This is a genomic window from Methylobacter sp. Wu8 (assembly GCF_036440755.1).
In the GTDB taxonomy this organism is placed as follows: Bacteria; Pseudomonadota; Gammaproteobacteria; order Methylococcales; family Methylomonadaceae; genus Methylobacter_A; species Methylobacter_A tundripaludum_A.
This window is the reverse complement of record NZ_JAZGVT010000066.1, coordinates 1-57,671: the sequence shown is the minus strand read 5'-3', so window position 1 is coordinate 57,671 and position 57,671 is coordinate 1. Positions and strand designations below refer to the sequence as shown.

43 protein-coding genes and 1 tRNA gene (1 of these 44 running past the window's edge) are annotated in these 57,671 nt (G+C 51.4%); 15 read left to right on the top strand and 29 right to left on the bottom strand.

All coding sequences use genetic code 11. The features are described 5' to 3' along the window. Window positions 1-1,145, bottom strand: partial view of a glutamate--cysteine ligase gene (gshA, locus tag V3O24_RS11230; protein WP_331307303.1) — the 5' portion only. It extends 442 nt beyond the left edge of the window; only the first 1,145 of its 1,587 coding nucleotides appear in the window; it begins with the start codon at window positions 1,143-1,145; the stop codon falls past the left edge of the window. 281 nt (window positions 1,146-1,426) lie between these two features. Between gshA and pap the strand changes: the two genes are divergently transcribed. After that, window positions 1,427-2,914, top strand: coding sequence for a polyphosphate:AMP phosphotransferase (gene pap, locus V3O24_RS11225; RefSeq protein ID WP_331307302.1), 1,488 nt, complete (start codon window positions 1,427-1,429; stop codon window positions 2,912-2,914). Window positions 2,915-2,947: 33 nt separating this feature from the next. Here pap and V3O24_RS11220 read toward each other — a convergent pair whose 3' ends face one another. The 4 genes from V3O24_RS11220 to V3O24_RS11205 are packed head-to-tail and all read right to left on the bottom strand — an operon-like array spanning window position 2,948 to window position 5,055. Next, a complete protein-coding gene (locus tag V3O24_RS11220) occupies window positions 2,948-3,829 on the bottom strand; it encodes a DNA/RNA non-specific endonuclease (RefSeq protein ID WP_331307301.1) in 882 nt (293 codons plus the stop codon). 12 nt (window positions 3,830-3,841) lie between these two features. Next, entirely contained in the window at window positions 3,842-4,294 is a 453-nt protein-coding gene (locus V3O24_RS11215) for a DUF1249 domain-containing protein (RefSeq protein WP_104424242.1), read from the bottom strand. An 8-nt stretch (window positions 4,295-4,302) separates the two neighbouring features. Continuing rightward, window positions 4,303-4,707, bottom strand: coding sequence for a 6-carboxytetrahydropterin synthase (locus tag V3O24_RS11210; RefSeq protein WP_104424241.1), 405 nt, complete (start codon window positions 4,705-4,707; stop codon window positions 4,303-4,305). Between the two features lie 48 nt (window positions 4,708-4,755). After that, the gene (locus V3O24_RS11205) at window positions 4,756-5,055 is read right to left on the bottom strand and encodes a PilZ domain-containing protein (protein WP_104424240.1); all 300 of its coding nucleotides are present in this window, start codon (window positions 5,053-5,055) and stop codon (window positions 4,756-4,758) included. Window positions 5,056-5,262: 207 nt separating this feature from the next. Between V3O24_RS11205 and V3O24_RS11200 the strand changes: the two genes are divergently transcribed. Next, entirely contained in the window at window positions 5,263-6,276 is a 1,014-nt protein-coding gene (locus tag V3O24_RS11200; RefSeq protein WP_104424239.1) for a tryptophan--tRNA ligase, read from the top strand. Window positions 6,277-6,434: 158 nt separating this feature from the next. Here V3O24_RS11200 and V3O24_RS11195 read toward each other — a convergent pair whose 3' ends face one another. Then, window positions 6,435-6,932 carry a hypothetical protein gene (locus tag V3O24_RS11195; RefSeq protein WP_104424263.1) on the bottom strand — a complete coding sequence of 166 codons (498 nt, stop codon included), beginning with the start codon at window positions 6,930-6,932 and terminating at the stop codon, window positions 6,435-6,437. A gap of 68 nt (window positions 6,933-7,000) precedes the next feature. Beyond that, window positions 7,001-8,395 carry a hypothetical protein gene (locus tag V3O24_RS11190; RefSeq protein WP_104424238.1) on the bottom strand — a complete coding sequence of 465 codons (1,395 nt, stop codon included), beginning with the start codon at window positions 8,393-8,395 and terminating at the stop codon, window positions 7,001-7,003. A gap of 270 nt (window positions 8,396-8,665) precedes the next feature. Here V3O24_RS11190 and V3O24_RS11185 point away from each other — a divergent pair, with 270 nt between their 5' ends. Continuing rightward, window positions 8,666-9,010 carry a hypothetical protein gene (locus tag V3O24_RS11185; RefSeq protein ID WP_258076653.1) on the top strand — a complete coding sequence of 115 codons (345 nt, stop codon included), beginning with the start codon at window positions 8,666-8,668 and terminating at the stop codon, window positions 9,008-9,010. A gap of 116 nt (window positions 9,011-9,126) precedes the next feature. Here the strand turns inward: V3O24_RS11185 and nadB are convergent, their stop codons facing one another. Further along, on the bottom strand, window positions 9,127-10,722 hold the full coding sequence (nadB, locus tag V3O24_RS11180) for an L-aspartate oxidase (RefSeq protein ID WP_104424236.1): 1,596 nt from the start codon (window positions 10,720-10,722) through the stop codon (window positions 9,127-9,129). Window positions 10,723-10,895: 173 nt separating this feature from the next. Between nadB and V3O24_RS11175 the strand changes: the two genes are divergently transcribed. The 3 genes from V3O24_RS11175 (at window position 10,896) to lon (ending at window position 15,475) form a co-directional block, all read left to right on the top strand. Further along, on the top strand, window positions 10,896-12,299 hold the full coding sequence (locus V3O24_RS11175; protein WP_104424235.1) for a DegQ family serine endoprotease: 1,404 nt from the start codon (window positions 10,896-10,898) through the stop codon (window positions 12,297-12,299). 458 nt (window positions 12,300-12,757) lie between these two features. Further along, window positions 12,758-13,060 (top strand): Hsp20/alpha crystallin family protein, encoded by a 303-nt coding sequence (locus tag V3O24_RS11170; protein ID WP_331307300.1) that lies wholly within the window; start codon window positions 12,758-12,760, stop codon window positions 13,058-13,060. Window positions 13,061-13,069: 9 nt separating this feature from the next. Next, window positions 13,070-15,475 (top strand): endopeptidase La, encoded by a 2,406-nt coding sequence (gene lon / locus V3O24_RS11165; protein WP_331307299.1) that lies wholly within the window; start codon window positions 13,070-13,072, stop codon window positions 15,473-15,475. A gap of 117 nt (window positions 15,476-15,592) precedes the next feature. Here lon and V3O24_RS11160 read toward each other — a convergent pair whose 3' ends face one another. Next, entirely contained in the window at window positions 15,593-16,387 is a 795-nt protein-coding gene (locus tag V3O24_RS11160; protein WP_331307298.1) for a polysaccharide deacetylase family protein, read from the bottom strand. Window positions 16,388-17,512: 1,125 nt separating this feature from the next. Here V3O24_RS11160 and V3O24_RS11155 point away from each other — a divergent pair. The 7 genes from V3O24_RS11155 to V3O24_RS11125 all read left to right on the top strand — a co-directional run bounded on the left by V3O24_RS11155 (window position 17,513) and on the right by V3O24_RS11125 (window position 23,992). Continuing rightward, a complete protein-coding gene (locus V3O24_RS11155; RefSeq protein WP_331307297.1) occupies window positions 17,513-20,848 on the top strand; it encodes a hypothetical protein in 3,336 nt (1,111 codons plus the stop codon). Between the two features lie 74 nt (window positions 20,849-20,922). After that, window positions 20,923-21,288, top strand: coding sequence for a hypothetical protein (locus V3O24_RS11150; protein WP_331307296.1), 366 nt, complete (start codon window positions 20,923-20,925; stop codon window positions 21,286-21,288). After that, window positions 21,288-21,668 (top strand): type II toxin-antitoxin system VapC family toxin, encoded by a 381-nt coding sequence (locus tag V3O24_RS11145; RefSeq protein ID WP_104424231.1) that lies wholly within the window; start codon window positions 21,288-21,290, stop codon window positions 21,666-21,668. Before V3O24_RS11150 ends, V3O24_RS11145 begins: the two co-directional genes overlap by 1 nt. A gap of 184 nt (window positions 21,669-21,852) precedes the next feature. Then, on the top strand, window positions 21,853-22,494 hold the full coding sequence (locus tag V3O24_RS11140; RefSeq protein ID WP_331307295.1) for a hypothetical protein: 642 nt from the start codon (window positions 21,853-21,855) through the stop codon (window positions 22,492-22,494). 41 nt (window positions 22,495-22,535) lie between these two features. Then, the gene (locus tag V3O24_RS11135) at window positions 22,536-22,790 is read left to right on the top strand and encodes a hypothetical protein (protein ID WP_331307294.1); all 255 of its coding nucleotides are present in this window, start codon (window positions 22,536-22,538) and stop codon (window positions 22,788-22,790) included. Between the two features lie 50 nt (window positions 22,791-22,840). Further along, window positions 22,841-23,269, top strand: coding sequence for a hypothetical protein (locus tag V3O24_RS11130; RefSeq protein WP_331307293.1), 429 nt, complete (start codon window positions 22,841-22,843; stop codon window positions 23,267-23,269). Window positions 23,270-23,776: 507 nt separating this feature from the next. Next, window positions 23,777-23,992, top strand: coding sequence for an addiction module protein (locus V3O24_RS11125; protein WP_104424226.1), 216 nt, complete (start codon window positions 23,777-23,779; stop codon window positions 23,990-23,992). 294 nt (window positions 23,993-24,286) lie between these two features. Here the strand turns inward: V3O24_RS11125 and V3O24_RS11120 are convergent, their stop codons facing one another. The 14 genes from V3O24_RS11120 to V3O24_RS11055 all read right to left on the bottom strand — a co-directional run bounded on the left by V3O24_RS11120 (window position 24,287) and on the right by V3O24_RS11055 (window position 38,526). Further along, entirely contained in the window at window positions 24,287-25,678 is a 1,392-nt protein-coding gene (locus V3O24_RS11120; RefSeq protein WP_331307292.1) for a glycoside hydrolase family 30 beta sandwich domain-containing protein, read from the bottom strand. 76 nt (window positions 25,679-25,754) lie between these two features. Next, window positions 25,755-25,830, bottom strand: a tRNA-Thr gene (locus V3O24_RS11115). A 41-nt stretch (window positions 25,831-25,871) separates the two neighbouring features. After that, window positions 25,872-26,978: an alanine dehydrogenase gene (gene ald, locus V3O24_RS11110; protein WP_331307291.1), complete on the bottom strand. Its 1,107-nt coding sequence runs from the start codon at window positions 26,976-26,978 to the stop codon at window positions 25,872-25,874. A 4-nt stretch (window positions 26,979-26,982) separates the two neighbouring features. Beyond that, on the bottom strand, window positions 26,983-27,969 hold the full coding sequence (gene glk / locus V3O24_RS11105; protein ID WP_331307290.1) for a glucokinase: 987 nt from the start codon (window positions 27,967-27,969) through the stop codon (window positions 26,983-26,985). After that, entirely contained in the window at window positions 27,966-28,424 is a 459-nt protein-coding gene (locus tag V3O24_RS11100) for a DUF411 domain-containing protein (RefSeq protein WP_331307289.1), read from the bottom strand. The genes glk and V3O24_RS11100 overlap by 4 nt, the downstream gene beginning before the upstream one ends. Before the next feature lie 26 nt (window positions 28,425-28,450). Then, window positions 28,451-29,518, bottom strand: coding sequence for a uroporphyrinogen decarboxylase (gene hemE, locus V3O24_RS11095; RefSeq protein WP_331307288.1), 1,068 nt, complete (start codon window positions 29,516-29,518; stop codon window positions 28,451-28,453). Between the two features lie 73 nt (window positions 29,519-29,591). Continuing rightward, a complete protein-coding gene (locus V3O24_RS11090; RefSeq protein WP_331307287.1) occupies window positions 29,592-31,277 on the bottom strand; it encodes a hypothetical protein in 1,686 nt (561 codons plus the stop codon). Continuing rightward, window positions 31,264-32,346, bottom strand: coding sequence for a 3-dehydroquinate synthase (aroB, locus tag V3O24_RS11085; RefSeq protein WP_331307286.1), 1,083 nt, complete (start codon window positions 32,344-32,346; stop codon window positions 31,264-31,266). The genes V3O24_RS11090 and aroB overlap by 14 nt, the downstream gene beginning before the upstream one ends. A 105-nt stretch (window positions 32,347-32,451) precedes the next feature. Continuing rightward, window positions 32,452-32,976 carry a shikimate kinase AroK gene (gene aroK, locus V3O24_RS11080; protein ID WP_104424218.1) on the bottom strand — a complete coding sequence of 175 codons (525 nt, stop codon included), beginning with the start codon at window positions 32,974-32,976 and terminating at the stop codon, window positions 32,452-32,454. 72 nt (window positions 32,977-33,048) lie between these two features. After that, the gene (gene pilQ, locus V3O24_RS11075; RefSeq protein ID WP_331307285.1) at window positions 33,049-35,283 is read right to left on the bottom strand and encodes a type IV pilus secretin PilQ; all 2,235 of its coding nucleotides are present in this window, start codon (window positions 35,281-35,283) and stop codon (window positions 33,049-33,051) included. A gap of 171 nt (window positions 35,284-35,454) precedes the next feature. Beyond that, complete coding sequence (locus V3O24_RS11070; protein ID WP_331307342.1) at window positions 35,455-35,973, bottom strand: pilus assembly protein PilP; 519 nt, start codon at window positions 35,971-35,973, stop codon at window positions 35,455-35,457. Between the two features lie 245 nt (window positions 35,974-36,218). Then, window positions 36,219-36,842 (bottom strand): type 4a pilus biogenesis protein PilO, encoded by a 624-nt coding sequence (locus tag V3O24_RS11065; RefSeq protein WP_331307284.1) that lies wholly within the window; start codon window positions 36,840-36,842, stop codon window positions 36,219-36,221. Next, window positions 36,842-37,465, bottom strand: a complete 624-nt coding sequence (locus V3O24_RS11060; protein ID WP_104424215.1) for a PilN domain-containing protein — start codon at window positions 37,463-37,465, stop codon at window positions 36,842-36,844. Before V3O24_RS11060 ends, V3O24_RS11065 begins: the two co-directional genes overlap by 1 nt. After that, complete coding sequence (locus V3O24_RS11055) at window positions 37,465-38,526, bottom strand: pilus assembly protein PilM (RefSeq protein WP_104424214.1); 1,062 nt, start codon at window positions 38,524-38,526, stop codon at window positions 37,465-37,467. The genes V3O24_RS11060 and V3O24_RS11055 overlap by 1 nt, the downstream gene beginning before the upstream one ends. A 269-nt stretch (window positions 38,527-38,795) precedes the next feature. Between V3O24_RS11055 and V3O24_RS11050 the strand changes: the two genes are divergently transcribed. Then, the gene (locus tag V3O24_RS11050) at window positions 38,796-41,138 is read left to right on the top strand and encodes a penicillin-binding protein 1A (RefSeq protein WP_104424213.1); all 2,343 of its coding nucleotides are present in this window, start codon (window positions 38,796-38,798) and stop codon (window positions 41,136-41,138) included. 38 nt (window positions 41,139-41,176) lie between these two features. Here the strand turns inward: V3O24_RS11050 and secA are convergent, their stop codons facing one another. The 6 genes from secA to V3O24_RS11020 all read right to left on the bottom strand — a co-directional run bounded on the left by secA (window position 41,177) and on the right by V3O24_RS11020 (window position 57,032). After that, the gene (secA, locus tag V3O24_RS11045) at window positions 41,177-43,900 is read right to left on the bottom strand and encodes a preprotein translocase subunit SecA (protein ID WP_104424212.1); all 2,724 of its coding nucleotides are present in this window, start codon (window positions 43,898-43,900) and stop codon (window positions 41,177-41,179) included. Window positions 43,901-44,172: 272 nt separating this feature from the next. Continuing rightward, a complete protein-coding gene (locus V3O24_RS11040; RefSeq protein WP_331307283.1) occupies window positions 44,173-46,287 on the bottom strand; it encodes an HlyD family efflux transporter periplasmic adaptor subunit in 2,115 nt (704 codons plus the stop codon). Then, window positions 46,272-47,612, bottom strand: coding sequence for an HlyD family efflux transporter periplasmic adaptor subunit (locus tag V3O24_RS11035; RefSeq protein WP_331307282.1), 1,341 nt, complete (start codon window positions 47,610-47,612; stop codon window positions 46,272-46,274). The genes V3O24_RS11040 and V3O24_RS11035 overlap by 16 nt, the downstream gene beginning before the upstream one ends. After that, the gene (locus V3O24_RS11030) at window positions 47,605-48,357 is read right to left on the bottom strand and encodes an efflux RND transporter periplasmic adaptor subunit (RefSeq protein WP_104424209.1); all 753 of its coding nucleotides are present in this window, start codon (window positions 48,355-48,357) and stop codon (window positions 47,605-47,607) included. The genes V3O24_RS11035 and V3O24_RS11030 overlap by 8 nt, the downstream gene beginning before the upstream one ends. A gap of 379 nt (window positions 48,358-48,736) precedes the next feature. Beyond that, a complete protein-coding gene (locus V3O24_RS11025) occupies window positions 48,737-50,296 on the bottom strand; it encodes a TolC family protein (protein WP_331307281.1) in 1,560 nt (519 codons plus the stop codon). A 148-nt stretch (window positions 50,297-50,444) separates the two neighbouring features. Beyond that, complete coding sequence (locus V3O24_RS11020) at window positions 50,445-57,032, bottom strand: autotransporter-associated beta strand repeat-containing protein (protein ID WP_331307280.1); 6,588 nt, start codon at window positions 57,030-57,032, stop codon at window positions 50,445-50,447. Window positions 57,033-57,425: 393 nt separating this feature from the next. Here V3O24_RS11020 and V3O24_RS11015 point away from each other — a divergent pair. After that, window positions 57,426-57,671, top strand: a 246-nt coding sequence (locus tag V3O24_RS11015) for a hypothetical protein (protein WP_331307279.1), incomplete at its 3' end; no start/stop codon positions are given.

Below are 57,671 nucleotides of genomic sequence, written 5' to 3'. Positions count from 1 at the left end.
GCGTTGTTAATCTGCTGTTCCTGATCCGACGTTTTCGGGCTGTCTTGCAACAGACAGGTCAGCAGCAGCGCCTCAATAAAACGGGCTTTATCTTCATCAATGCCGATAGGATTAAACAAATCCAGATCCAAAGAGCGCATTTCTATGTAGCGAACCCCGCGGCGTTTAAGCGCCAAGGTCGGTTTTTCGCCGGATTCGGCAATCTGTTTTGGCCGAATAGTGCTGTAAAACTCGTTTTCAATCTGAAGAATGTTGCTGTTCAGCTGACGGTATTCGCCGTCAACCAGAGTGCCGATTTTTTCGTACTCGGCATAAGGCGTCGAAATAGCCGCACTCAAGCTGCTGACGTAGCCGTCTATCGAGTTGTAATCGATTTTCAGGTTAGCCTGGTTTTTACTCTTGTAGCCGATGTCGCTCATGCGTAACGACGTCGCATAAGGATGATAAAGCGTGCCGTTGTCTAATTCGTCAAATTGCGCCATCAAGGCCGGGCGGCTGTTGAAAAAATTTTTGCAAATGGCCGGCGATGCGCCGAATAAATACAGAATTAACCAGCCCATGCGCTGGAAATTGCGAATTAAACCGAAATAAGCATCGGCTTTGAACTGCTCCAGCGTCAGCCCGCCGTTTTCCTCTTTGTGCAACACAGGCCACAGAGCTTCCGGCACCGAATAATTAAAATGGATGCCGGCAATGGACTGCATGGTCCTGCCGTAACGGTGCCATAAGCCGTGCCGGTAAACATGCTTCATCCGGCCGATGTTGGACGATCCGTATTCGGCGATGCGGATGCTTTCATCGCCGTCAATGCCGCAAGGCATGCTTGCGCTCAGCAGGATTTCGTTATCCAGATGCTGATAAACAAACTGGTGTATGGTGTGCAGATACTCCAGCGAATCCTTGACATCGGCAAACGGCGGGGTAATCAATTCGATCAGGGCTTCGGAGTAATCCGTAGTGATGTACGGATGGGTCAACGCCGCGCCTAAGGCTTTGGGATGCGGTGTTTGGGCAATGAATCCGTCTTTGGATAATCGCAGGCTTTCTTTCTCAATTCCTTTAAGTCCGCCGCAAAGCAGTTGCTGATGGCCGTTTGCGTTCAGTCGATCCAAACGTGTTGAAAGCGCGTTATTCAAATTAGTCATAGAATGGGTACATGCCCTGTGGTCCTTGTATAATCGAGTCATTATAAAGGGTTTAACCGATTGAAGAAATATTATCGCGGATATGAACCTGTTATGGCGGGGCTGATTGGCTATTGACCGCCGCAACAAAAAACAACAGCTTATACCTGGAACACCCGGCACAAGGCAGTCCATTTTTATTGCCTGCTTTTGAAAAAACGGCGCCAATCCGCGCCATCCGTGTTCTATCATTCATTAAGTAGTTACGGCATTTTTAGACAACATACCAGGAAAATCACATCATGTTTGAATCGGCAGAGCTCGGGCACAAGATAGACAAAGCCACTTACGACCTGGAAGTCCCCAAGCTGCGCGAGGCGCTGCTGGAAGCACAGCTGGATCTGGAAAAATCGTCCAAATTCCCGGTTATTATCCTGATTGGCGGCCTGGATGGCGCTGGACGCGGCGAAACCGTCAATTTGCTCAACGAATGGATGGACCCGCGGTTTATCCAGACTCACGGTATGGGCGAGCCGTCGGATGAGGAACTTGACCGCCCGATGATGTGGCGATTCTGGCGCGAGCTGCCTCCCAAAGGCAGGATAGGCGTATTTCTCGGCTCCTGGTACACCTGGCCTATCCTGAATCGCGTGACCGGCCTGACCAAGGCGGCAGAGCTTGACCAGAGCATGGAACGCGCCAAGCGGCTGGAAAAGATGCTGACCGACGAGGGCGCGTTGATCCTCAAATTCTGGATGCACTTATCCAAAGACAAACAGGAAAAACGCCTGAAGCTGCTTGAGAAAAATCCGCAAACCCGCTGGCGGGTGACCGAGCGCGATTGGAAACACTTCAAGCTGTACGATAAGTTCCGTGTCGTGCATGAAAGCGTGATACGGCACACCAGCACGGCTGAAGCGCCGTGGACTATCGTCGAAGGCTACGATCCGCACTATCGCAATTTGACCGTGGGCAAGGTGATTCTGGATGCGATACGCAAACGCCTGGATGATGCCGACATCAAAGTCACCGAGGTTCATGCGCCGCCACCGCTGCCTTCGATAGACCAACTCGATATTCTGAAGGTGCTGGATTTGACCCAGAAGATTGACAAGAAAGAGTTTAAGGCTGAACTGGAAAAATATCAGGGCAAGCTCGCTTTGCTGACCCGAGAAGACCAGTTTAAGGACATCACCGTCATCGTGATGTTCGAAGGCAATGACGCCGCCGGCAAGGGCGGCGCAATCCGCCGCATCACCGGGGCTCTGGATGCCCGTTACTACAACATTGTTCCGGTCGCCGCGCCGACCGAGGAAGAACGCGCCCAACCTTATTTATGGCGCTTTTGGCGGCACATCCCTAGGCGCGGGCGGGTGACGATTTTCGATCGTTCCTGGTATGGCCGCGTCTTGGTCGAACGGGTCGAAGGTTTCTGCTCGAAAGTGGACTGGATGCGCGCTTACAGCGAGATCAACGACTTTGAAGCGCAGTTGGTGCGCCACAATATTGTGGTGGCCAAATTCTGGCTGGCGATCAGCAAGGAAGAGCAGCTCAGACGTTTCAACGAACGCGAAAAGATCAGCTTTAAACGCTTCAAGATTACCGAAGAAGACTGGCGCAACCGCGATAAATGGGCTGAATATGAGCAGGCGGTATGCGATATGGTCGATCGCACCAGCACCGAAATTGCGCCGTGGACGCTGGTCGAAGCCAACGACAAGAACTTTGCGCGGATCAAGATTTTGAAAACCTTGTGTAGGCAAATTGAAGCGGCAATGAACAAAAAATAGTTGGCATGAGACCCCGCCCCAATATCGTTCCCGCTATTTGCCAAGCGCTTGCAAATTCCAGGGCAACGGATCGATGGCGGCTTCCAAAGCCGCTTCGGTACGGTCATCCAATTGGGCAAAAAAATCCAGGCCGGTCTGCGCTTCCAGGTTATCGATACTGGTCACAAATTGCGCCAACGGCTCTTTGCCGTTGACGGTTTGCGGCACTAAAAAGCCTAACACGACAAGCGGTTTACCGGGAGCGGCTTCGGTAATGTAAATCTTATAAAAGGCATCCGGTATTTCCACCATCCAATCAGAACTCAGACGTTCGACCGTGCCGCTAAAAACCGGCCCGGTGACAACCCACACCTTGCCGAACAGCTTGGCGAAATGCTTGATTTCCGCCTCCTCCAGACGCTGCCAGACTTGCTGGTTAAGCTTGGGTTTTTGCGGAGTGATGTTGGTCATCAAAAAACTGTCCGCCTGCCCTGCTCCGCCGTAAAGATGGCTGATCGCATAATTCGGCGCCATGTGCCCGCGGTCGTAACCGCTTTTTTGATAACTGTCGTGACTGACGCGATTGATGCTGCGCCAATCGGTTTCAAAGCGACTAGGCCGCTTCAGGGACGGCGTATTTTCCGCGTCGGCTGTCAGCGCGTACTCCACCCACAACGGGTTACCGCGCAAATCGGAATAACCCAGGATAAAGCCGTGATTGCGCAATATGCGAAACCAGGTGTCGCTGTTTTTGCCGTCGAGGGCTTGTGGCGCGCCTTGATAAAGCAAGGCCGGACGGGCGATTTTGACTTCATAAGCATAGCCGCCTAAACCCAGCCCAAGAACAATCAGCAACAATACGGGATGCCTGAAGCACAGGCGAAATAATCCCAGCAATAACGTAAACAGGCTGAGCGGCGACGGTTTTCTGCGCATTAGCGGAACGGCTTAAGCCAACGCTTCAGTGGCCTCATCGGCGCTAAACAAATAGTCTTTTTTTAGGCAGTGATCCAGCCATTTTTGCAGGAAATAATTCAACCGCCATTTGTAATTCATGATTTCAAGGCTCAATCCGGGGTCTTTAAAAACCTGCGTCACACCGGCGCGGACATGATCGCTTAACACTTCGGCCAACTGCGCATCCAGATAAACCCTTATTTTTACCGCGGGAGCCAGATACGCTTCCTTATTTCTATTGAAACAATGGCTAAGCTCCACGGTCATCGTGTACGGCGTGCGCTCAATGATGTCAAGATGCAGCGTGGTGTGGTGGGGGGCAAGACCTATGGCGGTTTCTTTAAACGCCATTAAGTCAGGAATTAATTTTAATAACTTTTGATAGTTGGATTCGCAGACTTGTTCGAGGCAGAATGACTTGTTGACCGGATTTACAAAGCTCATGGCCGCTGTCAGTTTTCCCGGTAGCAAGCGTGGGCGCTGGCGGTTTCCCACAGCACCACCTGGGCGACGTTAAAACCGGATTGTTTCAGATGCCGATAAATCATTTTGCTCAGGACTTCTGCGGTCGGATGTTCGTCAAGAGCCAGGAAGCGCTCCTTGTTTGCGATCAACATTGGGATGATCGGATCATCCTTATGCAGCAGGAAGTTGTGATCAAGCGTCTGATCTATAAACGCTTCAACGCTGTCTCTAATATCGGAAAAATCGCAGACCATGCCTTGGTCGTTGAGCTGTTCCTGTTCTATCGAAATCGAGGCCTTAACGCTATGCCCGTGTAAATTGCGGCATTTGCCGGGGTGATTCATTAGCCGGTGTCCGTAACAAAAATACACCTCTTTGGTAATCGTATACATAATAAAAAATAAAGCAGTCCGGTGGTTTAAAAGCGGGAACTGGGAGCTTTACTCCCCTTTTATGCTCTTTATGGTGGCGGCAATCTCGTAGCTGCCGTTGCCTTGTTGCGTGCTTCTGATAACCTCGATAAAAGCCGTCATTGAGGGCGTGACTGTGTTTTTTGGAATGACGTTTATTTCCATCGCCTTGCCGGGATCAAAAGAACGGTCGGCAATGAACGAAACGCCGGCCCCGCTGATTGATGAACAGCGGCCGTGGTGCAATTCATCCGAATCTGCAAGTTTGAAGGTCACGTCGCAGTCTATTTCCATTCGAATATAATTGCGTTTTTCATCATATTCCAGCATGTTATCTCTCCGCTCTTGTTACAGTTGTCGCGCCCACTGGTTAAGCTGCATGGTATTGGCTGCGAAGTTTACTATAAAAAGCACAATAACGGGGCAGGATTTGCAACAGCGCCGCCAATTGAGCTATTCCGCTGGATATTAGCCTGACAATGTAATATCGTGCCGATTTTAACATCGTAAATAAACAGGACTGCTGAGTATTATCTAATGAGTAAAGCAATCGTTTTAACCGGAATCACAACCACGGGCACACCGCATTTGGGTAATTATGTCGGCGCAATCAGGCCGGCCATTGCGGCTAGCAAGGATGCGAATGTTACGCCCTTTTATTTTTTGGCCGATTACCATGCCCTGATTAAATGTCATGAACCGGATAGAGTCCGGCAATCCAGCCTTGAAATCGCCGCAACCTGGTTGGCTTTAGGACTGGACACGTCGAATGCGGTTTTCTATCGGCAGTCGGATGTGCCGGAAATATTGGAACTCTCGTGGATGTTGACCTGTGTCGCGGCAAAAGGCCTGATGAACAGAGCGCATGCCTATAAAGCTGCCGTCGCCGAAAACGAGCAGGGCGGCGAAAACGATCCCGATAAGGGCATCACCATGGGTTTGTTCAGTTACCCGATTTTGATGGCCGCCGATATGCTGATGTTTAATGCCAATAAAGTGCCGGTAGGCAAAGATCAGATTCAGCATATTGAAATGGCCAGGGATATTGCCGGACGTTTTAATCATATTTACGGCGAGCATTTTGTGCTGCCGGAAGCGGTCGTTGAAGAGCATGCGTCAACGTTGCTCGGCCTGGACGGTCGCAAGATGAGCAAGAGTTACAACAACACCATCCCGTTATTCGAATCTGAAAAGAAGCTAAAAAAACTCATTAACAAGATCAAGACCAATTCGCTGGAACCAGGCGAGCCCAAAGATCCTGAAGGCTGCACCTTGTTCGGCATTTATCAGGCCTTTGCCAGTCAGGCGGAAGTGGCTGAAATACGGCAACGTTATGCAGACGGCATCGCCTGGGGCGAGATGAAGCAAGTGCTGTTTGAACATATTAACGAACATCTTATTCCGGCAAGGGAACGTTATGAGGCATTGATGCAGGCACCCGAACATATCGAAGAGCAATTGCAGGAAGGGGCAAAAAAAGCGCGCGCAGTCAGTGTGCCGTTTATGCAGGAATTGCGCAAAGCTGTCGGGATCTCGCGGATTTCTTTGTAAATCCGGTGGCATTCAATAACCGGTTCCAACAAACCTTGGCAAATGTCCGATAAGAATGAAGGGCTCGAAGTTTATGTTTTTTCTTCGCGTCCTTCGTGCTGATTAAAAATACACAATCCTTTTTGGCGAACCGGCGAAGAACATCTTGCCTTGTGCAATTACAGCACTTGTCCCAGCGCAAAAGCGCCAAAATAAGTGGCTATGAAATAGAACAAAGACAAGACCAGACTGGCCAAAATATTGACCGACAGGACTTGCTTGATGATGTACGCTACCAGCGCATATTCCCAAAATAACAGCAGCGCAAAAAAATAATAACTTAACGGTTCTTCGCTTACGGTCAGCCAGGTCAACACCGGCACGAGGAGCAAGGCGACTATGTTTGAACAAAACATGACCGATGTCGCCACTTGTACATAAGCGTACAAGGTTTTGTTAAGAAACAGCATGACGCCTATGAATATAAGTGACAATAGTGTCGCTATCCCTACCTCGACAAATGATTCTATCGGGTCGTCGGTCATGTTGGTTTGCATGAAATATTCGACAACAAAATAGAACAACAGATTTTGTTTGAAAAAATCAACCGATCTCGGGAGCATTAGCGGGTTGTTTTTTAACCAGCATAGCGGCAGGTATTGTTTTAAAACATCCATAGTGTCCTGGAATTTTTTATAAACCATTAATACCCTGGGGGCTCACATGTCCCAGGGTATTGTGGATACTATTTAAAATTCGACGAATCCGAATAGCCGGTTAAGGATTGTCCGTCATAAGTACTGAAATTATCATTCAATAACTGAACCAGCTCTTTGGTTTTATTGGATATTTGGGTCAAGCGGAGTTTTGTTTTTTTATTCCAGCCAACGGGCTCTGAAATCGGAAGCATAATGCGGCCGAAAGTCAGGTTTTTTTCAAAAATACCGGCTAAATTTTCCATTAAATGGAGTTCTTTTTGCCGATCGTTCAGTTGGCTGAGTATTAGTTTCGCCTGGAACTTGCTAAAAAGAACATGCAATGGCGTCATGATAACGATCAAGGTAACGATTATCGCAGGCCCGATGATAGGGTCTATCAAGAGCTCCAAAATGCCGGTCTGTATTTCCGCGAAAATGGCGAGAGTGGCAAGAAATCCGAGCACAATCAGACTGGAAAAGGTTGCCCGGTCTTTCCATTGGCCGATAGCTTTTTTGATTTCCGGCATCACCACGTCATTAATCTCTCGAACATTTTTTTCCAGCGAATTCAATACACGGTAAGTACGGTCATATCCCACATTGGCGATGCGTTGGTCTATGGCGGCAAAGTCGGCCGGATTTTGAGGCGTCAAGCCGCCTTCCTGGCTAGGCAATACCACAAACTGCCCGGTGTTTAACCCCAATCCGGCGAGCTTTCTTTGCCATGACGCTATGATTTCGCTGTTTGTAGTCGAGCTGAGCATCGTTGCAGGTCTATCTATCAGATAAACAAATTTATTCGAATCCTGATGCTGAATAATGCTTTCCACTAATTCATCAACCAGCGGCGAGGTTGAATCAAAAACATCGGTAAAAATCAAAACCAGATCAGAGTTCTCAATGGCGTGTTTTGTTAACAACGACGTAACGGGACTGGGCGTGGCGGCGCTGACATTGGGCGCGTCAATGAAAAGTTTGCTTTTTAGGCGGTCGCTGTTCAGCGTTTTCAATTCCAGATAAGAATTGATGCGGTCTCCTTCTCCCGCCTGCTGCTGCTCAATTCTACGGCTGATTTGATAGAACGGGAACCGGTGATCTACGTCCAACGCAGTGCCGGGCAAAGTGGCCGGGTTAGACTGATTATTATGCAGCAAAACAGTAAATTTATGATTGGATGTTTGGATGCCGGAAAACAGATTGTCCGCTCCCAAGTAGTTATTAACGAATCTGGACTTGGCCGTTGAATTGCCGCCAAACAAACTGATTATCGGCCACCATGAGTTTTTACTGGCGGTCGTTTCATCCATTTCGATGAGCCCCAGATCATATTCAATCTGATCGAGTTCCTGAAAAACTTTCGATGCTTTCAGCAATACCGGATTGTCAGAGGCGAAGTGTTTTTCAAGGTTAAGCAGGTATTTGCTAGCTGTCTTTTCAGTCATCAGAGACACCGTATTTATTGAATTTTATGGATAAGGGGTGACGAAGTATACACCTAAGAATGAGCGAACAATACAAAAAAACCGCGGCAAAATATAGGCATTTTATGGTTGTAAAATGAAAAAATGTTGGGTAAATAGTGTTCTTTTCATACTCAAACAAGATCGATTTATAGTATATTGATAATATAGTTTGAGTGTCGTAAGTGCGGTTTAAAAAATAAAATGATGAATGTGAAAGGTTTTATTCTTCAAAGCTTAACAGCCTGGGCTATGGCTGCATTAATATCGGGCTGTACGATCCCGTTTTTTAGCGGGTATGGCGCAAACAGCCAATCGCGTGAAGATTTTGAACATCACGTAGAAGAGGTGTTCCGGTTGCAAAACCAACTGACCAGTGAAGTGATGATGTTGCTGGAAAGCGATGAATCCCCAAAAAATGACGCCTTAATGCAGGCAGAGCAGCGCATGCAGCAGGTGTGCGCCGATCTTATCGAGTACGCTTCCCGCGATATTGACGGCTTAAGCAGCGATATTTTTTTGAGCCAGCGCGTCGAGGCGTCGGCTATAGACTGTGAACGAGCGGCTTTAGAGCTCAAGCCCCTGTTGAAGCATTAACATGCTCGGCCTCGGCATTAAAAAGAGGCTTCGTAAAAACAAATGCGTCATTGCTTTTGGACACTAAAAATCAAGGAGAACGTATAATGATCGGCATAAGATACGCCGAGTTATCTTTAATGTTTCAAAACAGTATTTTGCGCAGGCTTGCTGTTATCGGTTTCAGGATAATCCAGCGTGTAATGTAAACCACGGCTTTCTTTGCGCTGCTGTGCGCAACGGATGATTAATTCGGCGACGATGACCAAGTTGCGCAATTCCAGCAAATCACTGGTAACACGGAAATTACTGTAATATTCGGCGATTTCCTTTTTAAGCAACTCCACCCTGCTCATTGCCCGGCTTAAGCGTTTATCTGTTCTGACGATGCCGACATAGTCCCACATAAAGCGGCGCAATTCCTCCCAGTTATGGGAAACAACCACCTCTTCATCGGAATCACTGACTTTCGATTCGTCCCAATCAGGAAGTTCCGGTGGCGGCGTAATGCCGGGTAGTTTCTGCAAAATATCCTCATTGGCCCGTTCCGCAAACACCAGGCATTCCAGCAACGAGTTGCTGGCCATCCGATTTGCGCCGTGCAAGCCGGTGCAGGCGACCTCGCCTATCGCATAGAGATTGGCAATATCGGTACGCGCATAGCTGTCGGTCAACACGCCGCCGCAGGTGTAATGCGCGGCCGGAACGACCGGAATCGGCTGTTTGGTGATATCGATGTCAAAGTCAAGACACTGCTGGTAAATCGTCGGAAAATGTTCGCGTATGAACGCTTCCGGTTTGTGGCTAATATCGAGATAAACACAGTCTATGCCGCGTTTTTTCATCTCATGGTCGATGGCCCGGGCGACAATATCGCGAGGCGCCAACTCCCCTCTCGGATCAAAATTCTGCATAAACGGAGAGCCGTCCGGCAGGATCAATTTACCGCCCTCGCCTCTTACCGCTTCGCTGATCAGAAAAGAATGTGCATGCGGATGATAAAGACAAGTGGGGTGGAATTGCATGAATTCCATGTTGCTGACCCGGCAGCCTGCGCGCCAGGCCAAGGCGATGCCATCGCCGGTTGAACTTTGCGGATTGGTGCTGTAAAGGTATGCCTTGCTTGCGCCGCCGGTTGCCAAAACCACGACGCGAGCCGCCATCGTCTTGACTCGCTGGCTTTTTGAATCCAGAACATAAGCGCCCAAAATCCGTTTTACCGCATCCCCTTTACTGGTAATCAGCTCTACCACATTGTGATGCTCAAACAATTCGATATTGGCGTGTTCCTTGGCGCGCTCAATCAGCGACAACGACACTGCCTTACCCGTTGCATCGGCGGTATGCACAATGCGGCGGTGGGAATGCCCGCCTTCCCGGTTTAAATGCAGCTTGACTTCCCCTGACGCGGTTTGCTCCTCGGTAAACGCAACGCCTTGCTGCCTCAGCCAGTCTATCGAACTCTTGCCGTGCGTCACGGTCAGCCTGACAATCTCGGGATCGCAAAGCCCCGCGCCGGCATCCAGCGTATCTTCAATATGCGATTCAATCGAATCATCGGCGCCGAAAACAGCGGATATACCGCCTTGCGCATAATAGGTACTGGCCGTCGTCAAGGCGAATTTCGACAGCACGGCAATGCGCATTGAATGGTCAGCCAGCTTAAGCGCCAAGCTTAGACCCGCGCCGCCGCTGCCGATAATAAGAACATCGTAATTTTGGGAATTAGGCATTAGATAAAAGTAGCCGGCCGGTCAAATAAGAGAAAAGTTATTGTACTAACATGCTGAGTTGCAATTGGTGGATAATAAAGCTTTTTAACCCGATAGCACAATTTTATATCAATCGCCTTGATTGCTATTTTCAACATAAGTTATTTCATTAACGGTATTAAATGGAGGTTTTTATGCTCAAAAAAGTTAGGTGGTGTTTTTTCCTGATCGTGTTGTTTAATCGAAACGTGTTAGCTGACTTGCCGGATTTTACCGAGATGGTAAAAACCAACGGTGTCGCCGTGGTCAATATCAGCACCACGCAAAAAGCACCGCCTGAGGCTGAAAACGCCCCGGAAGATATGCAACTGCCGGAGGGCATGCCCCCCGAAATGGAAGAGTTTTTCAAGCGCTTTTTAAATGAACAAGGCGGCGGCTATGTTCCGCGGGATACGACATCTTTAGGTTCCGGCTTTATTATTTCCCAGGACGGTTACGTGTTAACCAATCATCATGTGGTGAAAGATGCCGACGAAATCGTGGTTAAATTTTCCGACCGCCGGGAACTGCTGGCCAAACTGATCGGCTCCGATGCGCGCACCGATGTCGCCCTGCTCAAGGTCGAGGCCAAAGACTTACCCGTGGTGACCATCGGCGATGCGAACAAACTTCAGGTAGGCGCCTGGGTTTTGGCCATAGGCTCGCCTTTCGGCTTTGAACAGTCGGTAACAGCCGGCATCGTCAGCGCCAAAGGCCGCAGCCTGCCCGGCGGGAATTATGTGCCGTTCATCCAGACCGATGTCGCGATCAATCCAGGCAATTCAGGCGGCCCCTTATTTAATATGGAAGGCAAAGTCGTCGGCATCAATTCCCAGATTTACAGCCGCACCGGCGGTTTTATGGGACTTTCATTCGCCATACCGATGGATGTGGTGATGAATGTCGTCGATCAAATAAAAGCTACCGGTAAAGCATCACATGGCTGGCTGGGCGTTCAAATCCAGGATGTCACACGGGAACTGGCCGAAACATTCGGCATGAAAAAACCGATGGGCGCATTGGTTTCCAAAGTGGTGCCCGGCAGTCCGGCGGAAAAAGCCGATTTGCAGATTGGCGACATTATTACCGAATTTAATGGCCAGCAAATTGAAAACTCAAGTGACTTGCCGCCGATGGTCGGTATAACGCCGATCAATGACAAAGCCGCATTAAAAATCATCAGGCAAGGCGAGACTAAAACCATCGAATTTAAAGTGGGACTTTTGCCGGATGAGGTCGACAAACTGGCAGACGCCAAGGCGGCGCCAAAACTGCCTCACAATCGTCTGGGAATCAATGTCATCGACTTAAGCGACGAACAAAGAAAAACCTTGGAAGTTCCTAAAAACGGCGTATTAGTTCAGGATGTCGCCAAAGGCACGGCAAAAGATGCCGGGATTCAGAGAGGCGATGTCATTTTGCGTATCCAGAACGACGTGATCCGCGATGCGGCTGATTTTGAAAAAACCGTCAAAAAGCTTCCTGCCGGCAAATCAATCGCTGTTTTAGTGCAGCGTCAGGGCAGTCCGGTATTTTTAGCGCTTAAAGTGGAAAAGTAATCTGCTGCGATTTACGCTTAAGCTGCGGAAAATGATAGCGTTCTCATGCACAGCATTATTGCCATTAAGTTAAGACTTGATCCGTTCGCCCTGAGCCTTCGGCTACGCTCAGGAGAGCCTTGTCGAAGGGTGAGCGGAACAAGTCGTTAAGCCATTCATGGTTCAACAAGGCCTTTAGTCCTGAGCGTAACCGAAGGCTCACCACGAACGGCTTAACTTTGTACAGCATGGGAACTTTTTCTATCGCTTAATCGCTGCCGGGCTTAGCTCCGGCTCTTAGCTATTTGGGCGTGATATTGCCCGGATAACCCATTGCACGGCTTGCATAGCTAAACAGCAACAACCAGGAATAACACATTATGCCATTACGTGATCTTGAAACTTGGATGTGGGCGGAAGCTTGCGAAATATTGGATCGGGCTGATCGGCTACATCGGCAATTCTTTAGACCGGCTGTTATGAGCATCAAACGACCGACGTGGGAACCGCCGATCGACATCTACGAAACCAATTATGAATTCAAAATCATGATCGCGCTGCCGGGCGTAGCCCCGGAACATTTAAGCGTAATACTGGAAGACGATCATCTGATTGTTAACGGACAACGGCATCTGCCTGTCAGTGCAGAGTCGCATATTCGGCGCATGGAAATCCCCTATGGACGATTTGAGCGGCGCATTGAACTGCCGGCCAGACACTTTGAAATCGGCGCTCGCGAATTTGTTAACGGTTGTTTATTCATTTCACTGCGAAAAATATAAAGGCTTCTTATGCAAATCAAGGACCTGAAAAATTTACTTCTAGGATCAACGCCGGATACCGAAGACCCGTCTTCAGAGCTAAAACAACAGGATTCGCTGCCGGCCATTCCCGACGATGCGCTTATCATTGTGCCTATGCGCGGCACCGTGCTTTTCCCGCAAAACGTTTCGCCGTTGGTGATAGGCCGTAAACCCTCTATTGCTGCGGTGCAGCAGGCGGTACGTTCGGAAAAACCGATCGGGCTGATCATGCAGCTGCTGGACAAAAATGAAGAGCCCGACCCTGACAACCTCCACAAGGTCGGTACTATCGCGGAAATTTTACGTTACATAACCGCTCCCGACGGCGCGCATCATATTGTGTGTCAGGGTATACAACGCTTTCGCGTAAAGGAATTCCTGCCGGACTATCCGTTTCTTGTCGCCCGAATCGAACGTTACGAAGAGCCTGAACTAAGCTCTCAGGATGTCGAAGCGCGAGTCATAACGCTCAAACAAAAAGCATTGGAAATGCTGGCGCAAACTCGGCAAGCTCCCGACGAGCTGGTTAATGCAGTTCGCTCGATCGCCTCGCCGGCAATGCTGGCCGACCTGATTGCCAGCTACCTGATTTCAAAACCGGCCGAAAAACAAGAAATACTGGCCCTGTTTGATATACAGGAACGCATCGATAAGATCTTGGAACTGCTTAATTACCAAATCGAAGTGTTGAAGCTTTCAAACAAGATTAGCGAGCAAACCCAGGAAACCATGGGCCAGCAGCAACGCGAATTTGTTTTGCGGGAGCAGATGAAGGCGATCCAAAAAGAATTGGGCGAAGAAGACGGACACGCAGCCGAAATTGAAGAAATCAGCAAAGCGATCAGCGCCGCCAAGATGCCGGAAGATGTCGAAAAACAAGCGCGCAAGGAGCTCGGCCGCTTGCAGCACATGCCCGACGCCAGCGGCGAATATTCGATGATCCGCACCTACCTCGATTGGCTGACGGAACTGCCCTGGTCAGTCGCGAGTACCACGGCTATTGATATAACAAAAGCCAGGGAAACCCTTAACGAAGATCATTACGGCCTGGAAAAAATCAAGCAGCGAATACTGGAATTCCTGGCCGTGCGCAAGCTGAACCCGAACGGCAAGAGCCCGATTTTATGCTTTGTCGGGCCGCCCGGCGTCGGCAAGACTTCTCTGGGACGCAGCATAGCCCGGGCAACCGGGCGCGAATTCGTCCGCGCCAGTCTCGGCGGCCTGCATGACGAGGCCGAGGTCCGGGGCCACCGGCGCACTTATATCGGCGCATTGCCGGGCAATATTATCCAATCCATCCGCAAGGCAGGAACCAATAATCCGATATTCATGCTCGATGAAATGGACAAGATCGGTTCAGGCGGATTTCATGGCGATCCCTCTTCAGCCTTGCTGGAAGTATTGGACCCCGAGCAGAACTCAACCTTCCGCGATAATTATCTGGCGGTAGCGTTCGACCTGAGCCATGTCATGTTTATCGGAACCGCCAATGTACTGGACAATATCCCGGCGCCTTTGCGCGACCGGATGGAAGTCATCGAATTAACCGGCTATACCTCCGATGAAAAACTCCAGATTGCCAAACGCTATCTGGTACACCGGCAACTGGAAAGCAACGGCCTAAGCCCCGAGCAATGCACAATCAGCGATAGCGCCATACTCGCCATTATTCAGGACTATACCCGCGAAGCCGGTTGCAGAAACCTGGAACGGGAAATCGGTTCGGTATTTCGTCATGTCGCCATGCGCATTGCCGAAGGGATTTCCGTAAACGAGCAGATCGACGCCGAACAGCTTCACGGCATTCTGGGGCCGAAAAAATTCGACAGCGAGGTCGCGATGCGCACCAGCGCCCCCGGCGTTGCTACAGGCTTGGCCTGGACGCCGGTCGGCGGCGATATTCTTTTTATTGAGGCCGCACGCGTACCCGGCAACGGCAAGCTGATCCTGACCGGCCAGCTGGGCGATGTCATGAAGGAAAGCGCACAGGCCGCATTAAGCCTGGTGAAATCGCGCGCCCATGAGTTGGGTTTAGACCCGGAAAACTTCGAGAAGAACGACATCCATGTGCATGTGCCCGCTGGCGCCATCCCCAAAGACGGCCCCAGCGCCGGGGTTGCGATGTTTATCGCGCTATTTTCCGCATTTTCCGAGCGCACCGTGCATAGCGATGTCGCAATGACCGGAGAAATCAGCCTGCGCGGGCTGGTGTTGCCGGTCGGAGGCATTAAAGAGAAAGTCATTGCCGCCGCCAGGGCCGGGATAAAGACCGTCATGCTCCCGGCACGCAACCGAAGAGACTTTGAGGAAATACCTGAGGCGGTCAGAAACCGGCTCCAGTTTATCTGGCTGGAAAAGGTCGATGACGCGTTAAAAATTGCCGTGGAAGAATAAATGTCGTCTCACCGGCAGGGGAAATGCCGGCATCCGCCATACAGGGATGTAACACGGCGCACCGGAACAGCTCAGAGCTTATTCCGGCTTGCAAAAATCAAAGCCCGGCTACATCCGTCATTCATAGGCTTCGATCTTCAACAGGTGCTCCACGCTGACGATCTTGTAACCGTTTTCCCTTGCAAAATTAAGCGTTTGCCTTAACACCTGGACCGTTTTATCGGACGTATCATGAAACAGGATGATAGCTCCGGGTTCGATTTGTTTTTGCACCCGTTGGCTAATCGTATGTGCGTGATCGGCGGTCGTGTCCAAGGAACGGATGCTCCAGCCGATAATGCTGTAATTCAACTCATTCGACGCCCTGACAAGGCTGGGCGTAGTGACGCCGTAAGGCGGCCTAAACAGCTTCATGCGCTTGCCTATCACATTGAAAACGTCATCAGCCGCTTGGTTTAACTCATCCTTAAAGCCTTGCAGGTTTTTAAAATCCATAAAGAAAGAATGCGTGTAGCTGTGATTGCCGATGCTGTGACCCTCCGCATCGATCTGTTTCAGAATGTTTTCATTGCCCCGAATATTTTTCCCGATCACAAAAAAAGTCGCTCCGGCGTTGTACTGAGCCAATGCGGACAGCACTTGCGGCGTGTATTTCTGGTTCGGCCCGTCATCGAACGAAACGGCGATTTCTTTTTCGAACGCGTCTCCACGGCAATGAGCCTTGGCGTGAAAATTGGATTGAATGCTAGCCGAACCGTAAATAATCAAGGCCTTGTAGATCACACCCGGTAATGCCAGCCACCATAAGCTGAGCTCGAAAAGATGATGTAACAGGCCGATAACGCTGATAGCGATAATAAAGCCGTTTTTTGCTGTTTTGAAAGTCACGTTATTGATTTTTTGAGTCGACACGAGTTATCCGGCTGTTTGCCTCAATTGACTCTGTGTGCGTTGAGGAGGAAATGGAAAGTTGGCGCTGTAAAGTGTCGCACGCTATTTTACAGATTTAGATCATGTGGCGGAATTCAAATACATGCGTCTTCATCCCTCAGCGGCGGCCCCATTTTACCGGAACGGAACGCCCTCTTCTTTTCGACAAAATTGATCCCGGATTCTCGGCAATCATTGCGGTCATTTGCGGCGTTTTTTACAAAATTTACGATAAATTTAGCCTCGGAAACCGCTTATAAATTTGTTGTTTTTTCCGCAAAAAACAAACAAAGCCGTCAAAATTTATTGATTCGTTTAGCGTGATCAGAGGCAAATAATAAGTGCTGTTCTAGCGCGCAAAACTCATTGTTGCAGGTTTGCAACAGCTCACTATGAGAAGGCTAAACGCGCCGCCATCTTTCATTTAAGCCCCCATTAAATCGCTTGTTTCGGCGCTTTAACCGGGGGATTATTAGCGCTCGGATTAAATAAATATTGGGTAACTTAGCATGAAAATTATAACGGTAATGATCCTACTAGCCTCTTTCTTTGCAATAGCCGGCGCCGCTTTCTTCCGGTTATGTGTACTGCTGACAAACACATTATCGGCACAGCAAACGGTTACCCGCCACAGGTCATGGCTAAATTAGTTCAGCCCCGGTTCGGCGGCGCTTAAATTTGCCGCGCGCCGAATCCGCTCGAGCTTTCATATCCTTGTCCGACATGAAATGAACCATCACTTTAGCGATTAATCGCCTTGCAAAGCTTGCCGGGGAAACCGGTATTGAAAATCCGCCTCCCCGGTATTATGCCATGACCCGGCATCAAAAATTCACCCAGTAACACTCTCCCATTTCAGGCCTGATAAACATCAGGCTAAATCGGTTTTACCGTCTCATCCAACAATCTTGTTCAATCAGCCGATGGTACTTTACATACGGGACTTGAATGGATTCTGAACATACCAGTTCAAGTTTAACCCAGCCAACTGATGAATCGTCTGACATTTGAACCTAATGACTTGCATTTAAAAACCGGCTTAGAATAAACACCTAACTTTAATTGATATGTTGCCCGCCGACTCAATATCCACCCCGAAGGATGCCCATGAACAACACCCACCATGCCTTAGACGGCGATAAGCGCTTTGTCATCGAGCAATACAACGACCTCGCCCCATTCGCCAGTTTTTTGCCCGGCATCGCAGGCGCCCTAGGCCGCCCGGCTTGGGCTTTTTATGTCAACCGGGGACAGGCCGTGGCCAGTTTCGGCGTGCGCAACAAAGACGGGGCCTTTTTGGAGTTCTTTCCTGCCGACAAGGCTTACCAACTGACGCCGTCACGAGGCTTTCGGACTTTCCTGAAAATTGCCGACGGCGACCGAATTCTGACTCACGAGCCTTTCCAGCGCGGATCGGGGCCGGAGGTCAAGCAACACCTTTATGTCACGCCCCAGGAGGTCGGTGTCGAAGAGATCAATCCGCAATTGGGATTCAGTATCCGGGCCGATATGTTCACCTTGCCCGAGGCATCCGTGGCCGGTTTGCTGCGACGGGTCGAGATCGTCAATACCTCCGGGCAGGCCAGAAAGATAGAGATCGTCGACGGTTTGCCGCAAGTGCTTCCCTTTGGCATGAACCAATGGATTTTGAAATTCATGAGCCGGACCTCGGAAGCGTTCATGCGGGTCGAAGGCGTCGAGGAAAACCTGCCGTTTTATCGATTGAAAGTATGGCCTACCGACTCGCCGCAGGTTGAGCCGGTGATCGCCTGCAATTTCTTCGCCGGATTCTTGAACGGCGGACGCACTCGCGTGGTGGTGGATGCGGAAAGAATTTTCGGCTTGGCCGGGGATTTTTCCAGGCCGGAACGTTTTTTTGCCGATGACGGCCTGGACTTCGATCATCAGGTGGCGGGCAACCAAACGCCGTCGGCTTTCCAGGCCATGAGCCTAGAACTCCAGCCGGGACAAAGCCAGGTGTTTTACGGCTTTTATGGTCATGCTGAATCTCAACAAGTGTTTGAGCGATTCATAGCGGAGGCCGACCAACAAGATTACTTCGAGGCCAAACGGGAGGTGAACCGCCAATTGGTCGAGGACATCACGCACCGGATCTTTACCGCAACGGCCAAGCCTCTGTTCGACGCCCATGCCCGGCAATGCTATCTGGACAACGGTTTGCGCGGCGGCTTTCCCAGGGAAGTGCCGGGCGGCGCGCAACTGTATTTGTTCGGCCGCAAGCACGGCGACCTGGAAAGGGACTACAACGACTTCCTGTTGCAGGATACGCCCTTTTCCGAGGGCAACGGCGATTTCCGCGACGTGCTGCAAAACCGCCGGATGGATTTGTTCTTCGATCCTGCGCAGGATGCCAAAAACATCCGCTATTTCTTCAACCTGGTCCAGGCGGACGGCTACAATCCTTGTTCTTTGCGGAACTCGCGTTTTACTGTTGATTTAAGTAGTACAAAGCCCTCTCCAGAGGGAGAGGGTTTATTTAATCCCCCTCATCCCGGCCTAATCATGCCGGACTCTCCTGTCCACCACCCTACGGGCGAGTGCAAATCCGCTCCCGGCGGATTTGTCCCTCAGGGAGAAGGAGCACACATTCTTCAATCAACAGTATTACACCAAACCCTTGCCCCTCATTTCGCAAGGTTTGCAGGCCTCGAACAATTGCTGTCCCGAGAGTTTAAATACGCGGAATTATGGCAGTTGCTTCAAGGCGCGGAGAACCCGGAGCCCGTCATCAAGGAAATTCTGGCGCAAGCGCAGGAAGTCGAGGATGCCGAATTCGACCGTGGCTATTGGTCGGATCACTGGACTTATCTGGTGGATTTGCTGGTTAGCTACCAAGCGATTTTCCCGGACCGCTTGTCCGGCTTGTTTAAGGACAAGACCTACACCTTCTTCGATTCCACCCATTTTGTCGTCCCGCGCGCCCAAAAATACGTGGTGACGCCCAAAGGCGTCCGCCAATACGGCGCGGTACAGGGTAGCCCTGATAAGGAATCCCTGATCAACTCCCGCGCCCGTCGCCGCCGCCAAGTCCGCTCGCAACGCGGCCACGACGAGATCGTTTACACCACGCTGCCCGGAAAAATTCTGACCTTGGTCGCCAACAAGCTGGCCACGCTGGACCCGTTCGGCGTAGGCATAGAAATGGAGGCGGACCGCCCGGGCTGGTGCGATGCGTTGAACGGCCTGCCCGGCATTTTCGGGTCTTCGGTCAATGAAACCATTGAGCTCAAGCGTCTGGTGGACTTTACCTCAAAGGCCCTGGCCGATGTCGATGGAGTATTTTCCCTGCCGACCGAGCTGACGGACTTTATAGCGGGATTGGAAGCGCTGTTACATCGCCCCAACCTGACCCCCGAGCTATTCTGGCGGGAAAGCGGAGCCCAAAAGGAAGCCTACCGGGAAAAAGTGTTCATGGGCTTTGACGGCGCCGAACAAGCCCTCTCTGTTGCAGCGGTGCAAACCTTCCTGGCGACGGTTTCGGGCTATCTGGATGCGGCAATCGACAAAGCCCGGACGCCGGAAGGCATCGTCACCTATTACTCCTATGAAGCCGAGCAGTATCAGGAAATCGCGGACGGTAAGGCGGTTGTGACCCGCTTCAAGCAAAAACCGATACCGCTGTTTCTGGAAGGTTTCGTCCATGCCCTGCGCATCGCCGAACCAGCGGAAGTCCGGCGCTTATATGACGCCGCGCGTAACTCCGAACTGTTCGATAAAAAGTTGGGCATGTACCGCGTCAATGAGCCGCTCGGGGAAAATGCGCTGGACTTGGGACGGATCGGGGTTTTCAACTACGGCTGGTTGGAGAACGGCTCCATCTTCCTGCACATGCATTACAAGTTCGTGCTGGAAATGGTTCGGGCCGGGTTAATCGAGGAGTTTTACGATCAAATCGAACAGCTGCTGGTGGCTTTTCGCGATCCTGCGGAATACGGACGCAACCCGGTCGAAAACTCCAGCTTCTTGGTCAGCAGCGGTTTCGCTGTCGATCCTCGCCAACACGGAAGAGGCTGCGTAGCCCGTCTTTCGGGGGCCACGGTAGAATTTTTGCACCTCTGGACGCATCTTTTCCTGGGGTCGACTCCGTTTGTGTTCGAGGAAGGCAAGTTGCTGTTCAGACCCGCGCCGGTCTTGTCGAAGACATTTTTCTCGACGAACGAGCAATGTGTTAATCCGTTCGGTTTTGAAGAAACATTGCCTGCCGACAGTGTGGCCTGCGCTTTATTGGGGACAACCTTGCTGGTCTACATCAACCCCGAGCACCAAGACACCTTCGGAGACACCACCGTAAGGCCCTGCCGCTATCTGTTACATGGGCGGGACGGCATCATGCAGACCGTGGAAGGTCAACACCTTGAGGGGCAAATTGCAGAAGCGCTGCGTAACGGCCAATTCCGGCGGGTGGATGTGGTGCTTCGGTGATGAGCCTTCTACTCATGGTTGTTTATGGGTGTGGTTTTGGCAATGGTATGCTTTACCGTAACTAAGAGCCTATAATGCCGCTGAACCGCGATGAAAAAAGGGCGCGAGTGAAATGTAATCAGTCCCTTTTCTCTGGGCACCTTGTAGGAGATATGACAATGTTGAAAAGTTATGAGGCGATTTATGATCATGGACGCATTAAATGGCTGGGTGAAGCGCCCAAATTTAAACGTGTGCGGGTGGTATTGGTGGCTGATGATGCCAATGAAATGGATGAGGCTCTTGTGGCGGAAAAACCTAATGGTGCGCAGTTAGTCAGCATTATCCGTGCAACACCGTTAGAACTATTGACAAGCATTGCCGATAAATTTGGCGATCCGGTGGAATGGCAGCGCGAACAACGCAAAGACCGGGTATTGCCAGGCCGTGAGGATGATTGATGATCCTTGACAGCAATATTGTGATTTACGCATTTGAGCCAAAATACCGTGAATCAAGTCTGGAGGATTTTTTACTGCAAGGCGAATTTTCCGTGTCGAACGTAACCCGCTTGGAAGTGATGGGTTATTGGCGAAACTCCGATGCTGAGTTTAGACGTTTCGAGTTGTTTTTTGACGCGACTCATGTCCTTGACGTTTCATTTGAAATTATTGACCGTGCCATTCAATTGCGTCGCCAACGAAGCATGGGACTGGCCGATGCCATGATTGCGGCTACCGCCTTGATTCACCAATTACCGCTGGTAACCCATAATACCCGAGATTTTCAATGGATTTCGGAGTTGGAGTTAATTGATCCGTTGGCGGAGTCTAGCCCATGAATTTAAAATCCTGGCTTGAAATTGGCAGGCATCATAATGACGTGTTGAATATTGATAGGCAGCAAAATGTTGGGCAACGATAAAGCGGTTGCCCACTCGGCTTATAAGTTAAATAAATCTATGCCCACTGGATCCCGGCTGAGGGTTATTAATTATGAGTAATTAAAGTGTATAAAGAATGTATATGGGAAACTTTGAAATTAGACTAATCATATGTTCGTTTATGATTTTAATAACAAGCTGTGCCGTTACCCCTAAAAAACCTCAGATAGCTGAGTATGTTGAATGCCGGAAGATAGCACATGAAAGTTATTTAAAAATAAACCCAAAAATGAACACAGCTAAAGTGCTTGATTATGCCTTATTACTCAATACTTCTCAGATTTATGAATGGACAATAGATGCTATATTCAAAAACACAGATATGTCCCAACAATTAGAAAAAGAGATAGGCCATTTATCCTGTTTTGCTAAAGCACCTTCAAATGAAGAAAAGAAGTGGCTGAAGCCTTATGAAATAAAAGAAGCGAATGCGGAAGCCTCATTCATATTTAAAAAAACACTGCCCATAATAAAAACAATCATTTCACAACAAGAAATCCGTAAGAAAAGCGAGCATAGGTATCTTCTACAAGAAATTGGCACCCAGATTTGTAAAGATGAACGTGGAATCCAATATGTTGGTTTTATTGAACACATAGAGTCAGAAAAATTACAAATTAGGGTTTCTAGTTCTTCATTTATAGGAGTTCCTAATTCTCGCCCAAGTGGATTCCAACCATCCATAATTTGGGATTTCCCAAGCAATTGGTATGTTTGTGAGTAATTGCATTCTTCACGTCCGCTTAACGCTGCAAGCAAGTCGCCGTGCTGATTTTGCATCCAAATGGGGTTAAAAACGACATAGGCGAATGCAATGTGTCACGCCCAGTTGAAAAGGATGCGGAACTTAATGAAAGTTTTGATTTGGAAAACAGCGGCAGTTCTCTTAATTTTAAAGGCCAACAATTGCCGTGGCGTAGTACCATCCTAGAGCGCAAGTCATCATCGTTAGCCACAGGCCAATCTGGGCAGGTGATCATGAAAAAATCCTTATACCCAAAGGGCATAAGTTTCGTTTGAGCAGACAAGCTGCTCAACTCAGCTTTAATGTTGAAGCAAGGGAAACCACTATGAAAGATAAAAATGCCGAACCTAAAGTGTTTGTTTATCAACACAGTAAAGATATACAAGATCCTGTGTTTCACAAGAAAGCTGTGTTGCACAAACAGTTGTTTTTTACTTTGACAGTCGCCGTTGGAATTTTTTTCTCTGCATCTGTTACCGCCAACAGCGCGGAGGTGGAAGCCGCCATTGATTTGATGAAGCAATCGCACATGGATCAATGCCAAAAAATAAAAATCAAGAAAGAACTTCTGATAGCCCATCAGCATCACGATCAAGCCAAATTAAAAGCCTTAGCCCCCGAACTTGATGCCATTAACAAACGCCTCAAACCGACGGAAGACAAATTAACAATTTTAAAATCCGCCATGATGAAAAACCCCGATGACGAAAGCGGCTTTGCAACCGCCATGCTTTACTTGGACGCATGCAATTGAACCTTCAACACGATTAGATTAGATGCACTTAACGCTGATCGAGTGGGAATGACGGGATTGCCCCCCGTCATTCCTCCCACACCACCGGACATGCGGTTTTCCCGAGCAGGACGGGGCAACATGCCCCGTCCTGCTACTCATTGTTCCGATTTGCTGTGCGACACGTCCGGCAACTGCGCAACGTATTTCGCAAAGTGCGGGCGGAACGGCCTTTCACCATCGACGCCATTGTTATTCTGCCGGATCACTTGCATGCTGTTTGGACGTTGCCTGACGGCGATGCCGGTTACTCGGGACGCTGGCGGCGATCAAATCCAACTTTACACACGAACTGCGGCTGTCGGGAATGCCGTTAACGCCGGACAAATGCGGTGAATATCGGCTTTGGCAACGTTTCTCCCTTGAAACCGCGGGTCTATTATTGTATTTTGTAGACGCTACCCTTGGCCGGAAACCGTAGTACAATCATAAGAGCCTGCCTTCGCTATCTCTACTTAGGAAATCACTATGACAGTCATTGAAATAGAAAAATTGTCCGTCACAGAAAAAATACAAGTTATGGAATCTCTTTGGGACAGCTTATGTACTGATGCTGATAACATCAACTCTCCGGCTTGGCATTCCGAGGTATTACAACAAAGGGAAGAAATGCTTAATGATGGAACCGATACCTTTATCGATTGGAATGATGCAAAAAAGGACATTCGCAACCAGCTTCCATGAAAATCCAAATACAGCGATCTGCGCAACGGGATTTAATCGATGGTTACCGGTTTTATAAGCAGCAGGCTTGGGAAGTTATTTTGTAGATACGCTTTTTTCAGACATTGACTCATTGATGATTAACGTCGGAGTTCATCAGATCTATTTCGGGAAATATCATCGCTTATTATCAAAACGATTCCCGTTTGCCGTTTATTATCGGGTTGAAAATCAAACCGCACGAGTCTATGCCGTTCTTGATTGCCGAAGGCACCCGGCATGGACAAGGAAAAAACTGAGCCAAAAATAGGTTTTTTACACCGCCCGCCAAACATAAGTAGCTACGGCGTTTGCTGGCAGAGTGGCTACTGCACTTTTCCCCTGAAAGCGGATAGTAAAGGAACGTGCTTCAGCTTCGTCATTGAGCGCGATCAGAACGATATAACCCTCGGGCGTCAGAAAAGCCACATTCGGCAAGAACTCGTGCTCATCGGAATAAATCCTGACCGAACCGGGGCGGACGAATTTCGCGGCATGGGCGATCACATAGTAGGCGACGTTGCGAACAACCTCTTCACCTATCGTCAACGCGCCGACGCAACGCGCCTCGCCTCCCGGCGTATGAGGGCGGCAAAACGGATCGGAAGCCAGGTTCCATTCAAGCACTACCCGGCTCCAGTTGCGTAGGGAACCGATCAGCACGTTTTTCATGTGCCACATCAAATCCCCCCCGAACTGCCCGTCTATCCCCACCCACTGTTCGGTGAAATACAGTTTCATATCCGGGTAAGCCCGATGCACTTCGGAAAGGGCTGAAATGTCGCCGCCGTACAGATGCCAAGCCGATCCGCTCAGGTAACCGCGCACTTTAGCATCTGCGAAAACTTCCAAAGGGTACTCCTTGACGTCGCAATTGTGGTCCCAGCAAAACAGTTCCACATCGTCCAGCCCGGCTGCCTGCAACGCCGGGCCCAGATGATTTTTGATGAACTCAGCCTGCTCGCCCGCTTCCATGATCATGCTGGGTTCGTTTTTTTCATTCAAGGGTTCGTTCTGCGGGGTGATCGCATGAACGGTGATAGCTCTGTCCCGCATGGCTTGCAGGTATTTGATCAGGTAGGCGGCGTAAACACCGTAACAATCCGGCCTTAGTTTGCCTCCGACAAAACTTTTGCTGGTCTTCATCCAGGTCGGCGGCGACCAAGCTGTTGCCATGATCTTAATCTCGGGGTTGATCGCCAAAATCTCCCGCAACAGCGGAATGACTTCACGGTCGCCGGCCTCGATGTCGAAATGGGCAAGCTCAAAGTCCGATTGTCCGGCAGGCCTGTCGTCATAGCTAAAGCAGCGCTCGCTCAGATCCGACGCACCGATGCTCAGACGCAGAAAACTAACGCCGATGCCGTCCCCATCGGGCAAAAACAGCTCCCGCAACAATGCTTTCCTGTCAGCGGCGGACAAGCGACCGATCAGCATCGCGCTGCCGCCGGTCAACGAAAAACCGAATCCCTCGATGACCTGATACTTCTGCTTGGCATCCACGGTTATCACAGGGAAATCATTGGCGTTGTCGGCAAAACAGAGCTCATTCGGCTGCCGTTGGAACAACGCAGTTTGGTCGGCGGTGGTCAGCCAAACCGCCAAAAAAGAAGAAGGATCTTCCCAAAAAGGAAAAAACGGATCATGGGGATGGGGTTGTTCTGGCATGGAAGTTCCTTTGGAGAAACAACTGGCATTACACACAAAAAAGGGCCAGGCATTCCGCCTAACCCTTTGATCTTTTTGGAGCCAATGATGGGAGTCGAACCCACGACCTACTGATTACGAATCAGTTGCTCTACCAACTGAGCTACATCGGCTTTAGTGCTTATCGTAACTTAGAATGTTACCGTAAAACCATTTAAAACTTATCAATCGACTGGTAGTTATCCAGCATATCCAGACTTTCGGCTACAGCTTTACAGGTGATCTTGCCGTCACAGGTATTAATCGCTTTTGCCAGTGTCTTATCGGTCATTAAAGCCCCTTTCCCGGCATCGGCTATTTTCAGGACATAGGGTAATGTCGCATCGGACAAAGCGATGGTTGATGTTCTGGGATACGCGCCCGGCATGTTGGTCACGCAATAATGGATGACATCGTGTTTGATAAATACCGGGTTGGTATGCGAGGTTGGCTTTGATGTCGCTATGCAGCCGCCCTGATCGATGCTGACATCGACAACAACCGTTCCCTTAGCCATCGACTTGATCATGTCTTCAGTGATTATTTTGGGTGCTTTGGCGCCATGAACCAGCACGGCTCCGACAACCAAATCGGCGTCTTTTACATGCTCGCCGATATTTTCAGGACTCGACAAGAAAAACTCTACATCCGGCAATGATGCGGTTTTTATTTGCTGCATGTGTGCCTGATCAATACCTGCAACAAACACATCGGCCCCCATTCCGCTGGCTACCTGGGCGGCATGTTGGCCGACCACGCCATCGCCGATGATCACGACCTTGCCATGCCGTTTGCCCAGCACTTTGCCTAACTGGACTCCCCTGCCCTGATTGAATTCGGCAAGATAATAACCGCCCATCAGCGCGGCCATGTTTCCGGCAACGGCGCTCATCGGCGCGAGCAGTGGCAAGCGTCCCTGTTCATCTTCCAGGGTTTCGTAGGCAATCGCCGTTGTGCCTTTTTTTAACAGCTCCTGGGTCAAGCTCGGCGTCACACCCGCCAGATGAAAATAGGTAAAAATCATCTGCCGGTCCAAATAAGGGTATTCGGATTCCAAGGGCTCTTTGACTTTGACCACCAGATCGACCGCCCAGGCAGCGGAGGCTGAAACCAACTGTGCGCCGGCCTGCTGATATTGCTCGTTGCTAAATCCCGAGCCTAATCCGGCATCGATCTCAATAAGGACCTGATGTCCTTTTTGAATTAAATGCCGCACGCCGTCGGGTGTGATTGCAACCCGGCCTTCCTGATCTTTTATTTCTTTGGGGACGCCAATTTTCATTGCTTTATCCTAGCCTCTTTTTTGCGTAACTGAGCGCGCCCGACAAGGCGACCTCGGGGTTGGTGCAGACTTTAACCGATAGTTTCTGCAACACGGCCCGGCAGCGTCCTTTTGCCAAAAAACCGCGCATAAATTCACCTTGTTGCAGCACGGGCAGGATTTTTGCGCCTATGCCTCCGGCCAGGTAAACGCCGCCATACGGCAGGCATTTAAGCGCCAGATTTCCCGATTCCGAACCATAGAGCCGGCAAAACAGTTTTAACGCCTCAACGCACAACGCATCGCTGCCGACAACGCCCGCTTCGCCTATGACTGCGGCAGGGTCTCGTTCGGTCATCTGCTGCTCGGTCTCAGGATTGGTTTGTGCATAGTTGATGTGTTTGAGAAATTGATAAATGTTGATCAGGCCTTCACCTGACAACAATCGCTCCCAGCTGACATGCTCCGGGTACTTTTCCATCAAGTACCTGAGCAAGGCTATTTCCTGCTCATTAGTCGGCGAAAAATCGGTATGCCCGCCTTCACTGGCGATAACCTGATGCGCGGCGCCATCCCATGCGATGATTGCCTCGCCCAAGCCTGTTCCGGCGGCAACTACGGCAGTATGGCCTTGCTGACTTTGCGCATCGGGATTCAATTCAACAAAATTACGCTCCGGCAAATCCAGCAAACCCCATGCGGCGGCTTCCAGGTCATTCAACAACCAGACATTTTGGCTGTTTACGCGATCGCCGATCTCTTTACTGCTGAGCACCCACGGCAAATTGGTTGTTTCGCAACGGCCGTTGTCAACAACGCCGGCGACTCCGATGCAAACGGCCGCTACCTGCGGGCAAGCGGCATCGGTCAAAAATTCCGACAATAATGTGGTAAACGTCTGATAGTTCGCGCTGGGAAATTGCTCTTTTTTAAGGCATTTAACCTCATCGCCTTCCGTCTTAAACAGCGCCAGGATGGTTTTTGTACCGCCTACGTCGCCGGCTAAAATCATTGTGTACCTTCGTAGCTGTTGAATACCTTGGTGTGGTTTTCGCGGTCGAAACTCAGCACTTTATAAGCGTCCTTGCTATCGCCCATCTCCATGCCGGGACTGCCGTCAACCATGCCGGGAACGGCTATTCCGACAACTTTAGATTTGGTTGTCAACAGCGTCTTAATGTCGTTTGCAGGCACATGGCCTTCGACAACATAGCCGTCGACGATGGCCGTGTGGCAGGATGCTATTTCCCGGCTAACGCCGTATTTATCCTTTACCGCCTGCACGTCATTGGTGACGACATCTTTTACATTGAAATTATTATCTTTCAGATGCTCCAACCACTTGCCGCAACAAGTGCAGCTTGGGCTTCTATGAACCACGATGTCGATAGGCTTGTCCTCAGCCCTAACGCCCGCCGTATTGGCAGCGAGCAAGCCGATTATCAACAAGTTTTTCAATATTTTCATGCTCGAAACTCCTAATATTTTGATGCTTAGTCCTGATGATAAGCCCGGCTATGCTCATGCACGGCATCGACCATCGCTTTAACATGATCAGGGTTCATATCGGGCAAGATGCCGTGCCCCAAGTTGAACACATGGCCGGAACCCGAACCGTATTTATGCAAAATGGTTTTTACTTTTCCAGTAATGACGTCCGGGTTTGCATAAAGCGCAACCGGGTCCATATTGCCCTGCAAGGCGACACGATGGCCTACTCTGGCGCGAGCCTGTTGCATATCGGTCTGCCAATCGAGGCCCAAGGCATCATAGCCTGAATCGGCCATGGCTTCCAGCCAAAGCCCGCCGCCTTTAGTGAACAGGATGGTCGGGATCTGTTGCCCGTCTACATGAGTTTTAAGCTGCGCCCTGACTTGCTTGGCGTAGTATAAGGAAAATTCGGCATAATCTTCGGTCGACAACATGCCGCCCCAGGTATCGAACAGCATGACCGCCTGAGCGCCCGCCTCGATCTGCGCATTCAAATAGGCCGCAACCGATTGCGCCAACTTGTCCAACATAACGTGCATCAACTTGGGCTGTTCGTACATCATGCCTTTAACTTTTTGAAAGCTCTTGCTGCTGCCGCCCTCGACCATATAGGTTGCCAGCGTCCAGGGGCTGCCGGAAAAGCCGATCAACGGAACGCTGCCTTGCAGGTTTTTCCGTATCAGCCGAACCGCATCGACCACGTAACGCAAATCGGTTTCAGGATCAGGAACCGGTAATTTAGCGACATCGGCTGCGGTTCTGACCGGATGAGTAAATTTAGGCCCTTCGCCTTCGGTAAAATAAAGTCCCAAACCCATTGCGTCGGGAATGGTCAATATATCCGAAAACAGAATCGCCGCATCGAAGCCAAAACGCCGTAACGGCTGCAAGGTGACTTCGCAAGCCAGCTCAGGATTGGTGCACAGATCTAAAAAACTGCCGGCCTGCTCCCTGACCTTTCTGTATTCAGGTAAATAACGACCCGCCTGGCGCATCATCCAAATCGGTGTGTACTCAACAGGTTGTTTTAACAGCGCTCTAATAAAGGTGTCGTTTTTTAATACTGTCATGGATTTAATTATTCAGGTTTAAAATTTTGTAGGATGGGTAGAACGGTAGCGAAACCCATCCTACACAACTTAGTTATTGTTTTATCGCGCTCATTTTTCTTACCAGCGCCTTTCGGAATTCGAACGGCAAGGATTGTCTAGCTTTATTTGCCGATGCCATATCAGGATATGAACCGTAAACTAAAATGAACTTCTGTTGACCGTTCGCTATCGTGTTAATGGTTCTAAACCCCGAACTCATCTCCGGATATTTCCTGAGCAGGCCGTCAACCGACGATTGTTTGGATAATACCATAAGTTGCAGGGTGAAATTATTTGCCGACTGCGCCAATGATTCGTTAGTCTCCACTTGCCGGGGCACCAACGTTTCTACAACCGCCCCTCCGGGAAGCGGCGCAATTTCTACGGGCTTTTCAGGTATCTGAATGGTTTCCAGACCATTGGGTGTAAACGGCTTAAAACTGTCCGCCAACTTCTTCAACTGCGCTTGTCTGGTTTTTTCTTGCTCAACCGCACGCTGCGCAGCCGCTTGTTTATTTTTAAGCGGTTGATCAACCGCAGGCACCGGCTCGGACGGGGCTTTAACTTCCGGCTTTACGGGAACGGGAGGCTCGATGACCTGCTGTTGCCGGGCATCAGGGGCTTTTTCAGCGGACGGTTGTTCAGGCGGCTTAATCGACGTTTCGGGCTGTGCTGCGGGAACCGCAGCTTGCCCAGCCCCTACGCCTGTATTTACGCCAGCCGCAGGCTCTATGGCATTTGCCGGCGCGGCTTGCACCGGCTGCGGTATTACCGGCTGGGCAGCCGGCAATACCGGTTCTTTCGGTAATTCATCCGGGCGTTGCTCGATTTTTTGCAGCGGTGCAGCCGTGCCGCTTGCTGCGTTACCGTCGCTCCCTGCAGTCGACAGATCCAGCATTATCGGGGTCTCTGTTCGTGGCGGAGGCGGGATGTCGATAATGTCTGTTTTTTGTTGAACCGGCGCAGGCGCAACGGTTTTGTCATCCTTTCTTGATGTTGTCAGCAATTGAATACCGAACACTATCGCAATGGCTGCTGCAACGGCAATGACAAACATCCATTTCAATTTTCCGCCCTGTTTGGCGACGGGCAAGCCGGAAACTTCAGCGATAATACGCCCCGGAACGCCATGCGTTTCCCGATAGATGTGCTCTATCATGTTTTCGCCGATTGCATCAAACGGCAAGTTTAAAGAAGGTTTTGTGGACAGATGCTGTAAAAAATCACCGCACTGCCTCTCCGATAAAGGCGGGATTTCAACAATATGACAATCATCAACCGCACGATCCGATCCCCGTTTCATCTGCAATTCATCATGCGTTAAGGCGAAGATGACCCTTAAAATAGGATTTGCCGCGGCATATTGAATGACGGCCGTGATCAGGCCCGGTACTAATTCGCCGGCATTATCGACAATCAATACGATTTGTTTATATTGCCCCGGCGACCGGACCCTGGCTAACTGCTCGTAAATCGCCTCAAAGCTTAAGTCGGCATTGCCTTGCATCAGGCAATACCGTCGTGATTCAGTCTTGCGCTCCTGCAAAACGTTAAGCAGCGTCGTTTTACCGATGCCTTTCGGCCCGCAGACGACAAGGGCTTGCGTCAGGTTTGAAAGCAGATGGATTAATAAATCAAGCTTCTGCATCCGCTCCTTTGTTATCAAGGAATGAACAGCCTCATTTGCCGGGTCCCGGCGCGGCTGTTTTATCCAGAGGACATCATCATCTTCTACCATAAGTTTTAAGCGTCATCTCCAATAATTCTCGATCTACGTCAACAGGCAGAGTTGCCATGCCGATTTTTTGCAACAGGATCAGTCTGATTTGACCGTCGACATTTTTTTTGTCTACCGCCATTAATTCCAAAAACCGGTCCGAAGCAATTTGCTCCGGCGGATGTACGGGCAATCCGGCTTTTTTAAACAGCGCAATAATTCTTTCGACATCTTCATCGTTCAGCCAGCCTTTTCGTCTGGAAAGATCGGCGGCCTGGCAGGTGCCGATGGCGACCGCCTCGCCATGAAGGTATGCGCCGTAACCGGCGCCGGTTTCTATCGCATGGCCGAAAGTATGGCCTAAATTTAACGTCGCCCTGACGCCGGTTTCGGTTTCATCCTCGGCGACAATTTCGGCCTTGTTAATGCACGACCGCTCAATCGCATAAGCCAATGCCTGCTTGTCTCTAGTCAATAACGCATCGATATTGTGCTCCAGCCATTCAAAGAACTCAGCATCCCTGATCAAGCCGTATTTAATCACTTCGGCCAGCCCCGCCGCTAATTGGCGGTCATCCAGCGTATCCAAAACGTCGGCGTCGGCGATAACGCATTGCGGCTGGTAAAAAGCGCCAATCATGTTTTTACCCAGCGGATGATTAACGCCGGTTTTTCCGCCTACCGAGGAATCGACCTGAGCCAACAATGTTGTCGGTATTTGCAGAAAAGGAATCCCTCGCTGATAGCAGGCCGCCGCAAAGCCGCCCATGTCGCCGATAACGCCGCCGCCTAACGCGATCAGGCTGGCGTTACGGCTAAATCTGCACGCCAGCAGCTTATCGAAAATTTGCGCGACAACATCCAAAGTCTTGAATTGTTCGCCATCGGGCAGTATCACTGTTTCAACAATATAGCCCTGTAAGTTTTTTAAAACTGTGTCCAGGTACAACGGGGCAATGGTTTCATTGGTAACCACGACAACCTGCTTGGACTTTATATGCTTTGTGAATAATTCGGACTGGCCCAATAAACCGGAGCCTATATAAATCGGGTAACTACGGTCACCTAATTCAACCTGTAATTTTTTCATATTTATCAACGCTTATAGATTGGATTGGCGTAGCGCAATCCGGTATTTGCCGCTTCGATGTGCCGGGTTACGCTACGCCAACCCGTTCTTTGTAGATTTTGTTTGCTAACGGTTAACTGACTTATATTCTTCTAAAATACGGCTGACGACTTCTTTGCTTTGCATAACGCCGGTATCAACTTTAAAATCGGCGCAAGACAAATACAGGGGTTCACGCTGCGTGAATAAGGTCTCTATACGTTCTCTGGGATTATCCGTTTTCAGCAGTGGACGCTGCGTGTCCCTGCGCGTCCTCTCCAGAATCCTTTCTACCGAGCATTGCAAATAAACGATAAATCCATTTTCCTTCAACAACCTGCGATTTTCTTCACGCAAAACAGCACCGCCGCCGGTAGCCAGCACAATACCCTTCATTTGCGTCAATTGCTGAATCATCTTCTGTTCCCGATCCCTGAATCCCTCTTCCCCCTCGAACTCGAATATAGTCGGAATATCCACACCGGTTCTTTCCTCAATCGCCTTGTCGCTGTCATAAAAAGGCACTGACAACGCTCTGGCTAATTGCCGCCCTATCGTGGTTTTCCCTGCACCCATCAGGCCTACTAAATATATATTCTCTGATCGCGTCATAACCTGCCTTCCTGCGGCTAAACCATTAAAAAAGGGGGCATTATGCCCCCTTTTTGATCCAAGTAGAAGCAATCAATCGCTGACCAGATTATCCTGCATGATTTTTGGCGTGACAAAAATCAGTAATTCTTTCTTAGTCTTCTCCTCTGTTGAATTGGTAAATAAAAACCCAATACCCGGCAGGTCGGCGAAAAATGGGATTTTATTCTTGCCTATTGATTCAGACCCTTCATAAACGCCTCCTAAAACAACCGTTTCTCCATCCTCAACGAGAACCGAGGTTTTGATCTGTCTTTTGTCAATCCCGGGGTTGCCCGAAACAGGGTTGCTTGTTGTGTTCTCATTATCCTTCTTAACCAGCAAATTCATGATAACCGAGCCATTGGGGGTAATCTGCGGCGTTGCGTTTAACTCAAGGACGGCATCGATATAAGTCGTTGTCGGCGGTGTATTGGCCGTCCCAGGCGTTGTCACCGGAATCTGGACACCTTGCGTCATAACCGCCGTGCATCGGTCCATCGTCATTACCCTCGGGTTGGACACTATTTCCCCCCTGCCTTCAATTTGTAACGCCTGTAGCTCAAGATTCAACACATAATCGGCGCCTCTGGCGAGGGTCATTCCCAACGCCCCCGGCGGAGTCGCCGTTAGGGCTTCGACGCCCAAATCGACCAGCAAATCGGTTGGTTTTCTTGTGTTTATAGTAGGATCCCCTCCACTTGAAGCCACCTCAGTTCCGCCCACAGCGAACGTTTTACTAGAACCTATAGTCGCTTCTTTTGCTACACCAAACTTGACGCCTAAATTTTCAGTAAAACTATCATCGGCAATCACAACCCGCGCCTCAATCATCACCTGGCGCACAGGAACATCAAGCTTGCGTATCAGTTTCTTGACCTCATCCAGGCGCTTCGCCGTCTCGCGAACAATCAAGGTATTGGTTCTGGCATCGACAACGGCCGATCCGCGGGCAGAAAGCAAGCCGAACTTGTCATTACCGCCTTCCGAACCACTGGCGCTACCAGCCCCGCCGGCCTGGCCTTGACCGGCTTGCCCCCCGCCCGTGGCGCCGCCGGCGGAAGCGGAAGAGGCCGTTGTTGATGAAGCAGTTCCAGTTGCGCCGGTCACCCCGCAACTGCCAAAAGCACCGGTATCGCGGCCATTCAACAGATTTCTAAAGTTCTCTGCCTTGGCGTAATTGATTTTAATGTACTCAGTCACCAGCGGATCCAGCTGTTCAACAACTTTATCGGTTTCCTGCTGTTTCTGCTTGTAGTCCTTGATCTTGTCCAGCGTTGAAATCAGCGTGACATTACCGGACTCGTACTTGCCCAACTCCTTGGTCATCATGATAAAGTCGAGCGCTTCATCCCAAGGCACATCGTCCAGCTTTAAGGTAATCGTACCCGTTACATCATCGCCGGCAACCACATTCTGCCCGGTAAATTCGGCCAGAATGGCAATCACACTGCGGATTTCGATTTCCTGGAAATTTAAAGATAACCTGTCGCCGGTATATTTGGTGCGCGACCTTTCCAGCGCATCTTTCTCTTCATTGCTTAAGGGGCGAAACTCAACGGTCAACAACCCGTCCGCTTGAAACACCGAATAATCGTAAAGCGCATTTTGCAGCGTCACGGTAATCGTGGTTTGCTGGTCGGCCGACACGGTATCAATAAACTTGACCGGCGTTGCAAACTCGGAGACATCGAGCCTTTTAGCCAAACTTTGAGGTAAGCGGGTGTTTAAAAAACTGATGACGACTTTCCCACCTTGTTCCTTAGAGTTAACGATAGTGTTGGGATTAGCCAGCGAAACCAGTATGCGTCCCTCGCCTTTGTCGCCGCGCTTAAAGTCAAACCCGCTAATATCTTGTGCGGGGATTAAGGCTGCCACTACTGCATTAGTCGTCTTTGTTAGGACAGGCGCTGTCGGCTTTGGCGGCGTTGCAACAGCCGGTGGAAGAGCCGGCGGTTTTAACTCGGCAGGCATTACAGCCTTTGCCCGCGTTAGGGTCAGTACCACTTTATTGCCGACCACCTTGGTATCAAACGGTATTGTCTCAAGCAGGTTAACAACAACACGAACCCTGTCGCCCGCTTCCACGACATAAACGCTGTTCGCCGCCCCCTGATTGATCGGGTACATTTTTTTTGCCAGTCCGCTTTTTACACCCGGAAAATCCAGGGCGATACGCGCAGGATTATCGGTTTTAAATACTTTAGGCGTAGCCGCGGGCCCCGTCATTTCCATTTCAATCTGCAACTTATCAGCTGACGGCGTCGCAAAATCTATCTTTGATAACAACAGTTCACCTGCCTGAGCAGATGCGAGCTGAAATACGAATAGGAGCAAACCTAAGCCAATAGGCATACATGATGATCGCCACGTCTTACCCTGCCCTCTGAACGGTATGGCTCCCCTGTGGGTATTCGCCATAACGCAGCCTTGTTTATTATTCATTTATTGTCCTCAAAATCACTCTGTCAACGCTATTGAAGCCGGTTGTTCGCGCCACGTTCCCGGCTTATCGGGCACTATTTCGATCAATTCGATTTTATCGCTAACTATCCGTATGATTTTCCCATAATTTTTCCCCATATAGTTCCCAACTTTGACGCGATAGATGGTGCCGTCGCTGGCTTTTACCAATCCCCACAAACTCGACTTCATATCGACAGTACCCACCATTTTCAGGACATCCAAAGGGAACATCTCCAGCTCTTCTTTACGCCGCGCCGTATCCGGTTTTATGCCGCTAGCCTTTGAAACATCTACGCTGTCGGCCTGTTCGGGCTGCTCCAACGGCTTAAACGGATCGCGCAGGCCTTCCGGTTTAAAAATAAAAGGCTCAATAACTTTGATTTCAGGCAAGGGCTTAATGGCCTCTTTAGGCCTGGCCTTAACTTCCGCTATATAGCGGTTTAAGTCCGCAAAGTCATCGTTGCCGCATCCGGTCAACAAAACTATAAAAACCACACAAGTTACGACCGCCAAGGATGGTGGAAGTGTCGCAACGGGTAGGGAACCCGTGCAACCGACCGCCAAGGATGGTGGGAGTGTCGCAACGGGTAGGGAACTCGTGCGACCGACCGCCAAGGGTGACGGAAGTGTCGCGACCGGTACGACTGCATGGATGCAGGAGGTAGAGCAACGCAGGGAGCTGTTGCCGAGGGAATCGGTGCGGCGTTGCAAACCTGCTTGTGCGGCTCCACTGGACAAAGGCAATTTGTTATATTCCATTACTTTCTCGCCCTTTTCTTTTTGGCCGTCTCAGCGGCTTCATCAACGCTTTCGTTATAGGTCTTTACCGTTGCATTCATCTTCATTTCCCCGGTCTTTCCGTCCTTGCTTTCGGGAATAATATTTACGTCGTGTACGGTAACAATCCGCGGCAACGAGGCCAAACCACTCACAAACAACCCCAGCTCCTCATATTTTCCAATAACCTCTATATCGATCGGCAACTCTGAATAGAAGTCTTTTCGAATCGCCGCACCCGGTTTAAATAACCGGAATTCCAGACCGCTGGCCAATCCTGTCTGGGAAATATCAATCAACAGGCTGGCAAGCTCTTCTTTTGTCGGCATTTGGCGGATCATATCCTCCAGTTCCGTTTCAATTTGCGTCAATTGATCCTGATAATCCTGAAGATTGATTGATTTCTTTTGCTTCGTCTCAAACGCCTGCTTTAACTCCCGCTCTTTTTTCTCGGAGACATCAAGCGCCGCCAATTGATCAAGCGTGTCATAGTAAACACCCGCACTGAAAACCAGAACGCATATGACGGCAATCGCCGCCGCTTTAATGGGCAATGGCCAAGACCCCGCCTCATTAAGATCCCAGTTAATTTCCGACAAATTCATTAGTTCCCCCCGGCCGGACGGATCGCTTCCTTACCGCTTGCGGGACTTCCGCCACCCGTGGCAGTCGCGGCTTGCGCATCTTGACCGCCTTGCTTTGCATGCAGAATGAAATCGCTTAACTGTTCGGAATTAACCTTACTTCCAGTATGAATCACATCAAGCGTAGGAACTTTAAGCCAGGCCGAAGCCTCAATAGCCCGCATAAAAGCGGAAACGCGGGCATTGGTTTGCGACTTGCCTTCAAAATTCAGCTCATCCCCTTTCTGGGTGAACTTCGTCAGAAAAACCCCGTCCGGTGTAACTCTCGGAAGCTCATCGAATAAATGCACAATCTCAGGACGGCTTTCCTGTAATTTCTGAATTAATTCTATTTTGGTCAGCAACTTGCTTTTTTGTTCCTCAATCGTTTTGATTTTGGCGATTTTTATATCCAATAATGCTATTTCGTCCTGTATTAGCTTGTTTCTTTGTTCCTGATAAGCCTTTAATCCCTCGATATACATGTGAAGCCCGGCAAAAATAAGCGCCGTGAATAAAACCGCCACGCCGATGGCATTGATAAAATCCTGTTTTTTCTGCGCGCGCAGCTCTTCACGCCACGGGAGCAAATTGATTTTTGCCATTAATCAAAACTCCTCAATGCCAACCCGCACGCAATCATCATTGCCGATGCATCGTTACTCAATGACTGAGGTTTTACCTTATTGGATAGCGCCATATTGATGAAAGGATTGGCTATAAAGGTAGGTATTCCTAGGGTCTGTTGAACCAGTTTGTCGATGCCGGGTATTGAGGCGCAACCGCCCGCCAGAACAAGATTGTCGATACGTCTATTCGCGCTTGATGAAATAAAAAACTGTATCGACCGCTGAATTTGCTGAACCATTGCCCGTTTAAACGGCTCAAGTACGTCGACTGCATAGTTATCCGGCAGTCCGCCCAGCTTTTTTGCCAAGCCGGCCTCTTCATAAGTTAAACCGTAGCGGCGCTGAATCTCTTCAGTCAACTGCCTGCCGCCAAAGCCTTGCTCTCTTGTGTACACGGTACGGCAATTATGTAGAACATTTAACGCCGTCATGGTTGCCCCGATATCCACAATAGCAACCGTCTGGCCTTCAACGGCATCCGGCAATTGATCGATCAGCAAGGTAAAGGCGTTTTCCATCGCAAAGGCTTCAACATCGACAATTTTGGCTTTCAAACCGGCCTTGACCAACACTTCGACGCGATCCGCGATAATCTCCTTTCTCGACGCCGCGAGCAGCACATTGACCATTTCAGGGTTATTTTCATTTTGCCCCTGTACTTCAAAATCGAAATTAACCTCGTCAAGCGAGTAAGGCACATACTGGTCCGCTTCAACCATGATTTGATCTTCCATTTCATCATCGGTTAATGAAGCGGGCATCGGTATCACCTTGGTCATCACTGAAGAGCCGGCAACAGCGACAGACGCTTGCTTTAACTTTGAGCCGGATTGCTTTAAAGCGATTTTTATCGCTTCAGCGATCACTTCAATGTTTGCTATATTTTTATCAACAACAGCATCTTGCGGCAAAGGCGCTACCGCGTAACTTTCAACCCGGTAACGGGCGCCGACCTTGCTCAATTCGAGCAATTTTATAGCTGCGGTACTGATATCAATACCTAGAACGGCGCTCTGTTTCTGCCCAAACCAACTCATGAACTATCCCTTGAAAAACTTGACGACATCGTGACCGATCAGCTGCAATGCCGGGTTTTCAGCTACAATCAACAATGACAAAACTTATTTACTGGCGAAAGTATAGTAGCCTTTTTTATTTTGATGCTTAAAATGTTCAATTTATTTGCTCGATCCGTTGCTTTTTATCTCCAGTGAAAATCATTTCTGCCGGCATTTACTAAAAATGTATCTTTTTATTCATAAAGCTTGCGCTCTTACCGCTACCGTACCGTTTCCCGGGATTTCTTGTGGCTAAACTTTTAAAATGGTTTGCTGTTTTTTTTATCACCATTACATTGGGCTTAGCTATTTCCGGCTATTTTTTATACAACAAGCTTGCCGCCGACCTGCCTGATGTTAAGACCCTGCATAATGTTCAGTACCAGACGCCTTTAAGCGTTTATAGTGCGGATAATTTGCTGATTGCTCAATTTGGCGAAAAAAAACGCGCACCGGTCAATATAGAGGAAGTCCCGCCGCAACTGATTAATGCTTTCATTGCCGCTGAGGACGACAGTTTTTACCAGCACCCCGGCGTCGATTTCAAAGGCCTGCTTCGGGCCGGTCTACACCTTGCCTTAACCGGCAAGAAAAAACAGGGCGGCAGCACCATCACCATGCAGGTTACCCGTAACTTCCTGTTGAGCAGCGAGAAAACTTACACCCGTAAGTTAAAGGAAATCATGCTGGCGTTGAAAATAGAACGCGAGTACCCGAAAAACAAAATCCTGGAACTTTACTTAAACCAGATTTTCATGGGCCACAGAGCCTACGGCGTTGCCGCTGCCGCCCAGGTTTATTACGGAAAATCCCTGTCGGAACTTAACTTGGCCGAATACGCGATGATTGCCGGGCTACCCAAAGCGCCATCGACATACAACCCCATTACAAATGAAGCGCGAGCCATTGAACGGCGCAATTATGTCTTGCACCGTATGCTTGAGCTTAACCATATCAGCCAACAGGAATACGAGGACGCATCCGGGCAACCCTCTACAGCCAAGCTGCAAACAGTCTCTCCTGAAATTTCGGCGCTTTATTTCGCCGAAATGGTTCGGCAAAAAATCTTCGAGCTCTATGGCGAGCAAGCCTATACCTCCGGCTTCAAGGTCTATACAACAATCAACGGAACGCTGCAATCGACGGCGAATCAGGCGCTTAACAATACCTTGCACGCCTATGACCAACGCCACGGCTATCGCCACTTACGCACCAGGACCAGCAATTTCAACGAAGCTTCCGCTCCTGCTCACGCCCCTCGCCTACTTCCTGTAGGCGAACTTCCCGTCATCGGCGATACATTGCCCGCCACCGTTCTACGCGTAAAAGATAATATTGCAACTGCCGCTCTTCAAGACCGCTCTGTCATTGAAATACCGTCGGAAAATATTAAATGGACCGGCAACTCTATCGCAAACCTGTTAAAAACAGGCGACATTATCCGCGTTCGTCAGCTACAAAATAACACCTGGACTTTAACGCAAGTGCCCGAGGTAGAAGGCGCATTTGTTTCTTTAAATCCCGCCAACGGCGCCATTTTGGCGTTAACCGGCGGTTTCGATTTTTACCGCAACAAATACAATCGCGCGACCCAATCAAAAAGACAGCCGGGGTCGGGCTTTAAACCCATCATTTACACCACCGCCCTGGAACAAGGCTACACCGCAGCCAGTCTTATTAACGATGCGCCTATCGTCATCGATATTCCAGGCCAGGAAAATGAATGGCGGCCGGAAAATTACAACAAGAAATTCTACGGTCCAACCAGTATCAGGGCGGCTATAACCCACTCAAGAAACATTATCTCCATCCGCCTATTACAGGAAATGGGCGTTGAAAAAGCCGTTGCAACGGCTTTGCGCTTCGGCTTTACTGAAGAGCAAATACCCAAAACCCTGTCACTGGCGCTGGGCAGCGGCTATGCATCCCCACTGCAAATGGCTCGGGTTTACGCCACATTCGCCAACGGCGGCTTCCTGATCACTCCCTATTTTATTGAACGCATTGAATCCAACGAAGGCGAGATTATTTATCAGGCCAAACCTAAAACCCCCTGCCCTTCCTGCGACAGCAGCGAGGAATTAAAACGCAACTACGCACCCCGAATTATTACGCCGCAAATTTGTTTTCTGATGAATTCGTTGCTAAGAGATGTCGTCCAACATGGTACGGCAACCGATGCAAAAGTATTGGGCAGACAGGATCTTGCCGGAAAAACAGGAACCACAAACGAACAGCGCGACGCCTGGTTCAATGGCTACACGCAATCGAATGTCGCCACCGCATGGGTCGGATTTGATGATTTTTCCCCGCTGGGGAATCGTGAAACGGGCGGTGTAGCCGCATTACCGATGTGGATAGAGTTTATGCAAACAGCATTAAAAGATACCCCCGATACGCCTCTTGAAGCGCCGGAAGGCATAGTAAAAGCGTTTATAAACCCTGAGACCGGCCTGCTAACAGAGGCCGCAAATAAAGACGGGATATGGGAGTACTTTCAAGCTGACCGCGTGCCGACAAGCTTCACGTCCGGCGACTCGACGACTGATTCCAGTCAATCTACTGAACAACCCGCAGAAGACCTGTTTTGAGACAACACAGGGCGGGGTTAACCCGCCCTGCAATCAAATCAGCTTAATTTACCGTGGCACTGTTTAAACTTTTTGCCCGAACCGCAAGGACAAGGATCATTACGCCCCACTTTATTGCCGTCCCTGACAAATGGCTGCTCAGCAACAGTAGTTTCTTCCTGTTCGGGTGCCGACAGCGACTCCTCGTAAGCATCCAAAGTCGGCGCCTGCGCGTGCTCAAAATGCATTTCCCTGGGCGCCTGCATTTGCTCGTCAAGCGCCTGAACATCCTCTTCCTGCCGAACCTGAACTTTGAACAGCGTAGTGATTACCTCGTACTTGATATGCTCTAGCAGGTTGGTGAACATTTCAAACGCTTCGCGCTTGTATTCCTGCTTGGGATCTTTTTGCGCATAACCTCTAAAGTGGATGCCTTGACGCAAATAATCCATCGCCGCCAGATGCTCTTTCCAGCTGTTGTCCAGCACTTGCAACATTAATGATTTCTCAATATGCCGCAGCACTTGCTGAGTCATCTGCTGTTCTTTGTCTTTATGGTTTTGTTCCAGAATTTCGATAATTCGCTTGCGTAAAGATTCTTCCTGCAACGAGTGGTCTTCTTCCAGCATTTTACGCACAGGAATTTCAACATTAAACTCCTGATGCAAATGATCCTCCAGGCCCTTGGTATCCCACTGCTCCACCATCGTCCTTGCCGGGATGTACTGAGTAATCACATTATTGACCACGTCTTCACGTATCGCGGTGATGATGTCGGAAATTTCCTCCGCCGCCATCAGCTCGTTACGCTGCGCGTAGACAACCTTGCGTTGATCGTTGGCGACATCGTCATAGGCCAGGATTTCTTTACGCACATCGAAGTTACGGCCTTCAACCTTGCGTTGGGCGCTTTCGATAGAACGGGTTACCCAAGGATGCTCAATAGCTTCGCCATTGCCCATACCTAATTTCTGCATCAAGCCCGCCACGCGATCCGATGCGAAGATGCGCATCAGGTCATCTTGCAATGACAAGTAGAAACGGGTTGACCCCGGATCGCCCTGCCGGCCAGACCGGCCTCTTAACTGGTTGTCGATACGGCGCGATTCATGACGCTCCGAACCGATAACATGCAAGCCGCCGGTGGCGACAACCTGCTCGTGTCTGTCTAGCCACGCGCCGCGGACGCGTTCCTTATCGGCCTCGCCGGCATCTTCGCCCAATGCCGCCAGTTCCGCGTCCAGATTGCCGCCGAGCACAATATCGGTACCCCGTCCGGCCATGTTGGTCGCGATAGTCACCGCTCCCGGCATACCGGCCTGTTCAATGATATGGGCTTCGCGCTCATGCTGCTTGGCGTTAAGTACTTCGTGTTTAATACCCTGTTTTTTCAACAGCGCAGACAGCCGCTCGGAGTTTTCAATCGATGTGGTTCCCACCAACACCGGCTGTCCACGTCCAACACATTCTTTAATATCTTCGGCAACGGCGACATATTTCTCGTCGGCAGTCAGAAATACGACGTCACCGAAATCCTTACGAATCATCGGGCGGTGCGTAGGAATAACCACAACTTCGAGGCCGTAAATCTTGTTTAATTCGAACGCTTCGGTATCCGCTGTACCGGTCATACCGGACAGTTTTTCGTACAAACGGAAATAGTTCTGGAAAGTAATCGAGGCCAGCGTCTGGTTTTCATTTTGAATGGCGACGTGCTCTTTCGCCTCAATCGCCTGATGCAAGCCTTCAGACCAGCGGCGTCCCGGCATCACGCGCCCGGTAAACTCATCGACGATAATCACTTCGTTATTGGCGACGATATAATCCACGTCTTTTTTAAATAACACATGCCCGCGCAACGAAGCGTTCAGGTAATGCATCAGGCGAATGTTGGTTGCGTCATACAAACTGGTCCCTTCCGCCATCAAGCCATGTTCGACCATTAAACGCTCAACCCGTTCGTGGCCTTCTTCAGTCAGGTACAACTGGCGTACTTTTTCATCGACGGAATAGTCGCCCGGCTCGCCTTCTTTTTCCTGCTTGGTCAGGAACGGGACGATCTGATTGACCTTCACGTATATTTCAGTGCTTTCCTCGGTAGGCCCGGAAATGATCAGAGGCGTTCTCGCCTCATCAATCAGGATAGAATCCACCTCATCGACAACAGCAAAGCTTAAATCGCGCTGGACTTTCTGTTCGAGGCTAAAAGCCATATTGTCGCGCAAATAATCGAAACCGAATTCGTTGTTGGTGCCGTATGTGATGTCTGACGCATAAGCTTTGCGACGTTCTTCACTTTCCATCTGGCTGATAATCACACCGGTCGTCAATCCCAGAAAACCGTAAAGCCTGCCCATCGTCTCGGAATCGCGCTTGGCCAGATAGTCGTTAACCGTAACAACATGTACGCCGCGGCCTGGCAAAGCGTTCAGATAAGCCGCCAGGGTCGCCATCAGGGTTTTACCCTCACCGGTTTTCATTTCGGCGATTTTGCCGTCATGAAGTATCATGCCGCCGATCAATTGCACATCGAAATGGCGCATACCGAAGACTCGGGTCGACGCTTCCCTGACTGTCGCAAACGCTTCCGGCAACAGATTGTCCAGTTTTTCACCCTGCGTCAGGCGATCACGAAACTCCTGCGTTTTTGCTTTTAACGCATCATCAGATAATTTTTCGTATTCAGAAGCCAGGGCATTGATCTTTTTGACCAACGACCTTTTCTTCTTTATCAGCCTGTCATTACGGCTTCCTATAACTAATCTAACCAACTTACCCAGCATGTTTTTTTCCGGTATGAATTTAGTAAATGATTGAATAAAACCGTCGGATTATATACCGTCTGCTGTTTTAGTTACAGTTAAAAACATGCTTTGCCTCTCGGCAAAAGGCCTTAACATTAACGAAGAACATTTAAAAATCAATATCGAAGACTTTGCTGGCAGTCTTACAATCAACAGTCCATTAGCTTGGTAAGACGTAATCTTATAGAACGCAATAACGGCAGAGACTGTGAAAGTATTATCTGAATCAGGCAAAAGCCTTTAAATCAGCTTTAAAACCCGGATTCCCTGACGAATGCGGCTGCAATGTGTCGCCATACGGATGAGGCGATGCTTTCGGCTTTTCCATCGATCAGCACATTGCCCTTGATAGCCCGATTGATCGGTCCGCTGTTTTCCAGAGGCTGAAGCCAGACCCGGTAAACCGATGCTTCGGGAACCAGTTCATCCTTATTGTTGCCCCGGATGGCGATACTTCCGGCATAACGGGAAGTAAAAACCGGCGGCAACTGCAAGGCCGCAGCATTATCGATGCGCACAATCCGGCACGGAATGCTCGGCCAGTCCAGCTGTTCGGGATAAAAATCGGCTCGCGCACCGGGCTGAATCTGGCCCAAATGGTCTTCAGCCAAAAAAGCCTCTATCTGATAAGCATCAAACTTCCCCAGAGTTAACAGCGGTTCGTTTTTGGCGATCCATTCCCCGGCATTCAATTGGTCGTTTATTTCGATGATTTCACCGTCGAAAGGCGCCACAACGGTCAAACGTTTACGTTCATCCATAAGACTGTCGTACTCGCTAGCCGCGCTTTCCAGTTCGGTCAACGCCACCAGCCGCCGGTTGATCAGGTTTTTCTCCTGTCCGTGAAAGGACAACTCCCAACGCAACGATTCAACTTTTATTCTGCTTTGCTCAAGACGCGAGTCGATACCGGACGAGCTGAACTGCATCAGGGGCCGCCCTTCCTTAACGGCTTCACCTTTGGCGACCAGAATCCGGTCCAGCTTGCCGGGCAGAGGCATAAAAAGTTCGGTATGGACGGCTATTTTCAACAAGCCCGGCGCTTCAATGCGGCTCTTCCACGGAATAACCAAAATGCCGGCGACGATCAGCACTGCCGCCAAGGTCGCCTTGGTGTTACGATTCCATTCGATGCGCCGGCGGTGTTCAAGCCAATACTTAATTTCTTTGGCGATAGGGAGCATGATAAACCAGCCTATTTCGACCATCATTAAAAACAGGCCGAGCAATTTAAAAAAGAAGTGATACACCAGCAACGCAATCCCCAAAAACAGGAAAAAGCGGTAAACCCAGATGCACCAAGCATAAATCAGCAGTAACCGTTGAGTGCGCGGCGGAAACCGCTCCGGCGCTTCATCGGTAAGGCCGAATAATAGTCGCCGCAGTTGCCAGCGCCCCAACGCGAACGCCCTGTTTTGCAGGTTTTCGATCCCCCAATAATCCGACAGTAAAAAATAACCGTCAAAACGCATTAACGGGTTTAAATTAATAAACAGCGTCATGATCCAGGTGGTCGTGGCCATCAAAAATACGCTGCTGCGCAACGGGCCGTCCGGTAAAAAATGCCACAGCGTGGTACATAGAACGGCCAGCCCCAATTCAGCGGCAATGCCGCCAACACCAATCGCCAGCCGTTGCCGCCGCGAGGTCAATTTCCACGCATCGCTGGCATCGGTAAATAACACCGGCATCATTACCAGAAAAGCCACGCCCATCGAGGAAACCCGGCAACCGTAACGATGGGCGGTATAAGCATGACCCAACTCATGCAGGGTTTTGGTCAAGGTCAACGCAACGGCGTAATAAATAAAACCTTCGGTCGAGAAAAAATGCAGGAAGGTTCGGCTGAATATTTCCCAGCGATCGATCAGCAAATACAGATTAACCAGCACCAACGCCATCAACACGTACAGCACCAGCGGCTGATAAATCCAGCGTAGCGCAGGATAAGTCCGCGCCAGCAGGCGATCAGGGCGAAGCAGCGGGATTTTAAAAAACAGGTAATGATGTATCAGCCAGGCAAACCAGTGATGATGAGCGGCTCTGCTTTGGCCGACCAGACGCTGCACAGCGTCTTTTCCCTGGATCTGGAGCAGATTATGGCCGGCAAGGAACTGCAATAAATGCTGAATATCGTCAACGCTGACGGTGAACAAGCCGTGCTGCGATAATTGTTCGCTGATAGCCTCGGACGACCTTAAATCCCAATGCGCCAGAATCTCGTTTTCAAGCTGCCCGATGCGATAGAAATGCTGATTGGCCGGATCGTAAATTGTCCAGGTGGGCGAACCGTCAAATGCGCAAGGCCCCGGAAACAAGTCCAGTTCTTCACGCAACGGCGGCAGGTTAATTACAACCCCATCCATTGTCTCAATGCCGCCAAAGGTCTTCTTAACACATAGTACACAAAAGGAACCCGCGAGCCGAAGACTTTGGCCGTCCCTTTCAGGCCGATCCTAGGCAACACGTCCGCTTGCTTGAACTTGGCTTTCAAACGGTAGGCCAAGACCTCGTCAGGCGTAACTTCGGCTTGATAGGCGGCAAAATAAAGCTCTGCCGAAACCGGCGTGACCGGATCGACATTCAAGAAAAACTGCACCTTGGCTCCGGGTTCCAGATTAATCGCATCGGCAATCGGCAACTGCACTTCCAGTTCGACATCGGCAGGATCGGCGACCATCAAAATGCGTTCGCCGATGGTGACGGGTTTTCCTATCCAGTCGTTGACATCGGAAAACACCGCTATCCCGGCATGAGGCGCTTTAATATCGATACGCGCCAGCCAATCCTCCATGCTGCGCACTTCGGCCTGCTGTTGCTCAACCCGGCTTTGAAGAATATTGACCTGAGCCTTGCTGTCCATATCGAACATCGCCTGTTGCGCGGTTTTTCGGTATTCCGCTTCGGCAACCTCCAAGGCCTTGCGGGTAACGGTCAGCTTGTTTTTAATGGTTTCTTCTTCGAGGCTTAACAACAGCTGATCTTTCGCCACCTGATCGTTGGGCTGAACATAAAACCGGTCGACGACGCCGTCAATCGCGGCCCTGAGTATAGTCGGATGTCCGGGAATAACGCTGGCCGGAGCCATTGCCGTTTGCCGCACCGGAATCCAAAGCAGGCAAAACAGCACAGCCAGACCGACCATCAGGCGCTTTTTAGTCAGCCAGTCCTGTTTCCAGAAAGACGGTCTGGGCGACAAAGCCGCCCAGGCATGGCCGAAAGTGTCCGCCACATGCTCCAGTAAATAAAGCTCCCCATCGGTCCAGTCGGACTCTCGCGCCAGCAGCAGCCCGGCTTGCGGCGTAGCGCCATAAGCCGACACCGGCAGCCATACGGCATGAGCAGGCAACCATTGACGCCACTCATCGGCACAGTCGCCTTCCAGGTCTTCTGCGGTCAAACGCCGAATGGCTCCAGAAGCATCCGCAGACAACTGTTTGAATACTTGTTTCAACCAGCTTATATACGGCGCATTCGTGTCGATCACGGCCAAACCGGAAACGGCGATCACTTGCGATTCGTTTATTTGCCACAACGCAGCCTGGCGGTATTCAATCAGGCTGCGGCTGTCGTTAACCAGTGTATAGGCCAACGCTTCCGAGGTATCGGCGTTACGGAACGTTTTTTCCAGTTGCAGCAAGGTCGCCAGCGCCGCCAGCTGCCGTTGCGAGTCGGTCATCGCATCAGTCATGCGCGGCAGCCGCAGTTGCCGACGGGAAAATGGCGCGGCCGCTCATACCGGCCAGAAGATCTTCGGTCTTGCCGGTAATAATTCCGGTAATTTTAATGGACTGACTGACCGCATCGATGCGCGCGCCCAGTATTTTGACCTTGGCGGGATATTCCTTCTGCGTTTCTTCAAGAAAAACCTTAAACTCGTAGCCCGGCTTCAACCATTTCAGCCAACTGGAGGGAACCAGCACCGTGACTTCAAGCTGGCTGTCATCCAGAATATCCAGGATCGGGTCGCCGGCTTTAACGTATTGATAGCGCTGCACCAGGCGCTCCGCCACGCGCCCCGAAAAAGGCGCGGCAATCGTGCATTTTTGCAGCACCGCCCCCATCAACGCAATATCGGCTTTGGCCTTGGCGACTTCAGCAGCCGCCATTTCAAGCTCCAGCGGACTCATGGAATTGAGTTTGGTCAAACGGGAATTAACCTCATAGGTTTTTTCGGCGGCTTGCACAACGGCTTGCGCCTTTTTCAATTGCGCCTGTTGTTCGGCGCAATTGAACGCAACCAGTAAATCGCCTTGTTTAAACCGTTCGCCTTCTTGGACATTGAGCTGAATGATTTTTGCCGCCATTTCACTGGACAGAATAGTGGAATGCTGCGCATTGAGCTGGGCGCGAATTTCCGCCGCCTCAGCCGCATAGACTGTGCTGGAAACGCTAAAACCGGTGATACCGGTTAGCAAAAGTAAAAAAGTACGCATAAAATGAGTATGGGTTGTTTGCTGGGAGTTAAAAATGCGTAGGCCGGAATAAAGCCAACCAAGCGTAACGCTGGATGGACTTTTCCGGCTTAGGATTTGGTCAAAAATAACTTCCCGAAATCACTGTCTTCTATCGTCAAGCCGTTCGTGCTGACCCTTCGACTCGCTCAGGACTAAAGGCCTTGTCGAAGCATGATCGGCTTGACGCGGTAGGCCGAAATTTTTCCGTCCACCCTTCGACAAGCTCAGGGCGAACGGAAAAATTTTACCCGAGCCATATTGGGAAGTTATTAATGACCGTATCCTTATCATGCAGCGATGGCCGGAAACGCAAGTTTCCGCTTTCGCTCAAACAAGCTTATTCCGACATACAGGATTACTAATTCTTCTTGACCGCATTCAAATCGGTAGCCGATAACGTGTCTGCCGCCGGTTTCGTTATGGGTGGAAACTGTCCGGCCTGCCAGTTCTTATCCACAGCTTCGATGGAGCTCGCCAGCGTATTGATATTATGGTTTTCAATCCAGTCCGGTAAAGGATCAAGGCCCAATGACACATAAACTCTGCCCAACGAACTTTGAATGCCGGCATAGGCTTCAAGCAGCTGTAAGCGCGACATCAACGCATTGGTCGTTGCGCGAATGCGCTCCAACTCGGTTTTTGCATCGTTCTCGGCATCTGTGGTGATGTGCTTTGAAATCTTCTGATTGATTTCATCCAGTTCCTGGGTGCGCTTATACTGCTGTCCTGCGACCAAAAACTGCTGATAAGACAAATGAACCTGGGTCAATACCGCCATATAAACCGATAAGCGGCGGGTATCTCCCAGCTTTTCCTGAGCGTCTATCTGACTAAAGCGTGCCGGCGCCGAAACCAACTCCATCAGGTTATTGCTAATGATGCCGCTCAATTCCAGCCAGTTGTTATTTAGCAGGTAACTGTTGTTGTCATAGTTATAGCCGGCCCTAAACTCAATACCGGGAAGCAGGCGCAATATGGCTTTATGCGTTTCTTCTGTCGTAATCCGGTTGTTGTAAATTTCCTCGCGCAATTCAGGGCGCAGTTGCAGAGCCATTTCTTCCATTTTGTCAATGGCCAATGAAAGTTCCGGCGCCTTCAGCGCGTTGTTTTCAGGTAGTTTGAGCTCAAATTTCTGGCTGGGTGAGATGCCCAGCAAAGAGGCCAGTTCGGTTTTGGCAAGACGCAATGTTTCCGATAGCTCTTCCAGTTTCCGTATGATTTCCAGCAAGTCTTTTTCGTATTGCAGTATCGACAACGGTGCGGACAAACGCTCGCTCTCGATACCTTGGGCGTCCTTCAATGCCTGCTTGGCGCTGGTCAGGATTTTATCGATCTCCCCTTCCAGTTGCTGGGTGCCGGCCATTCGCCAGAATGCGGTGCGCACATCCTGCATCAACAATTGCGCGGTTTTACGGCGGGTTTCTTCTGCAACCAAAACCCGGTTTGCATCCTGCTTGGCCTGAAAATAGCTGACGCCGAAGTCCAGCACGTTCCAGCTGAAGGTGAAGTCGTAAACCTTGCGCGACCGGTCCTGGGAAGTCGATGACTGCAATTGTTGTGCGCCGGTGACAGCGTTACGGCTGTTGGAAGCATTGTAATTATCACGACCCCGATAACCCGCCGTAGCAATCAAATCCGGCAATAAATTGAATTTCGCCAAATCGGACTGCCCGTCGGCCACCGCATGTTCCATCATCTTGACACGATGGTTAAGGTTATACTTTAGCGCTCTGGCCATCGCTTCATAGACGCTGATCGGGGCTAAAATAGGTTCCTGTTTTGCAAAAATAACCTGTTTATCGGCATCAAGCGATGTCTGTTGCTCACTCCGCGTAATCGGCTCCGGCATGATGGCGCAACCGGCGAGCATTACAATACCGGAAAGACCGGCAACCAACTGGGGGACTGGATAGTTCATGGTAGTTTTTTATTATTGATATTTAGTCGAAAGAATTACAGGCGGCTATCCCGCCTCATTTTACAGCTGTAAAGTTAAAAATAATCTAGCCGGGGGGAACCACAACAGATCCCCCCGCAAAAATGTATCGGTTATTTAATTTCATCTATCAGGCGGCATCTTTATCATTGTTAACAAGACTTGCCAGACTGTCCAGCAATTTCAGGCGCTGAAATTCAAAGCCTTTTCTGCCCACCATCTTCAGCTGTTGCGTTAAACCGGGCTTGCCCGCATGAGCCAGTTGCTTGTCGGTCTGCTCCAGCCGGCCTTGTTGATTTTGCCCTCTTCCTTCCTGCCCTTGCTGATGATCTCCAGCCTGCGGCTGATCTTGATCCTGATTTGGATCCCGCTGACCCTGTTGCTCAGATCGACCCTTTTGCGGCTGCACCTTGACCAGAACAACCACCTGCTTACCTTGACTGTCTCTTATGGTGACTTTAACGGTTATCGGACTGGTTACGACAGCGCCATCTTTTACCGTCACAGCCCCGGTGCTGGGGTTAACAGTGATAAATGACGGCAAACTTTGTCCGCTGGACTGGGCGGCGGAAATAGTTATCGCCCCGCTCGTATTCAGCCCGGCAAAGGCACTGGACGGTATGTTAATCGTGCCGCCGCTGGTACCGTTGCCGCGTGAATCAACGCTCAGCTTCATATCCACAACGATGGTTTGGTTAGGGCTGGAACCGCTGTGGTTGCCGGTGTTGGAATTATTGCCTGTGTTATTATTGCCTGTATCGGTGTTGTTACTGTTGTTACTGTTGTTACTGTTGTTATTACCCGTACCGGTGTTGTTGCCGGGGCCAGGATTATTGTTATTGCCCGTACCGGTGTTATTACCTGTGCCGTTATTATTACCGGTATGAGTGTTGTTGCCGGAGCCCGAATTCGAATTGCTATCGCTATTCCCATTTATTTGAGTGATATTGATCGGCACTAACCTTACCGGCGCTGTTTCTTCGCTGGTTATACTCTCCACAGTACCTTTACCATCAGTGTAACTGACGACTACAGTGATTTTTTTACCCGCAACAGCCTCTATCAAAATAAAGCTTTTGTCTGTGCCGCCGGGAATGTCAACACCATCGGCTTGCCATTGATAACTGATGTCCCCCATCCCATCAATATCCGCCAGATTGTTGCCGGCAGTCAGGACGTCGCCGACAAAAGTGGTTCCGCTGATGGTTGTTGTACCGGTTGGCGCATCATTAACCGAGTTTACCGTGATCATGAAGGTCTGATTGGCGCTGGTATCGGCACCCCCATTGGCCGTGCCGCCGTTATCATTGATCGACACGGTGACTGTCGCCGTACCGTTAGCATTGGCCGCCGGTGTGTAACTCAAGTTACCGTTGCTGTCGATCGTCGGCTGTACGCTAAACAAGGCGTTGTTGTTATTGCTAACAACAAAACTCAGAGTTTGGCCGCTTTCGTCAGCCTGTCCTTTACTGAGTCCGGTCGCCCAGCCATTGACCGTTTGCGCCCCTCCATCTTCGTTGACGGTTTGGTCAGCGCCCTTAGTAAAGCCGGGGGCGTCATTGACCGGGGTCACGGTGATCGTGAAGGTCTGGCTGGCGCTGGTATCGACACCGCCATTGGCCGTGCCGCCGTTATCATTGATCGACACAGTGACTGTCGCCGTACCGTTAGCATTGGCCGCCGGTGTGTAACTCAAGTTGCCGTTGCTGTCGATCGTCGGCTGTACGCTAAACAAGGCATTATTGTCATTACTGGTATTAAAACTCAGGGTTTGGCCGCTTTCGTCAGCCTGCCCTTTACTAAGGCCGGTCGCCCAGCCATTGACCGTTTGCGCCCCTCCATCTTCGTTGACGGTCTGGTCGGCCCCCTTGGTAAAGGCTGGTATGTCATTAACCACCGTGATGCTGGTGCTAATAGTGTTGAGTGTGCTGGAAATGGCCGTAGTACCGCCATTAACCGAACTATCGGCGGTAACGCGGGTTTCAGTGCCGCCCGTCGTCGTGCTGAAAGCAGCCACATAAATGTTATCCAGAGCGCGTACTGATAAAGCCGGTGGCGTACCATTGTAATTAGCCGCAGGTACGAAACGAACTTGGGTGGCGCTAGCCAGAGCCAAGGCAGCAGAATTATCACCGACCGCACCAATAGCTTTCCAGTTCGCACCGCCGTCACTGCTGTATTGCCACACGCCTTCGGTGACTGCGTTGGCAGTGTTGCCCACCACCAGAACGCCGGGGCTGCTAGCTCCGGCATCCGTATCCTGAAAACTATAGCCGGTTAAAGCACTGATAGCAGTGCCGGTCGGATTAGCCGCATCTTCGTTAATCGCCGCCAAGGTCAGATTGCCGACGCCGGTGGGCGCATTGTTGGTTAACGTCAGCGTCATATCGTTGTTGGTGCCGCCCACGTAACTGGCTTTAAGCGTACCAGACATAGCGCCTTCAGCCAATCCGCTGAAAGTTCCGGTAATAAGATCGGTGCTGTCGTTGTCGATCAGCCTAAAACTGTCGTTAAGCGCCGGAGTGAATCCTAGAGTGGTTGATAAAGTCGCGCCAGTCACATCGACCGTGCCCTTCACCACAACCTGATCGTAATCCGTACCGGCAACCGTACCGTTGATGTTGGCCGATAAAGTTCCGGCGATAGCCAAATTGCCGTTGACAGTCAACGTACCGGGACCGGCAACGCCGGGCGCCAATGTGCCGCCACTGTTGATTGTCAGCGTATTCGTGGAAGAGGTTGCAAAGATACTGCCGGTGCCGCTCAAGGTTGCCCCGGAAGCAACTGTAACGCCAGTGGTTGCGTCTAATGCCCCAGTGACGGACAGCGTACCCGCCGACACGGTGGTGGCGCCGGTGTAGGTGTCGGTGCCCGATAGCGTCAGCGTGCCCGCACCGCTCTTGGTCAGCGCGAAACCGCCGTCGATTGTGTTGCTGAGGGTGGAGGCGTATCCCGACCCGACGTTGAGGGTGGCGGCGCCGCTCAAGGCGATGTAATTGCCGAAACTCCCCGACACGGCGAAGGACAGCGTCGCGCCGGCGGCCAGGTCGACGCCGGACGAGGCCAGCGCGCCAGTGGAGCCGACAATGACCGTGCCGGCGGAAACAGTGGTGCCGCCGTTGTAGGTGTTAGCGCCCGACAGGGTCAGCGTGCCGCTGCCCAGCTTGGTGAGCGTCCCGCCGCCGGAACCGCTGATGACGCCGCTGAACGTCGTCGACGTGTTGTCGCCGCCGGCCCTCAGGGTGCCGACCAACACGATGGTGCCTGCGCCGGTGATGGACCCCACCGTTTCCGTGCCCGAAACCGACAGCGTGCCGGTGTTCAGCACCGTCACCGCCGACGTGTCGGCGATGGCGCTGCTGCCGCTGAGCGCCATCGTGCCCGCCGAGACGGTGGTGGATCCGGTGTAGGTGTTGGCCCCCGATAGGGTCAGCGTGCCAGTGCCGGTCTTGACGATCCCGCTGGTGTTGGTGGAGGAGATCACGCCGGAGAAGGTGGTCGACGAGTTATCGCCGCCCGTCGTCAGATTGTAGGACAGCACAACGTTACCGGCGCCGGCCAGGGAGCCGATGGTTTCGTTCCCGCCGATCAGGGTCAGGGTGGCTCCGCTGACCACGGTCACCGCGCTGCTGTCGCCAATACTGCCGCCGCCTTCCAGCGTCAACCCGCCGGCCGATACGGTGACCGTGCCGGTGTGGGTGTTGGTGCCGGACAGCGTCAGTGTGCCTGCCCCTGCCTTGGTCAGTACGTTCGACCCCGACAGCACGCCCGACAGAGTGACGGCGTTGGCGTTGGTGATAGTCGCGTCAGCGTTCAGCGCGATGGCGTTGCTGACAGTTGCGGTGCCGGTGATCGTCAGGTCGGATTCGAGCGCCACCGCTCCGGTTCCCAGATTGGCGCCGCTGGTCACCGACATGCCCGCCCCCCGGACAGTCGTGCCGCCGGAATACGTGTTGGTGCCGGACAACGTCAGCAATTGCCCGCCGGTCTTGGTCAACGATCCCGTTCCGGTGATGTTGCCAGACAGCGTTCCGGTCCCGTTGGTAACGCTGATCGTGCCGTTGCTCGCCCCCAGTGTGACGGCGTTGTCGATGGTGCCTGCGTTGTTGAGGTTGAGCGTACCACCGTTCAGCGTGACGGCCCCGCCGACCAGCCGGCTGTCCGACGCCACCGACAGCGTGCCGGCCGTCACCGTCAAGGTGGCGGCAGCGCTGGAGTTACCGGTGTTGCTCAGTGTCAGCGTACCGGCCCCGGCCTTGGTCAGTACCGCCGACCCGGTGATGGCGCCCGACAAGGTGGCGGCGCTGGCGTTGGTGATGGTGGCGTCGGCCGACAGCGCGATGGCGTTGCTGAAGGTGTTGCTAGCGCTGGTGATGGTCAGGTTACCGCCGTTCAGCGTGAGAGTCCCGCCGACCATCGTAGTGGCGGCGCCCACCGACAGAGTGCCGCCCGTCACCGTCAGTGCGGTGGTGGTGGCGGAGGAGTTCGACGTGCTTGACAGGGTCAACGTGCCGGCCCCGCTCTTGGTCAGGGTATTGCCCGCTCCGCTGATCGCGCCCGACAGCGTGACGGCGGCGCTGTTGTCAAGGGTGGCGTTACCCGACAATGCGACGGCGTTGTCGATGGTCGTCGCGCCGGTGACCGCAAGCGTCGTGCCGACGGCCAAGGTCACCCCGCCGGAGCCGAGATTGCCGTCGGCCGCCACGCTCAGCGTACCGCCGGAAACCGTAGTAGTATTGTTGTAGGTGTTACTTCCCGACAGCACCAGCGTACCGGCACCGGCCTTAGTGATGCTGGAACCGCCCCCAATACTACCGCTAATGGTCAATTGATCGGACGCAACGCCCAGATACGTGTTCCCGGTCAGCGTCACGTTGCCGGACAGGGTGTTGGTGCCGCTGACGTTGTAAATCGCCCCGGCACTGGACACGCCCAAGCCCGCCACCGACACCGCTTCGGCCACCGTGACGCCGCCCTGTAAGCCCAACGAGGCGCCGCTCGACACCGTCGTCGAACCGGCCGTGGTTCCCAGCGCGTTGTTGTGCGCCGCCACCAGCGTACCGGTGCTGACGGTGGTGGCGCCGGTGTAGGTGTTATCCCCCGACAGCACCACCGTGCCGGAACCGACTTTGGTCAGCGCGAAACCGCCGGAAATCACGCCGCTCAAGGTCAGCGTGTCGCCGCTGTTGTAGGCGCCGATATCCGTGTCCGCCGCCAGGGTTATGGTCCCGGAGACGGTGGCGCTGCCGCTGCCTTCGTTGATCTTCAAGGCACCAATCCCGGAGGAGACGCCAATACCGCTGAGGGTCAGGTTTTCGGCAACGGTCAGGCCGTTACCGATCCTGAGCGTGGCGCCGCTCGCCACCGTGGTGTCGGCTCCGGTGGTTCCCAGCGCGTTGTTGTGGGTGACGAGCAGCGGGCCGACGCTGACGGTGGTTGCACCGGTATAGGTGTTGTTGCCCGATAGGGTCAGCAGGCTCGCGCCAGCCTTGGCCAGTGTGCCCGAGCCGCTGATCACGCCGGACCAAGTGGCGGCGGCGTCGGCGGTGAGCGTTCCGGCCCCGGTCAGCGAGATAGCGTTGGTGAAGGTGCTGGCCCCGGTCAGAGTCAGCCCGCCGCCGTTCAGCGTAACCGAGTGATTGCCGAGGTTCAACGAGGACGCCACGCTCACCGCACCGCCGCTGACCGTCAATCCCCAGGTTTGGTCGTTGTGGGTTCCCGACAAGGTCAGCGTGCCGCTTCCGCTCTTGATCAGGCTGCCGCTGCCGTCGATGGCGCCCGAAAAGCTGGTGTTGGTCGATTGGCTGACGGTCAGCGCGTTTGCGCCTAAATTCACCGTACCGGCCCCACTCAACGCGCCGATGGTCTCGCTCGCCGACAACAGCGTCAGCGTCCCGGCAACCGACACCGCGCTGCCGTCCGCCAACGCGGTGCCGCTGCTGTTGTTCAGTTCCAGCGTGCCCGCCGAAACCGTGGTAGTTCCGGTGTAAGTGTTGGCGCCCGTCAGGGTCAGCGTGCCGCTGCCTGTCTTGGTCAGGCCGCCCGCGCCGGAAATCACGCCGCCGAAGCTGTAGGATACGTCGCCGTTGCCCAGGGTCAAGGTTTGCCCGGAGTCCACCGTCACTCCGCCAACCCCGCTCAACGTCGCGATGGTCTCCGATCCCACCACCTGGAAAGTCGCGCCCGACGCCACCGACACCGTACCGTCGTCGGCGATGGCTGAGCCGCCGCTAACCGCCAGCGTACCGGCGGAAACCGTCGTCGTTCCGGAGTAAGTGTTGGTTCCCGACAGGGTCAAGGTACCGGCGCCGGTTTTGGTGACGCCGCCGGCACCGGTGATATTCCCCGATAGGGTCAGCGCATCGCCCGTATTGTTGGTGACGGTCAGCGTCTTGCCGCTGGCGATGGAGATGTCGCCGCCGACGGTGATGCTGTTGACCACGTTGGCGTCCAGCGTGATGTTCTCGCTGATCGTGACGCTGGACCCCAAGGTCACGGTCCCCAGCCCCGAGGCGAAACTGATGGTGCCGCCGCCCGCCCGGTTGGCGATGCCGACGGCCTCGCGCAGACTGAGGCCTGTGCCGTCCGCCTTTTCCGCAGCGTAGGTGCCGCCGCCGTCCGCGTCGTCGGTGACGGTGTCGACGACCAAAGTGTTAGTGACGGTGATGGTAAAGCTCTGGTCGTAGTTGTTGTCGCCGTCGTTCACCCGGATCACCACCGTGTAATCCCCGACGGCGGTAGTTGACGGGCTGGCCGCCCGTAGCGTGACGCCGCTGATGTTGAACAGATCGTAGGTGGCGCCCGAGGTGTTGGTGTTAACCGACACGATGGAATAGGTCGGTCCGCCACCGTCCACATCGGTGCGCGTCAAGGAACCAATTGTCACGTTGCTGCCGCTGTCGTAGGTGGACGAGGTGGTGGAGCTCAGTGCGATAGCGGTTGGAGCATCGTTCACCGCCGTCACGTTGATAGTGGAGGTAACACCGGCGCTGGTCTGCGCCCCCACAGCGGCGGCGTTGGCGTCGGTCACGGCCCAAGTCACGGTGCGACTGGCCGAGGATGAGGTCGGCGTGTCGGAGGAACTGGAGTAAGTAACCGAGCGCAAGGCCGCTTGGTAGTTAGCCTTGGTCGCGGTGCCGGACAAGGTCAATACGCCGGTGCCGCTGTCGTAGCTGCCGGTGATGCCGTTCTGGGTGGTGAATCCCAGCGTGTCGCCGCTGGTGAAGCCGGACGAAAGTGTCACCGTGGCCCCGGCAATCTGGGTATCGTCGACATCGGAGAGGGTGATGGTGTTGTCGATAGCCGCCGCCGAACCGTTTTCGGTATAGCTCAGCGAACCGCCTGCGGTCAATACCGG

Bases quoted from the DNA above. Each gene is read 5' to 3' on its own strand.
- aroK (WP_104424218.1), bottom strand. From the start codon at position 32,976: ATGACGCGATCAGAGAATATATATTTAGTAGGCCTGATGGGTGCAGGG.
- lon (WP_331307299.1), top strand. From the start codon at position 13,070: ATGCAAATCAAGGACCTGAAAAATTTACTTCTAGGATCAACGCCGGAT.
- secA (WP_104424212.1), bottom strand. From the start codon at position 43,900: ATGCTGGGTAAGTTGGTTAGATTAGTTATAGGAAGCCGTAATGACAGG.
- V3O24_RS11060 (WP_104424215.1), bottom strand. From the start codon at position 37,465: ATGGCAAAAATCAATTTGCTCCCGTGGCGTGAAGAGCTGCGCGCGCAG.
- V3O24_RS11090 (WP_331307287.1), bottom strand. From the start codon at position 31,277: ATGGTAGAAGATGATGATGTCCTCTGGATAAAACAGCCGCGCCGGGAC.
- V3O24_RS11170 (WP_331307300.1), top strand. From the start codon at position 12,758: ATGAGCATCAAACGACCGACGTGGGAACCGCCGATCGACATCTACGAA.
- V3O24_RS11065 (WP_331307284.1), bottom strand. From the start codon at position 36,842: ATGAATTTGTCGGAAATTAACTGGGATCTTAATGAGGCGGGGTCTTGG.
- V3O24_RS11200 (WP_104424239.1), top strand. From the start codon at position 5,263: ATGAGTAAAGCAATCGTTTTAACCGGAATCACAACCACGGGCACACCG.
- V3O24_RS11025 (WP_331307281.1), bottom strand. From the start codon at position 50,296: ATGAACTATCCAGTCCCCCAGTTGGTTGCCGGTCTTTCCGGTATTGTA.
- V3O24_RS11195 (WP_104424263.1), bottom strand. From the start codon at position 6,932: ATGGATGTTTTAAAACAATACCTGCCGCTATGCTGGTTAAAAAACAAC.
- V3O24_RS11100 (WP_331307289.1), bottom strand. From the start codon at position 28,424: ATGAAAATATTGAAAAACTTGTTGATAATCGGCTTGCTCGCTGCCAAT.
- V3O24_RS11175 (WP_104424235.1), top strand. From the start codon at position 10,896: ATGCTCAAAAAAGTTAGGTGGTGTTTTTTCCTGATCGTGTTGTTTAAT.
- V3O24_RS11190 (WP_104424238.1), bottom strand. From the start codon at position 8,395: ATGACTGAAAAGACAGCTAGCAAATACCTGCTTAACCTTGAAAAACAC.
- V3O24_RS11210 (WP_104424241.1), bottom strand. From the start codon at position 4,707: ATGTATACGATTACCAAAGAGGTGTATTTTTGTTACGGACACCGGCTA.
- nadB (WP_104424236.1), bottom strand. From the start codon at position 10,722: ATGCCTAATTCCCAAAATTACGATGTTCTTATTATCGGCAGCGGCGGC.
- V3O24_RS11125 (WP_104424226.1), top strand. From the start codon at position 23,777: ATGACAGTCATTGAAATAGAAAAATTGTCCGTCACAGAAAAAATACAA.
- V3O24_RS11220 (WP_331307301.1), bottom strand. From the start codon at position 3,829: ATGCGCAGAAAACCGTCGCCGCTCAGCCTGTTTACGTTATTGCTGGGA.
- hemE (WP_331307288.1), bottom strand. From the start codon at position 29,518: ATGACAGTATTAAAAAACGACACCTTTATTAGAGCGCTGTTAAAACAA.
- ald (WP_331307291.1), bottom strand. From the start codon at position 26,978: ATGAAAATTGGCGTCCCCAAAGAAATAAAAGATCAGGAAGGCCGGGTT.
- V3O24_RS11150 (WP_331307296.1), top strand. From the start codon at position 20,923: ATGCCGCTGAACCGCGATGAAAAAAGGGCGCGAGTGAAATGTAATCAG.
- V3O24_RS11155 (WP_331307297.1), top strand. From the start codon at position 17,513: ATGAACAACACCCACCATGCCTTAGACGGCGATAAGCGCTTTGTCATC.
- V3O24_RS11140 (WP_331307295.1), top strand. From the start codon at position 21,853: ATGGGAAACTTTGAAATTAGACTAATCATATGTTCGTTTATGATTTTA.
- V3O24_RS11030 (WP_104424209.1), bottom strand. From the start codon at position 48,357: ATGCGTACTTTTTTACTTTTGCTAACCGGTATCACCGGTTTTAGCGTT.
- V3O24_RS11120 (WP_331307292.1), bottom strand. From the start codon at position 25,678: ATGCCAGAACAACCCCATCCCCATGATCCGTTTTTTCCTTTTTGGGAA.
- glk (WP_331307290.1), bottom strand. From the start codon at position 27,969: ATGATTTTAGCCGGCGACGTAGGCGGTACAAAAACCATCCTGGCGCTG.
- pap (WP_331307302.1), top strand. From the start codon at position 1,427: ATGTTTGAATCGGCAGAGCTCGGGCACAAGATAGACAAAGCCACTTAC.
- V3O24_RS11055 (WP_104424214.1), bottom strand. From the start codon at position 38,526: ATGAGTTGGTTTGGGCAGAAACAGAGCGCCGTTCTAGGTATTGATATC.
- aroB (WP_331307286.1), bottom strand. From the start codon at position 32,346: ATGAAAAAATTACAGGTTGAATTAGGTGACCGTAGTTACCCGATTTAT.
- V3O24_RS11145 (WP_104424231.1), top strand. From the start codon at position 21,288: ATGATCCTTGACAGCAATATTGTGATTTACGCATTTGAGCCAAAATAC.
- V3O24_RS11040 (WP_331307283.1), bottom strand. From the start codon at position 46,287: ATGGATGGGGTTGTAATTAACCTGCCGCCGTTGCGTGAAGAACTGGAC.
- V3O24_RS11215 (WP_104424242.1), bottom strand. From the start codon at position 4,294: ATGAGCTTTGTAAATCCGGTCAACAAGTCATTCTGCCTCGAACAAGTC.
- V3O24_RS11130 (WP_331307293.1), top strand. From the start codon at position 22,841: ATGAAAGATAAAAATGCCGAACCTAAAGTGTTTGTTTATCAACACAGT.
- V3O24_RS11035 (WP_331307282.1), bottom strand. From the start codon at position 47,612: ATGACTGATGCGATGACCGACTCGCAACGGCAGCTGGCGGCGCTGGCG.
- V3O24_RS11205 (WP_104424240.1), bottom strand. From the start codon at position 5,055: ATGCTGGAATATGATGAAAAACGCAATTATATTCGAATGGAAATAGAC.
- V3O24_RS11185 (WP_258076653.1), top strand. From the start codon at position 8,666: ATGGCTGCATTAATATCGGGCTGTACGATCCCGTTTTTTAGCGGGTAT.